Origin of the sequence: Flavobacterium sp., from assembly GCF_044369455.1 — a bacterium.
GTDB lineage: Bacteria > Bacteroidota > Bacteroidia > Flavobacteriales > Flavobacteriaceae > Flavobacterium.
This window is the reverse complement of sequence record NZ_JBIPLW010000001.1, coordinates 346,030-403,700: the sequence shown is the minus strand read 5'-3', so window position 1 is coordinate 403,700 and position 57,671 is coordinate 346,030. Positions and strand designations below refer to the sequence as shown.

Below are 57,671 nucleotides of genomic sequence, written 5' to 3'. Positions count from 1 at the left end.
CGTAATAGTTCTGAAATTTTTCGTTTAGATTACACCATGTGGTCTTCACCAGTTACTGGAACTCAAACATTAAAACAGTTTTCTCCATCAACTCTTGACAATCGCTTTTATGAATACAATACTGTTAATAATCATTTTTCATCAATTGACCCTTTAACAACTGCATTTGAGTCAGGAAACGGATACTTTATAAGAGCTCCAAATAATCACGTGGCAAATGCATCACCAAATGTAGCGCAAGCTTGGCAAGGTACCTTTGTAGGTGTTCCTAAAAATGGTGCAGTCAATGTTGCTTTAGTCACTAGTGGTCAAGGATTTAATTTAGTAGGAAACCCATATCCAACGGTTATTAGTGCAGATGCACTATTGCAGCAAAACGCTGGTAATATAGATGGAACGCTTTATTTTTGGAGAAGGCGAAACGATACTTCAGGTTCAGGAAATTTGGGGACTTTTTATGCAACTTATACTGAATTAGGAGGTACTGGTTCAGCAACAAGTGATGATCCAAATGGCTTTATTCAAGTAGGACAAGGATTTTTGGTAAAAGCATTAACAGGGTTAGTATTTAATAGTTCTATGAAAGTTCCAGATTCGTTTGAAAATCAGTTTTTTAGAAATTCTTCTGCTGTTAGTCAAGTTGAAAAACATCGTTTGTGGTTAAATTTAACAAATGAAAGCGGCGTATTTAGTAGAATGTTGCTAGGATATGCGGAAGGAGCATCAAACACTTTAGATCGTTTTGATGGAAAGTATTTTAACGATTCACAAGTAGCTTTAACCTCATTACTAAATAACGAAGAATATTCAATTCAGGCAAAATCTTTACCATTTTCGGCAGAAGACACCATTCCTCTTGGGTTTAAAGTTGAAGCAGCAGGAACATATACTATTTCATTAGATAAAATGGACGGCTTGTTTGAAGAGGGCCAATTAGTCTATTTAGAAGATACTTTTACCTCAACAATACACAATTTAAATGAATCAGATTATTCTTTCTCTTCTGAGGCAGGAAATTTTAATAATCGTTTTGTTTTGCGTTTTTCAACTGAAAGTTTAGGTGTTGATGAACCGCTGAATGCTAATGCAGTTGCCGTATTTGTTTCAAATAATTCTATTATCATCAATAGTGTCAATATTGATATAAAATCAATAAATGTTTATGATATACAAGGAAGAAAACTATTCAATCAAGATGCTGTAAATTCAAATGAATTTAGAATTGATACCTTAACAAAAAACAATCAAGTATTGATTGTTAAAATTAAAGATCAAAACGGCAATTTAATATCTAAAAAGGTGATTTTTTAACATATTATAATGGTTAAAAAAATAGAAACTCCTCAATTTTGAGGAGTTTTTTTTGTACGATAGATTTTTTAGTGCTCGAGCGAAAGAATAAAAATACATATATAGAAAGATTAACAGATAAAAAACAATTAAAGAATAAATGAGAACAAGAATAGTCTTATATATTCAATAATCATTTTTGATATTAAATTCATTTCAGAAAGTATAAAATGGGAAGAGATAGGTGCCAAAGTAAAAAACAAAATCAATAAACTAAGGTAAACATTGCATCAACTTTAACTAACCATTCTTTGGCTTGTGTATTAAAAAAGGTATATTTGAGTATTAATTTTAAAAACATTACAATGAAAAATCTGATTGCTTTATTACTTCTGGTTATATTTTCATCCTCTGTTTCTGCTCAAGACAATATGGCTTTTCAAGCTAAAATTGACAATAAAAATGGGGATATTCTTTTTATTCAAGAAAATGGTAAAACCGTTCAAGAGATTAAACTCAATCCAAAAGGCTTGTTTCAAGCAAAGTTTCCTATTAAAGAAGGATTTTATCAACTATTTGACGGAGCAGAATATGCACAGTTATTTTTAAAGAATGGTTATGATTTAAAAATGACTATGGATGCTGCTCAATTTGATGAAACCATTAAATTCGAAGGAAAAGGGTCAAAGGAAAATAATTATTTGGCTGAAGAAACCTTAGCAGAAGAGAAAATAGATATTATACAATGGATGTCATTAGATCAAGAAAGCTTTAATAAGGTAGTTAATCAGAAAAAAAGTACCGATTTAGAGGCATTAAAGAAAGCAGGACTCGATTCTAATTTTACAAAAATACATGCAGCTGAGATCGAAACTAATTTACAAGGACTTCAACAGTATTACACTCAAATAAGTGCAAACAAAAAAATGAATAATGCCAAAGCACCTAATTTTGATTATGAAAATGCTATTGGTGGAAAAACTTCATTAGAGAGTTTGAAAGGAAAGTATGTTTATATTGACGTATGGGCAACTTGGTGTGGACCTTGTAGAGCAGAAATTCCTTCTTTGAAAAAAGTGGAGGAAAAGTTTCATAATAAAAATATTGAGTTTGTTAGTATTTCTGTAGATGTAGATAAAGATCATGACAAATGGAAAACGTTTGTAAAGGAAAAAGAATTAGGAGGAACTCAATTATTTGCAGATAAAAACTGGCAATCTGATTTTATCAAATCATTTAGTATTAATTCCATTCCAAGGTTTATACTAATTGATCCGTCTGGAAATGTTGTAGATGCCGATGCGGCAAGACCTTCAGATCCTAAACTATACCAACAGTTAGCTAGTTTACTTCAGTAGATTACTTAAAATAGTAATTATTAAAGTCCCGAGAAATCGGGATTTTTTATAGTTCAATTTTAAACCTATGGTCAATGTTACCAAATTGTTAATAAAAAGTTTTTTAAATGTAAAATTATGTATATATTTGTTAGGTTATTATAAACAATTAAAACCTACAACCATGAAAAAGATACTTATTTTAGGAGCTTTAGTAATCTCAGCATTCGCTTTTGCTCAAGCAAAGAAACCCGTTTTAGAACAAGAAGGGAACTTAGTAAAAGCTACTTACTATTATGATAATGGTCAAATTCAACAACAAGGTTATTTTAAAGAAGGGAAGTTGGAAGGAAGTTGGGTAGCTTTTGATGAAAAAGGCAATAAAAAATCAATTGGGGATTATAGCAACGGAGAAAAAACAGGGAAATGGTTTTTTTGGAATGACAAATCGCTAAGCGAGGTAGATTATTCAAATAGTAGAGTTGCTTCGGTTAAATCTTGGAAACAAGATGCGTTAGCTAAGAATTAAAAAGTTAATTTTATATAGTAAAAAAGGGGAACTCATTTTTGAGTTCCCCTTTTTTGCTTTATGCATGTTCCTGGTTTTTTCTATCACGAAGCCAGTACTTAGTTCGTTTTACCAAGAAGAACATTACGGGTACCATAATTAAAGTTAATACGGTAGCATAAGTTAATCCAAAGATGATTGTCCAAGCCAATGGTGACCAGAAAATTACATTATCTCCACCCATATAAATGTGTGGATTTAGATCGGTTACTAAACCAAAAAAGTCAAAGTTTAAACCTATAGCAAGCGGAATTAATCCTAAAATAGCTGTTAATGCTGTCAATAGTACAGGGCGCAGACGATTTTTGCCACTTTCAATAATAATTTCTTCAATTTCTTCAATGGATAGATCGTTATGACTTTCAACACCTTTTTCAGCTACTTTTTTGTCTAATAGTAAAACGAAGAAGTCCATTAATACAATTCCATTTTTCACCACAATTCCTGCTAAAGAAATAATTCCCATCATGGTCATTAGGATTACAAAATCCATATTGGCAATGACATAGCCATAGAACACACCACTAAAACTCAATAAAACAGTAAATAGAATAATAATAGTTTTTGACACAGAATTAAACTGTAACACAATGATTATGGTAATTCCAGCCATAGCTAAGAATAAGGCATACATCAAGAAGCTTTGGTTTTTGCCTTGTTCTTCCTGCACTCCAGAAAATGAATAGGTAACTCCTTTAGGCAATTTATAATTGGTTAACTCACTGCCAATTTGTTTGGTAATTTCATCACCATTATAATCTGTCAATACATTCGAATAAATAGTCATTACTCGTTTGTAGTTTTTTCTTTTGATTTGGTTGTACGTCTTTACTTTCTCGGTTTGGGAAACAGCCGAAATAGGCACTTGCATCATTTGACCATTAGCTTGATTTCTGAAAGTCAACGATTGATTGAACAAAATGTTTTCGTTCTTGCGTTGATCTTCCTGCATTCGCACCATAATTTTATAGTCATCGTCCCCTTCTTTAAAGGTTGAAATTTCTTGACCATAAACAGAACGACGCAAGTTAAAGCCCAACTGACCTGTAGAAACACCCAAACTTCCGGCGTTTACTCGATCTACTTTTACTTCAAGCTCGGGACTTTGTTTATTGACATCAACATTTAACCTTTCAATACCAAGGATTTTTTTCGAGTCGATGAACGCAATCATTTTATCTGCTTCATAAAGCATTTGGTCATAATCCGAACCTGTTAATTGAATACTAATAGGATAACCAGCAGGCGGGCCATTAGAATCTTTTTCTACGGTTACCGTAGCGCCGGCAATTCCTTTTACTCGAGCTCTGATTTCATCTAAAACATCTGAGGTGTTAACTCCTTGTCTAAATTTAAATTCAGAAAAGTTAACCGTTACTTTACCTTTGAAAGGAGTTTCGTTTGCCGAACCAGCGTCTACATTTGGATTTCCTGCTCCAACACCAACTTGAGAAACGATACTTTCTGCCAAGTAGTTCTTATTCGTTTTTGGATCGATATATTTTTTCATGATATCGATGACCTGTTTTTCTACAAACAAAGTGGCTTTATTTGTTTTTTCGATATCTGTTCCCTGTGGATATTCAATATACGTAATTACTTGTCTTGGAATATTATCTGGGAAGAACAATATTTTTCTTGGGAAAACGTTTAATAATCCTACGGAAAAAAACAACATTCCAATAATACTGGCAAGTGCTATCCAAGCATTTCTACCCGTTAAAATTTTTCGTAAGAAGCGTTTGTATTTTTCTTCCAATTTCGGAAAAAAGCTATGTTGAAAATCTTGTGTCCATTGGTACATTTTCCATTTGTAGAGCCACATCAACCCTAATGAAATCAACGCTAAATGCCCAATACCTCGTGCAAATTTTAGATCTTTTACATTACCAATAATAACAAAAGCAATACCTATAATTGCGAATAGTATGGTATATTTTTTCGCAGATTTTAAGGTTACATTTTTATCTTCAATATCCATAGAACCACCAGTCATAGCAGCATTCACGACCATAGCTACAAATAAGGAAGCTGTTAATGTTACGGTTAATGTTATAGGAAAGTAAATCATAAATTTACCCATCGTTCCTGGCCACAAAGCGAAGGGCAAAAATGCCATTAAGGTTGTTGCTGTTGAGGAAATTACAGGCCACGCAATTTCGCCAATACCAATTTTAGAGGCTTGCACACGCGGCATCCCTTTTTTCATATTGGCAAATACGTTATCGACGACTACAATACCATCGTCAACCAATAATCCCAATCCCATTACCAATCCAAAAAGCACCATGGTATTTAAGGTTAAACCAAACATGGATAAAATGGTAAAAGCAATCATCATCGAAAGCGGAATAGCTGCTCCAACAAATAAGGAATTACGTAATCCCATGGTAAACATCAATACAATCATTACTAATACAATTCCGAAAATGATATGATTGGATAATTCATCTACCTGATGTTCTACTCGTTCCGATTGATCATTAGTCAGCTCGACCTCTAAGTCTTTTGGTAAATAATTTTCATGCGCTAATTCGAGTTTTTCTTTCACTTGATCAATAGCTGAAATCATGTTTTGCCCCGATCGTTTTTTCACATCTAACATCACCACTTCTTTTCCTTTTTCACGAGCATAGGTGGTTTTTTCTTTTTCCTTGAATGAAACGGTGGCAATATCTTTAAGATAAACGGTTCCTCCGTTGTGTTTTACAATTACATTTTCGAGTTCTTTAGGATCTTTAATTTCACCCACAATTCGAATATTATTTCGTGAACCTTGCGAAATCAAATTACCACCCGAAAGCGTCATGTTTTCATATTTTACTGCATTTTGAATGTCATCAAATGATACTTGTGCTGCTGTCATTTTAAAAATATCGACGGCAATTTCAACTTCCTTATCATCCACGCCAAGTATTTCTACTTTTTTAACTTCTGGGATTTCTTCAATATCATCTTGAAGTCGCTCACCATATTTTTTTAGTTGTTGCGTCGTGTAATTTCCTTTTAAATGGATATTTAAAATGGGCACTTCTTCTGAGATGTTCAATTCAAAAACGCTCGGTTCCACCTTACTACCATTGTCTAAACTAGGCCAATCAGTATCTGCTTTTACAATATCGACTTTGTCTTTTACTTTTAATTTGGCTTCTTCAATAGAAACTTTATCCGAAAACTCGGCAATGATCATTCCGTAGTCTTGAAAGGAACTGGCGGTTACTTTTTCTACACCGCTTATATTCTTTAGTTCTTTTTCGAGAGGTTTGACTATCAATTTCTCTACATCTTCCGCTGAATTCCCGGGGAAAACAGAGGATATGTAAACCTTGTTTTCTATAATTTCTGGAAAATCTTCACGAGGCATAGTGGTATACGCTATTAGTCCCGTGATGGTAACTAGTAAGGTGAAGATGTATACCGTTACGCGATTCTCTATCGCCCAACTGGATATTCCGAATTCTTTGTTTTTATGTGACATAGTATTTGTTTATAGTTTAGTGTTTGTAGTTTGTTGTTAAGGTTAGACTATAAACCATAAACAACAAACCATAAACTTTTTAAAAATTCAATTTCATTCCGTTTGAAATAGTGTTTACACCTTCGATAACAATAATGTCATTTGCCGACAGACCACTCAATATTTCGGTAACATTGTCTGATGATTTTCCAACAGTTACTAGTGTCTTTTTTGCCGTACCTGTTTTTCCGTTACTGCCTTGAACGACATATACATAGTTGGAACTTGTGCCGTCTTCTTGAATGACTCCAGTTGGAACTACGATTGCGTCTTTATTGGTGTAATCTGTAATTTTGAGTTTGGCAACCTGATTTGGACGTAATAAATTATCCGGATTTGGAATACTAACTTCTATCCCAAAACTTCTGTTATTTGGATTGATAAAATTACCAACCTGACGCACTTTACCTTTATAGGTTTTGCCAAGAGAAGTTAAATACACATCAACTAAATCTCCCATTTTTAATTTTCCAATATAGCTTTCAGGAACGGTAGTGGATACATACATATTTCCAAGGTTTACAATTCGCATTAACCCTTGCGGACTAGGAGCAACCACTTGTCCTTTTTCTGCAAAAACTTCATCAATTGTTCCTGAAAATGGTGCGCGTATTACCGTTTTTGATAATTGTGCTTTGATTTGTGATACTGCTTTTTGAGCGGAAATCATCTGAGTTTGTGCTTGAAGAAACTGAATTTCTGAACCAATTTTTTTATCCCAAAGATTTTTTTGTCTTTCAAAAGTCGTTTTTGCTAAAGTATACTGATTCTCGGCACTTTCCAATTGCTGACTCATTCCCGCATCATCAACTCTTCCTACTATTTGACCTTTAGCAACTCGTTGCCCAGCTTTTACAGTTAACGAAGTTAATATGCCGCTAAATTCAGGTTGAATCAAAATATTTTCTTTGGTATCTATACTACCTTGGATATCCAAGTAATGGTTAAAAATGGTATCTTTTAAAGTTGCAACGGACACCAGTGCCTCTTCTTTTTTAACATCCAATGTTGCTAATCCTGCTTCAATTTTTGCAATTTCTGTTTGAAGAGCGGTTTTCTTTTCGTTTAGTGCTTTAACGTTTTTGGTTTCTATTAAATTTTCAATAGATTGATTGTTTTCTTTATTTCCGCAAGCGAAAAGAACAATACTTAATAGGGTGATTATAATTATTTTTTTCATTGTGTATAAGGGTTAGTTTTTGTTTATTATTTTATCTAGGGATGCTTTTTTGTTGATAATGTTCACCATCGATTGAAGATAGTTTTGCTGTGCGGTATACAATTGCCTTTGCGCTTCATTGAAATCAAAACTTGACGACAAGCCTTCTGTGAACTTTATTTGTTGTTTTTTCTCAATGCGTTCCGCTAAGTTTAAGTTGCTTTTTGAAGTAGCATATTCTTCGATACTAAAGTCGTAATCACTTTTTGCTCTTTCATATTCTAATTTTATTTGCTGTTCGGTTTGTGTAAGTTGTGTTTTAGCTTGTTCTAAAGCAATTTTAGCCTGTTGTGTTTTTGCACTTCTGCCTAAACTACTAAATATTGGAACGTTTAAACTTACACCAAGATTGGAAAATCTATTCCATTTTTGATTACTATCAGCAAAAGAGAATTCATTTGAAAAAGAATTGTAACCAAAGTTATAGGCAGCTCCAAGAGATGGTAAAGCTTTGCTTTTTTGCAATTTTAATTCTAATGAACGTTGCTCTTGAAGATTAGATGCCATTTGATAATTAATGCTTTGAGATACTTCAAAACCATTTTGAATAAATGCTAAATCTAAATTAGACGCAGTCAAAGAATCTAATTTATCAGTCAGTTGTACTTCAGAATTAATTTCAATTCCTAAAGAAAGTTTCAGCATTTTGTTGGCAATTTCGATAAGCCTTTTCACATTAATTAAATTGCTATTAATTGAGGCTAAGGTAATTTGTAGTTGTTCCACGTTTTCTTCTTCAATCAAACCATTTTTGAAAGTTTCTTGAGTGTCGGACAAGGTTTTAGACAAGGTCACTTTATTTTTCTCAAGTATGGCAATGCTTTCTTCGGCAAGCAATACGTTACCATAGGCATTGATAACCATTTCTCGTATTTCTAAATTGGTTTTTTGCTTGGCATTTTCATAAAACTTCAAATAGGTTTTTGACGCCTGAAGCGCTACAATATAGGAACCATCAAAAATTAACTGACTTAACGTGAGATTAGAATTCATTGATTGTTTGGTGCCAAAAGCAAAAAGACTAATGTCATCTGGATTACCATTTGGGTTAAAAGCATTGCCAGAAACGCCTTGTAAAGTGAAATCGATATTATTTAAATAACCTACGCTTCCGCTTAATTGCGGCAAACCCAATGCTGTCGTTTCCCATTTTTTCTGTTTAGCAGAAGCGACATCTCGGTTAGCATTGATAACAGAATAGTTATGCTCCAACGCATAATCAATGGCTTCTTTGAGGCTAAATGAATAGCTTTCTTTCTTTTCTTGAGCTTGTAAATAACTCGTAAGCAGCAATAATGTTATTATTAGTTTGTTTTTCATTGATTGATGATTATTTATTTATTTCTAATTGTTTTTCTAATTCGATAATCCCTTTTGGCGTTGCCAAAGCACGCGTATGATATTCTAAGGCATGGTATTCTAATTCAAATACTTCTTTCTCAGATTTTGTAGTTTCATTAATGTTAAATATTAAAGTATAATAAAACCGAACACTAGATTCAACATCAGTAGTTGAGCGATACAATCCTTCCTTGATGCCTTTTGCAATATTTTGTCTAAAAACAGCATTACATTCGTCTAATTCTCTGCAAATAAATTCATCATGAATTTCGGGATAATGTTTTTTTAACTGATAAACAGGAGAATTGTCGAAGGAATTAAACATCTCTTTGAACATTTTTCTAATTTCAAAATTTTCATGAATTGCATTAAAATTTTCAGAGACAATTGAGTTTATAGAATCATGAATTTTTTCATGAACTGCTTTTGTTCCCTCTGAAATTAGAATTTCTTTATTTTCAAAATATTTATAAATGGTTTTTTTTGAAATACACATTTCACTAGCAATATCATCCATGGTAACGCTTTTGAAACCTAATTTCAAAAACATCTCAGTTGCCTTTTCAATAATTTTACACCTCATTATTCTTAATTTTTACGAGGCAAATGTAAAGAGGAAACTTTTAACACCAAAATAGTTTCCGTAGTGTTAACACTAATTTAACATGGAGAAAATAAAGACGCTTTTGTAATGCGGTAAGAATAACTTAAATTAGCCAAAAAAATTTTCATGCGTAAAATTTCCGATTATCAAGATTTAATTTCAAAACATTTTGAATCATTAAATTATCAAAAAGAACCAAGGAATTTATATGAACCTATTCGATATATTATTGCTCTTGGCGGAAAAAAATTGCGACCTGTTTTGACCTTAATGGCTACGGAAGTTTTTGATGTTGATTATAAAAAAGCATTGGCAGCAGCAACAGCGGTAGAGGTTTTTCATAATTTCTCGCTGATTCATGATGATATTATGGATGATGCTCCGTTACGAAGAGGAAATGAAACAGTACATGAAAAATGGAACATCAATACCGGAATCCTTTCGGGTGATGCTATGCTTATTTTAGCCTATCAATATTTTGAAGATTATAACCCAGCTATTTTTAGAGAATTAGCGAAACTTTTTAGTAAAACAGCACTTCAGGTGTGTGAAGGACAACAATACGATGTTGATTTTGAAACTCGGGATAATGTTACGATTCCAGAATATCTAAAAATGATCGAATACAAAACAGCAGTTTTAGTAGGAGCAGCAATGAAAATGGGAGCGATAGTGGCCGAAACTTCGGATAATAATAAAAATCTAATTTATAATTTTGGACTAAATTTAGGTTTGGCATTTCAATTACAAGACGATTATTTAGATGCTTTTGGAAATCCAGAAACCTTTGGCAAGCAGGTTGGAGGCGATATTATTGAAAACAAAAAAACCTATTTATATTTAAAAGCGATGGAATTTGCATCGCCAACAGAAAAAGAACAATTACTGCATTTGTTTTCCATTCAGCCCAATGACAATACCGATAAAATAAATTCAGTAAAAAACATTTTTAATACAACTGGTGCCAGTCAAGCAACGCAAAAAGCAATAGTAGACTACACACTAATAGCTTTTGATACCCTTCAAAAAATTGATATTGCATCCAACAAAAAAGAAGTTCTAAAAGCTTTTGGGGAGAAATTAATGGGAAGAAAAGTTTAAATAAATGAATTGGTTCCTTAGTTTACCACGATTTAATTCTCATAAACAAAAAAAAGGTAGTACCTTTTTCTATGCTTACTTCTTTCCTTTTTTTACAGTCGTAGCACTTTGGGTAGACTCAGTAAATTTTTCTAACATTTATTTTGACGGCAGAAATCTGACCAATATATTAGCCGTTGTTTATTTCTACTTATTCTTTCGTTCTTCTCAATCCTATTTAAGGAAACTCATGGTTGTAATGGTTTTTTTATCTTATATAGGAGAACTAATTTTTTGTAAACTTCTCGGAATGTATGCTTACAGAACACAAGACATTCCACTTTATGTTCCTTTTGGCCATGCCATAGTGTATGCTTCGGGATATGTTTTTGCCGAAACGTCTTTTTGTATTAAGAATGATTTTTTTTTAAAGAAATTCTTTTTAGTGTCATTCATACTTCTTTTTTTAGGCGTTGGCTTGTTTTTGAATGATGTTTTCTCCCTTATTTTTGGCACATTGTTTTTTGTATTAATGAAAAGGAAAAAATGGCAAAATGTTTATTATTTCATTGCACTTTGTGTTATCTTTATAGAGTTAGTAGGAACCTATTTTAAATGCTGGACATGGGTTCCAAAAACGTTTGGATTAATTTCAGCTACAAATCCTCCAATGGGAGCTGTTTTTTTCTATGCAGGAGGCGATGTGATTTTAGCCAAAATAGTAAGCTACTGGAAAGACTAATCCTTCAATAAATTTTTAAAACAATGAATTTTCCAGTTCCAATTTCCACAGATGAGCTATTGTCTACTGCACAAAATGAGAATTTATATCCAAAATTGATAGACCAAATCAACAAGGATTTCAACTTAGCCAACGAAGCCATTGATTTCCCTCAAAGCACAACGCCTCAGGAACTTAAAATACAAATACACGAAAAAATTTATCGATTAATTCAGTATAAATACGCCGAGTTACTCAACTTGCTTTACATCATCGATGTGCCCGAAGATAACATCAAACAATTAGACGGTTCAGACATCGCAGCACTTTCGGAAAAAATAGCATTCTTAATTTTAAAACGAGAATGGATGAAAGTGTGGTTTCGTAATTACTATTAAAAAAACACCCGAACAAAAGGCATAAAAGCACTGCCATAGATATCAATATCGCTGTCATAAAGTAAATTAAATCGACCTCCAATAGTAATGTTTTCTTGACGATAACCTCCGCCAACAAACAAACCCGTATTCCAAAAGTTTCTTTTTTGATTGTTGCCTAAATCTTGATAGGTGTTATTAACATTTACTTGTTCCAGTTCTATTGAAAGCTGAACTTCTTCAACCGGATTAAACAATCCAATTAAACTACCGCCAATGACATTTGAGGTGAAAACATTTTTTTGTCGTAAGTAACTATATTGTAGACCAGTTCCTAAAGCAAAATAATTATTAAAATTATATATAGCACTTGGTGCTATAGTAATATTAGTAAAATCATTTCCTATTGCTAAACCAAGAGAACCGCCGATGTTTACGCGTTCCCAAAAAGTATTGGTTTTGGTTGTTGGCAATCCATTTTTTTGTGCGTAAATTGAAGATGAAAACAGCAATGAAAAGATTAGAATGGCAATTTTATTGATTAAGGTTTCTAAAGTAGATTTCATATTTTCTTTTCTTTGAGTTTTTAAAGCATAAAAGTATCTAAAATAATTATAAATTTCTTTCAATTATTGTACTTTTGCCAAACTATAAAACAAATCAGGACATTCAATTATTTTTTATGGATAGGTTTTCCTTTTTAAACGCAGCACATACCGAATTTTTCGCCCAATTATACGACCAATACCTTCAAAACCCAGATAGCGTAGAGCCAAGTTGGAGAGCTTTTTTTCAAGGGTTTGACTTTGGAATGACGACTTTTAATGAAGAAAATGCGGTAGCTGAGTTAGCAAATTATGCTGCTCATGTTCCAGCAAACGGACAAGTTTCAGATAAACTTCAAAAAGAGTTTAATGTTCTTAAATTAATTGACGGGTATAGAACTCGAGGACACCTTTTTACCGAGACAAATCCGGTTCGCGATAGAAGAGTGTACACTCCAAATTTAGATATTGTTAATTTTGAACTTTCAGATGCCGATTTAAATACTGTTTTTGATGCTGCTAAAGTGTTAGGCCATCAACCAAAATCCTTAAAAGAAATCATAGCTCACCTCAAAAATGTGTATTGTCAACATATTGGAATTGAGTATATGTATATGAGAAAACCCGAGGTAATTCAGTGGATTCAAGATAGAATTAACATTAACGATAATCTACCAAATTTCAATAATGAACAAAAGAAGCACATTTTAGGGAAACTAAACGAAGCCGTTTCTTTTGAAAATTTTTTGCATACCAAATACGTTGGGCAAAAACGTTTTTCACTCGAAGGTGGAGAAAGTTTAATACCCGCACTAGATGCTATTATTGAAGCTGCCGCTGATAAAGGAGTAGAGCATTTTGTTATGGGAATGGCACACCGTGGTCGTTTAAATACCTTGGCTAATATTTTTGGAAAACCAACCCAAGATATTTTCTCCGAATTTGACGGTAAAGATTATGATAAAGAATACTTTGATGGCGATGTAAAATACCACTTAGGTCTTACTTCTGAAAGAAAAACAAAATCAGGAAAAACAATTAATTTAAATCTGGCACCAAACCCTTCACACCTTGAAACCGTTGGCGCTGTGATGGAAGGAATTACTCGTGCTAAGCAAGATAAATATTTTCCAGATGATTTTTCTAAAGTATTGCCTATTGCCGTTCATGGCGATGCTGCAGTAGCTGGACAAGGAATTGTATACGAAATTGTGCAAATGGCCCAACTTGACGGATATAAAACTGGTGGAACCATTCATATTGTAATTAATAACCAAGTTGGTTTTACTACCAATTATCAAGATGCACGTTCTTCTGTATATTGTACTGATGTTGCTAAGGTTACACTTTCACCAGTACTTCACGTAAATGCCGATGATACCGAAGCAGTAGTCCACGCGATGCTTTTTGCTCTAGATTTCAGAATGCAATTTGGCCGCGATGTATTTATCGATTTACTGGGGTATAGAAAATACGGTCACAATGAAGGAGATGAACCTCGTTTTACGCAACCTTTATTATACAAATTGATTGCGCGTCATAAAAATCCGAGAGATATTTATGCCGAAAAATTAATTACGGCAGGAATTGTAGATGCTGCTTATTTATCCAAAATAGAAAACGACTACAAAGAGAATCTTGATGAAAATCTTCAAGAATCCCGTAAAAAGAATTTGACTATCATCAAGCCATTCATGCAAGACGAATGGCATGGCTATGTTCAGGTTTCGGATGATGAAATGCTGAAAAAAGTCGATACAACTTTCGACAAAAAACAATTAGACGAAATCATCGTTTCGGTTTCGACATTACCCTCTGATAAAAAGTTCATCAGCAAAATTTCAAAAATTGTTACGGATAGAAAAGCTATGTATGACAAGGATGTCATCGATTGGGGAACAGCAGAAACCTTAGCGTATGGGTCATTATTAACCGAAGGTTATGATGTTCGTATCTCAGGACAAGACGTTGAAAGAGGAACTTTTTCTCATCGTCATGCAGTAGTAAAAGTAGAAGACAGCGAAGAAGAAGTTGTTTTATTGCAGTCGGTTAAAGGGAAGAAAGGAAAATTCAATATTTTCAATTCACTGCTTTCAGAATATGGCGTTCTCGGATTTGATTATGGTTATGCTTTAGCGAATCCAAATGCATTGACGATTTGGGAAGCACAATTCGGGGATTTCTCCAACGGAAGCCAAATTATGATTGACCAATACATTTCATGTGGCGAGGATAAATGGAATAACCAAAACGGAATCGTAATGTTGTTGCCTCACGGATACGAAGGGCAAGGTGCAGAGCACTCTTCGGCCCGCATGGAACGTTACTTACAATTATGTGCCAAACACAATATGTTCGTTGCCGATTGTACCACTCCGGCGAATTTCTTCCATTTGTTGCGAAGACAAATGAAAACTAAATTCCGTAAACCGTTAGTCGTGTTTACACCGAAAAGTTTATTACGTCATCCGTTGTGCGTCTCCACTCGTGAGGAATTGTACAAAGGCAGTTTCCAAGAAACGATTGACGATACGTTGGTTGACAAGAAAAAAGTAAAAACAGTCGTGTTCTGTACCGGCAAATTCTATTACGATATTCTTGCAGAACGAGAAAATTTAGGCAGAAATGATGTAGCTTTGGTACGTATAGAGCAGTTATTTCCGTTACCAGTTGCCCAATTGAAAGGCATTATTGCAGGTTATCCAAATGCTGATGATTTTGTTTGGGCACAAGAAGAACCAAAAAATATGGGAGCATACAGCTTTATGCTGATGAATTTCGATTTAGTGAAATGGAGATTGGCATCATTAAAAGCGTATGCAGCACCGGCAGCAGGAAGTCATACAAGAGATAGAAGACGTCATGCCGACGCTATTCGTATGGTATTTGACAAGAATTTATTTAGATAAATAGTAGGAGCTATTTCCCGCTGTCCGCAGTATCTTTTTATTTTTGTCATCCTGAGCTTGTCGAAGGACAAAAATAAAAAGGATACTTGCTTCCATCGGGGCTAGAAAAAAAATATACAACACTATAAAGTTATAAAATATGATTTTAGAAATGAAAGTCCCATCACCGGGAGAATCGATTAAAGAAGTTGAAATTGCCACTTGGTTAGTAAAAGACGGCGATTATGTAGAAAAAGACCAAGCGATTGCTGAGGTTGATTCTGATAAAGCTACGTTGGAATTACCAGCTGAAGCCAGCGGAATTATTACACTAAAAGCGGAAGAAGGCGATGCAGTTGCCGTTGGGGCTGTTGTGTGTCTTATAGATACTAGCCTCCCCAACCCCTCCAAAGGAGGGGCTTCTACACCAGAAGTAATAGAAAAACCAATAGTAGAAGACAAAAAAGTAGAAGTGGTTGCGACACCAGTTGCTCAGACTCTCCCTTCGGGGGTTGGGGGGCATCCATCTCCGGCTGCTAAAAAAATATTAGACGAGAAAAGCATACAACCTTCAGATGTTGTTGGTTCAGGAAGAGACGGAAGAATCACCAAAGAAGATGCCGTAAATGCCGTGCCATCCATGGGAACACCTACTGGCGGAAATCGTGGTTCAGAAAGAACAAAACTTTCTATGTTGCGTCGTAAAGTAGCAGAAAGATTGGTTTCCGCGAAAAACGAAACGGCCATGTTGACAACGTTTAACGAGGTCGATATGACTGCCATTTATGGGTTGCGCGAACAATACAAAGAAGAATTCAAAACCAAACATGGATTAGGATTAGGCTTCATGTCTTTCTTTACCAAGGCGGTTACCAGAGCGTTACAATTGTATCCTGACGTAAATTCGATGATTGATGGTCAAGAGAAAATCTCATACAATTTCTGTGATATTTCGGTTGCGGTTTCAGGTCCAAAAGGATTAATGGTTCCGGTAATGAGAAGCGCAGAGACTTTGTCTTTCCGTGGTGTTGAAGCTGAAATCAAACGTTTGGCTATTCGTGCTCGTGACGGACAAATTACGGTTGATGAAATGACCGGAGGAACGTTTACCATTTCTAACGGAGGTGTTTTTGGAAGTATGTTGAGTACACCAATCATCAATCCACCACAATCAGGAATTCTTGGAATGCACAATGTAGTAGAAAGAGCGATTGTTAAAAACGGTCAAATCGTAATTGCACCAGTAATGTTTGTAGCACTTTCTTACGATCACAGAATAATTGACGGACGTGAGTCAGTAGGATTTTTAGTTGCTGTTAAAGAAGCGTTAGAAAAGCCTGAAGAATTATTGATGGACAACAATGTTAAGAAAGCTTTGGAATTATAATTTGATTTATTACATATAAAAAAGCCGTTTAGAATTTCTAAACGGCTTTTTGTTTATTTAAACTTTCTTATTATTCAGCAGTAACGCTTGCTGAAAAAGTTCCTTCAGTAATAACTAAGTCAGCTCCTGTACCAATAAATGGCTCAACAGTTCCAGAGAAAGTTCCTTTAGCTTTAGTTGAAGAGTTAACAGTTACATTTGAAGTAAAAGTTGTAGCATCGTAAGAATCAGTTGCATTATCATAAGTAAATCCAGTAACTTTATCACCAGTACCTGATGCTATAGCAAAACTTACTTCTTCAGTAGGATTATCTATGCTGCCGATATAGCCAAACACATTTGTAGTTCCACCAAAGCTAATTGCTATAGTTTTAAAGGTTTTTTTTGTTCCGTTAACTTTCATACTCATTGAACTTCCACCGTCACTATCGCTTGAGCAAGAATTCAACGAAAATGTTAAAGCAACTGCTGAAACGAATAAAAATAATTTTTTCATAATGTTTTGTTTTTTAAGTTTTAAGTCACAAAACTAACTAAATTTTTTAAAAAAGCAAGCCTATCCTATAATAATTCTAAACAAAAAAGCAAAAAATGGATTGTTAATTAAATCTTAACAAAAACTTAATTAAATAGAGACTTTGATTACAATATTTTCTAATACTAATGTAAGTAAATTATAAATTTGTTTTCCGTTAATTTGTATCTCATTGTAAGTTATGAAACAAAAACAAAAACAAGCAGCGATAGGATTTATTTTTATCACCATGCTTATCGATATTACCGGTTGGGGAATTATTATTCCGGTCATTCCAAAGTTAATCAAAGAACTCATTAATGGAGATATTAGCGAAGCCGCAAAATATGGAGGATGGTTGACTTTTGCGTATGCCATAACGCAGTTTCTTTTCGCACCATTAATTGGAAATTTGAGCGACAAATTTGGCCGACGACCTATCATCTTAATTTCACTTTTTGCCTTTGCATTGGATTATCTTTTATTGGCTTTTTCACCAACAATTATATGGTTATTCATAGGAAGGATTATTGCTGGTTTAACAGGGGCGAGCATCACAACGGCCTCGGCCTATATTGCTGATGTAAGCACACCTGAAAATAGAGCCAAAAACTTCGGAATGATTGGGGCTGCTTTTGGCTTGGGCTTTATTATTGGACCTGTTATTGGTGGATTATTGGGACAATACGGTTCTAGAGTTCCCTTTTATGCTGCCGCTATTTTGTGTATGTTGAATTTCTTGTATGGCTATTTTATTTTACCCGAATCGTTATCCAAAGAAAACAGAAGGGAGTTTCAATGGAAACGAGCCAATCCAATTACGGCTTTTACTCGTTTGAAAAAATATCCATCATTGATAGGTTTGATTATCGCTATTTTCCTTTTGTATGTTGGCTCACATGCCGTACATAGCAATTGGAGTTTTTTTACGATGTATCGTTTCAATTGGGATGAAAAAATGGTAGGCATTTCGCTGGGCGTTGTTGGACTTTTAGTCGGATCAGTGCAAGGCGGATTAATTCGTTGGACAAGTCCACGACTGGGAAATGAAAAGAGTATTTATATTGGGTTATCGTTGTATACAGTAGGCATGTTGCTCTTTGCATTTGCGACACAAAGTTGGATGATGTTTGTTTTCTTAATACCCTATTGCTTAGGTGGAATTGCCGGTCCTGCATTGCAAGCTACCGTTTCTGCAAAAGTTCCAGCCAATGAACAAGGCGAGATTCAAGGAACAATGGCGAGTTTAATGAGTGCATCGGCTATTATTGGGCCACCAATGATGACCAATACGTTTTACTTTTTTACTCATAAAGAAGCGCCGTTTCAATTACCTGGTGCGCCCTTTATTTTAGGAAGTTTTTTGATGTTGTTGAGTACGGTGATTGCTTATTATTCATTAAAAAAAAATGTTACTGCAAATACAAACAATGATTATAATAATCAATAATCGCTTTACCTTCCAATAAAATATCGGCACCAATAATACCGTGAACCGGTTTGGCTTTGTGTTGTTGTAACGCTTCGTTAACATGTGTCATATCAAAAATAACCAAATGAAATTCATCGGTTTTCCAACGACCAATTTTTAGTGAATTGTTTTTGGCGAGTTGAGTCTTCATTCCTGTAGCTCCGGCACCCGATGCTTTGGTTTTTGATTTTCCTGCAGTCAAATTAAAATAGTCAATACCTTCAAAACCGACACAACTATTGGAAGCACCAGTATCAAGAATAAAGTTCCCTGTAATACCGTTTATTTTTGCTTTAATTAATAAATGTTGGGTTTTTGAAACTTTGAAGTTCAGTTTTTTATAGTTTGATTTTTTGAGAATATCATGTAGATTTTTCATAGTTGTAGCACAAAGTATCACAAAGGTTTTGCACAAAGATACATTAAGTTTTCTTTGGGTGACTTTGTGCTTTCTTAGTGAAACTTCTTGTAATAGTGCTTAAAATCGTAATTTTGCAAAGTTTAACCCGAAACCTTAAACTCGAAACCTGTAACCCGCAACTCAAAATGATTTTAACCGATACCCACACCCATTTATATTCTGAAGAATTTGAACACGACAGAAATGAAATGATTCAACGCGCTATTGATTCTGGTGTTTCGCGATTTTTTGTTCCGTCTATTGATTCGTCCTACACTCAAAAAATGTATGACTTAGAAGCACAATTTCCTTCAAACATTTTCTTGATGATGGGTTTGCATCCGTGTTATGTAAAGCCCGAAACCTATCAGGAAGAATTAGCACATGTTGAAACCGAACTGGCTATAAGAAAGTTTTATGCCATCGGCGAAATTGGGGTGGATTTGTATTGGGACAAAACAACTTTGAAAATTCAACAAGAAGCTTTTCAGCGCCAAATCCAATTGGCAAAAAAACACAAATTAGCCATCAACATTCACTGTCGTGAGGCGTTTGATGAAGTTTTTGAAGTATTAGAAAGTGAAAAGGCGACTGATTTATTTGGCATATTTCATTGCTTTGCTGGCGATTTCGGTCAGGCCAAAAGAGCGATTGATTTAAACATGAAACTCGGAATTGGCGGTGTTGCTACGTTTAAAAACGGAAAAATTGATCAGTTTTTAAATGAGATTGATTTAAAACACATTGTTCTCGAAACGGATTCACCTTATTTAGCGCCAGTACCTTTTAGAGGCAAACGAAACGAAAGTAGTTATACCAAATGGGTTGCGGAAAAATTAGCACAGATTTATCAATTGCCTATAGAAGAAATTGCCCAAATTACTACACAAAATTCAAAAGCCATTTTTGGGATTTAACCCAAAATTTAACAAAAATTGACTTTTTTTTTGTTCTTTTGCCACTGTAAAATTGTAAGCCAAGATGCAAAGATTTGATGCAATTCGTCCGTTTTATGATACCGAAGTAAATGAAGCTATTTGCGCCTCACTAAATCATCCGATGATGAAGGCAATAATGAATTTTACTTTTCCCGAACTTGATGACGAAATATGGAAAGAACAGCTAAAAAGAACCCATTCTATCCGTGATTTTCAATGCAATTTTATATATAAAGCGCTGAAAAAAGTCTTGGAGAAAAGTTCGGATGGCTTATCAACTTCGGGTTTTGATACATTAGAAAAAAACACCTCTTATCTTTTTATTTCCAACCACAGAGACATTATTTTAGATACTTCTTTATTGAATGCCTGCTTATTTGAACATGGATTAGTGATGACTGCTTCTGCAATCGGAGATAATTTGGTAAAGCGAGATTTCATGAATACGTTAGCAAAACTAAACAGAAATTTTTTGGTACAACGCGGTTTATCGCCTAGAGAATTGCTACAAAGTTCTAAATTAATGGCAGAATATATTGGACAATTATTGTTGCGCGAAAACCGATCAGTGTGGATTGCACAGCGTGAAGGAAGAACCAAAGATGGTAATGACGCAACACATTCAGGTGTTTTGAAAATGCTTGCAATGGGTTCAGACGAAGCAAACGTAATTGATTATTTTAAGAAAATTAAAATTGTCCCTGTCTCAATTTCGTATGAATATGATCCTACCGATGCTCTTAAAATGCCACAGTTAATAGCCGAGGCCAATGATGAAATATACATCAAAGAAAAAAACGAAGATTTTGTTACGTTATTAAGCGGAATCATTGGTCAAAAGAAGCGCATTCACATTCATGTTGGTACTATCTTGAATACCGAATTACATGAAATTGCTCATGAGTTTGACAATATAAACAAGCAAGTTCAGGCCTTGGCACAGGCAATTGATGATTCTATTCTGCAGAGTTATAAATTATGGCCGACTAACTATATTGCGTACGATTTATTAAACAAATCTACTACTTATAGCAGTTTCTACACAGAAAACGAAAAGTCATTGTTTGAGCGAAGATTGGAAATGAAAATCGATGAAAATAATCTGCAAATGGTGGAAAGCTTTTTAGCAATGTATGCCAATCCGGTGTTGAATAAATCAAAATATTTGAATGCAAACTAAACCCAACATACTTCTTGTTTATACTGGCGGAACTATCGGCATGATCAAAGATTTTGAAACGGGTGTTTTAAAGGCGTTCAACTTTAAACAATTATTGCAAAAAATTCCAGAACTCAAGCATTTGGATTGTACTATAGAAACGGTATCTTTTAAAAAACCTATCGATTCCTCGAACATCAATCCAGAAAAATGGGTAGAAATTGCTGAAATTATTGAAGGAAACTACACCAAGTTTGATGGATTTGTAGTACTTCACGGTTCGGACACGATGTCGTATTCAGCTTCAGCATTGAGTTTTATGTTAGAAAATTTAAGTAAGCCAGTTGTTTTTACGGGTTCTCAATTACCCATTGGAGATTTAAGAACTGATGCAAAAGAAAATCTCATTACAGCCATTCAAATTGCCTCTTTACAAGAAAAAGGGAAATCAGTCATAAACGAAGTTTGTTTGTACTTTGAATACAAATTATATCGGGGAAATAGAACAACCAAAATAAATGCTGAGCATTTTAATGCTTTTGCATCTCCAAATTATCAGCATTTAGCAGAATCCGGCGTTCATTTGAATGTCAATTCTAACATTGTTTTGCAAAAAAAAACGACTAAAAAGATAGTAGTTCATAAAAAAATGAACAGAAACGTGGTCATTGTAAAAATGTTTCCTGGAATTACAGATTCTGTTTTATCAGCGATAATTGCTATACCAAATCTGAAAGGAGTGATTTTGGAAACCTACGGATCTGGAAATGCACCAACGGATGATTGGTTTGTAAATACGCTCAAAAAAGCCATCAATAATGGTATACATATTATTAATGTAACCCAGTGTTCGGGCGGGAGCGTCAATATGGGACAATATGAAACCAGTTCACAGCTCAAAGAAATTGGTGTTATTTCAGGAAAAGATATTACCACTGAAGCCGCAATCACCAAACTGATGTACTTGTTGGGACAAAATGTAGCAGGAGCTGTTTTTAAAACTATTTTTGAAACATCTCTTCGTGGCGAAATGAGATAACAAATTAGTATTTGAACTTTTTTTACTCAAAAATTTTGTTGTTCTTTGTACCACAATTAGAGAGGTGGCCGAGTGGCTGAAGGCGCACGCTTGGAAAGCGTGTATATGGCAACATATCGAGGGTTCGAATCCCTTCCTCTCTGCTTTTTCTTCCTAAAAAAAAGTGTATGCGGGTTTCTCTTTTCATCATAACATTTTTTACAACGATAGCCATTTTTGCTCAACAAAAACAAATAGATTTTGATGCAGTAGATTCGTTATATCGCGAAGATCAATTTTATTTAAATATCACCTACAACGCGCTTCAAAAACGCCCAGATGGAATAGCTCAAAACAAACTTTCTCCTGGGTTTGCTATTGGTTTTTTGAGAGACATGCCAATAAATAAGAAAAGAACTTTCGCCTTTGCAGCTGGATTGGGGTATTCTTTAGGAATCTATAATCATAATTTAGAGATAAGAAGTTCTAACGGAAATAATACCTATCAAGTTTTTGATCCTGAAGTTAGCTTTAGTAAAAATAAATTATCGCTTCATTATATCGATTTGCCTTTAGAGTTTCGATGGAGGAATTCTACTCCAGAAAGTCATGTGTTTTGGAGGGTTTATACTGGAGTAAAATTGAGTTATCTTTTTTATGACGAATATAAATCGGCGTCCTCAACAGGAGATTTTAAATTATCCAACAATAAAGATTTTAACCAGCTTCACTACGGAATTTACATGGCTTTTGGTTGGAATACTTGGAATTTCTATGTGTATTATGGTCTAAATCCGTTGCTTCAATCGGCTGCGAAAATTGAAAATGAGTCAATAAACATGACTACGACTAATTTTGGTTTAATGTTCTACATTTTATAACCAAAGATAAAGTAGTACGCTTTGTGGAATAGCGCCACAAAAAAAACCAATCAACAATTCTTTATTCGAATGGGCATTCATTACTAAGCGTGAAGAAGCCACTAGACCATTCATAATAATAAAAAAAGCCACCGTGTTAATCGTATTGATTTCATTGTAAATACTTAATCCAATAATAAAAACGGTCAGTGAGCTAATACCAATCATATGAATACTGGCTTTGATTTTGAAATACAAAAAAAAGAAAGCCAAAATAGTACTTATAATTCCCCCTGCAAAGAATAAAAAAAGGCTTGGGAATCGATCAAAAGTGATGCTCTTTTGAATTAAAACTGCAAATAGCATTAGTTGTAATAGCAAAGGGATTTTTCGCTGAGAAATGTCTGAGAGCATTACAGTGTCAATTTTCCCGAAAGTTCTAAGAAGGAAGAAAAAGGCAATAGGTAATAGAATTGTAATGATAATTATTTGTAAAAACAGAATCAAATATTGCGGTAATGTAAAATAGCTATTGTCAAGTAACACATAAAAAACAGTTCCTAAAAGTGGAATGAAAATAGGATGGAAGGCATAAGAAAAAAAAGGAAGAATTTTTTTCAAAGTGTTTTTAATTTAAATTTTCTTCCGCATACGTGCCACAGGAATATCGAGTAAATCCCTATACTTGGCTATAGTTCTTCGGGCGATTGGGTATCCTTTTTCTTTAAGAATGTCGGCTAATTGATCATCTGGTAACGGTTTGCTTTTGTCTTCTTCTTCAATAACCGTTTTTAGTATTTTTTTGATTTCAAGCGTAGAAACATCTTCCCCTTGATCATTTTTCATCGATTCAGAGAAATATTCCTTGATTAGTTTTGTGCCGTAAGGTGTGTCCACATACTTGCTATTAGCCACTCTTGAAACCGTAGAAATATCAAGACCAACCATATCAGCAACGTCTTTCAAAATCATAGGTTTTAGTTTGGTTTCTTCTCCATCTAAGAAATACTCCTGCTGAAAGTGCATAATAGCATTCATCGTCACGAAAAGTGTTTCTTGACGTTGTCTTATGGCATCGATAAACCATTTGGCAGAATCCAATTTTTGTTTGATAAATTGCACCGCATCTTTTTGCGAATGTGATTTATCCTTAGACACTTTATAGGTTTGAAGCATTTCTTGATAATCCTTTGAAACGTGTAACGTAGGAGCATTTCTGCCGTTTAACGTCAGTTCCAATTCGCCATCTACAATTCTAATTGCAAAATCGGGGACAATTTGTTCTACCACACGACTGCTGCTATCAAAAGCGCCACCTGGTTTTGGGTTTAATTTTTCTATTTCTTCAATGACTTTTTTAAGTTGTTCTTTTGAAATAGAATACGTAGCTAATAGTTTGTCGTAGTGCTTTTTAGTAAATGCGTCAAATTCATTTTGAATCATATTGATAGCCAAATCAACATATTCTGTCGGTGTTTTGTGGCGAAGTTGCAACAATAAACATTCGTGTAAATTTCGGGCTCCAACTCCAGCGGGATCCAAATCTTGAATAATATGAAGCATTTTTTCAACGGACTTTTCATCCGTATAAATCCCTTGAGTAAATGCCATATCGTCTACAATATCCTGAATGTCTCTTCGCAAATAACCATCATCGTCAATACTACCAATTAGGAATTCAGCAATATCATGTTCGTCATCAGTTAAAACAAAGGTATTTAACTGATTAATTAAATCTTGATGAAAACTAGTTGATGAAGCAAAAGGAATTTCTCGGTCTTCATCATCGTCGCTATAATTATTCGCTTGTAGCTTGTATTCGGGAGTTTCGTCATTGCTTAAATATTCGTCAATATTGATTTCGTCGGTTTCAATGTTGTCGCTTCCTTCATAATCATCGTAGTCATCATCATTGTTGTCGAACTCATCCTTTTCATACAATTCCTCTTCTTCTTTACCACTTTCTAAAGCCGGATTTTCAACCATCTCCTCCTTGAGTCGTTGCTCAAATGCCTGCGTAGGCAATTGTATCAACTTCATCAACTGAATTTGCTGAGGTGATAGTTTTTGGGATAATTTTAGATTTAGAAACTGTTTTAACATTTATAATGGTTTAAAGGTTTAAGAGTTTAAGGGTTTAAAGTTGTTATGGTTAAACAACATTAAACTATTTTAAACAACATTAAACATTTTAGAATTCTGCGTTTTGTGGTGTTCTCGGAAATGGGATTACATCTCTTATGTTGGTCATTCCGGTTACAAACAATACTAATCTTTCAAACCCTAATCCAAACCCTGAATGAATTGCAGAACCGAATCTTCGGGTGTCTAAATACCACCAAAGTTCCTCTTCTTCAATACCGAGTTTTTTCATTTTTTCGACCAAAACATCATAACGTTCTTCTCTTTGTGAACCCCCAACTATTTCTCCGATTCCAGGAAACAGAATATCCATGGCACGAACCGTTTCTTTTCCGGGTTCAGTGTTGTCGTTCAATCGCATATAAAATGCTTTGATGTTAGCAGGGTAATCAAATAATATTACAGGACATTTAAAGTGTTTCTCCACCAAATAACGTTCGTGTTCCGATTGTAAGTCAGCACCCCATTCATTAATAATATATTGAAATTTCTTCTTTTTATTAGGTGTTGAATCTCGTAAGATCTCAATGGCTTCGGTATAGGAAACACGTTTGAAGTTATTCTCTAAAACGAAGTTTAATTTTTCTAATAAAGACATTTCGCTTCGTTCAGCCTGAGGTTTTTGTTTTTCTTCTTCGGCTAAACGACTTTCCAAAAATTTTAAATCGTCCTGACATTTATCCATTGTATATTTGATTACATACTGAATAAAATCTTCTGCCAAATCCATATTGTCATTCAAATCATTGAAAGCAACTTCAGGTTCAATCATCCAAAATTCTGCTAAATGTCTTGTTGTGTTCGAATTTTCAGCACGAAAGGTTGGTCCAAAAGTATATACTTGACCTAATGCCATAGCAAAGGTTTCTGCTTCTAATTGTCCTGAAACAGTAAGATTTGTTTCTTTTCCAAAAAAGTCTTCTTTATAATTTATACTTCCATCTTCATTTTTTGGTAAATTTTTTAAATCCAACGAAGTAACTTGAAAAGTTTCACCAGCTCCTTCTGCATCACTCCCTGTAATTATGGGTGTATGTACATAATTAAAGTCTTTATCATGAAAATATTTATGAACTGCAAAAGCTAAAGTAGATTTTACTCTATTTATTGCACCATAAGTATTAGTTCTAACTCGTAAATGAGCATTTTCTCTAAGGAACTCCAACGAATGTTTTTTGGGTTGCATTGGAAATTTCTCTGCATCAGAATCTCCCAAAATTTCTAATTTCGAAACTTGAATTTCATATTTCTGACCCGCTCCTTGACTTTCAACCAGAGCTCCAGTTACCGAAACAGCTGCTCCCGTTGTAATTCTTTTTAAGGTTTCTTCTGGCGTGTTTTCAAAATCAACAACACATTGAATGTTGTTAATTGTTGAACCATCGTTCAACGCAATAAATTGATTATTTCTAAAAGTTCTTACCCAACCTTTTGCATTCACTTCTGAAATTGTGGTATTACTGCTGAGTAAGCTTCTAACTTTTGTATGTTTCATTTTTTAATATGAGATTTTAAATATTTAAAATTTGATATTTAATATTATGATTGCAAATATAAATTATTTATTGTTTTTTTCTACTTCATCAATCTCTTCATCAGTATGTTCTATGATGTCAATTATTGGTTCTGGCAGTTGTTGTTCGTTAGCTAATCTTTTGTTTAAAGTTAAAACTAAAGAAGGTAATAAAACCAAATTAGATAACATTCCGAAACATAAAGTCAGTGCAACCAAACCGCCAAGCGCAACGGTACCTCCAAAACTAGACAACATAAATACAGAGAATCCGAAGAATAACACAATTGAAGTATAAAACATACTGATTCCGGCATCGTCGAAGGTAGCAAATACTGATTTTTTAATTCTCCAATTGTTACGTGAAAGTTCTAATCGATATTGTGCCAAGAAGCGTAACGTATCATCAACCGACATTCCGAAAGCAATTCCGAATACCAATAAAGTAGATGGTTTTAACGGAATTCCTAAAAAACCCATCAAACCTGCAGTCATTAGTAATGGTAATAAATTGGGTATAATAGAAACCAAGACCATTTTGAATGAACGGAACATTATAGCCACTAATGCACCCGTTAGAAAAAATGCAAATAAAAGTGAGGAAAGTAAATTGTCGAGCAAGTACTTAGTTCCTTTTTGAAACACAGATGGTTTTCCGGTAATAATCACTTCATATCTTGGCGAAGGAAATAGCTTGTCCGCTTTATTTCGAATATGAGCTTCTATAGCTTCCATTTTTTCTCCGTTTTCATCTTTGATAAAGGTGGTCATTCGCACCACTCGTCCGTCTGAAGAAATGTAATTTTTCAGTTGATTATCTTTGGAGTATTTAAATGAATTTTTGATATAGGGAAGTAAAGCGAACTCCTCATTTGGTGAAGGCAACGCATAAAAATCAGGATTTCCATTATAATACGCTTGATTAAAACTTTTTGCAATATTGACAATAGACAATGGTTTTGAAAGTTCCGGAATATCAGTTATCGTTTGTTCTAACTCTTCCATTTTTCTTAATGCAGAAAGCTTCATGGCACCGTTTTTTCTTTTGCTATCAATCATAATTTCCAAAGGCATAACACCGTCAAACTCTTTTTCAAAGAAGCGAATGTCTCTATAAAAGTCCGTGTTTTTAGGCATGTCTTCAATAATACTTCCTGAAACTTTTATTTTTTCAATTCCGATAATTCCAAAAACTAATAAGCAGACCGAAATAACATAGACACTAATTCTATTGTACTTAACGGTATTAACAATCCATTTTAAAAACTTTGTCAATGATTCTCTTTCGAGATGACCTAAATGTCTTGGAATTGGAGAAGGTATATAACTAAAAAAAATGGGTATTAAAAGCAAGCTCAAAAGATAAATTGCCAGAATGTTTAAGGTGGTTACTACTCCAAATTCTCTCAGCAAGACATTGTTTGTCGCAATAAAAGTTGCAAAACCAACAGCGGTAGTAATATTGGTCATTAATGTTGCCGTACCCGTTTTGGTAATTACCCTTTGTAATGCTTTGGCTTTATTAGCGTGTTTATAGTATTCCTGATGGTACTTATTGATAAAGAAAATGCAGTTTGGTATTCCGATTACAATAACCAAAGTGGGTACTAAAGCAGTAAGTACTGTAATTTCATAACCCAATGCACCCATAATTCCGAAGGACCACATTACGCCAATAATAACAACAATTAAAGAAATCATTGTTGCTCGGAATGAACGGAAAAAATAGAAGAAAATTAGTGACGTAATTAATAAAGCTGCTCCAATAAACAAACCGATTTCATCAATAATGGTTTTAGCATTAAGCGTTCGGATGTAAGGCATTCCAGAAGTGTGAAGCGTTATTCCAGTTGCTTTTTTAAATTTTTCTAATCGTGGAATCAGTTGATTAAGAACATAGTCTTTTCGTTTTTCGGTGTTGACTATTTTTTTGTCTAAGTAAATCGCAGAGCGAATGGCACCCGTTTTTTTATTGAAGAGTAACCCTTCATAAAAAGGCAATTTAGTGAACAGTTCCGTTTTTTTTTGTTTTAAATAGGCCTCGTCGTGAATTTTACTCTCATCAATCAAAGGATTCAACTCGAAAGTTTCGAGATAATCGTTTTTGATTAATTTTTGCAGATTATCAACAGAGACAACTAAACTTACCGCTTTATCCAATTTGATGTCGTTCATTAAATCGCTCCAAGCTTTGTAAACTTTTGGGGTAAATAGCTTTTTATCTTTAGTAGCAATTACGATAAGGTTTCCTTCTTCTCCAAAATAATTTAGAAATTTTTGGTAATCAACATTGACTTTGTCGTCAGCTGGAATTAAGTTGGCTTCGGTTTGGGTAAACCTGATGTATTTCCATTGACATACTAACAGAATTGTTATTAAAACAATACTTGTTAATATAATAATTCTATTTCTGAGGATAATTCGGGCGATTAATTCCCAAAAACCAATACCTAACAACTTTTTCATTTGACCTAAAACGGGTTGCAAAGGTAATCAAAACCATAAAAAATTAGAGTGAATTATTGCAAAGTTTTCTTTATTTTAATAAGGATTTACTAATGGTGTTTAAATTATTGTAAATAGCCAAAAAAAAAAAAAAAAGTACAGTGCTTTTTTGCATCTTTGTGAGGATAAGTAGCAACTATTATTAGATGAGAAATTTAAAAAATTCTTTGTTTTATATTATCGTTACAGGTGGATTCATCTATTTGATGTATAGAATTGTTGAACAAGGCAAACTGTTGGAAGTTGGCAGAAAAATTGTGTCTCCATCATCCAATGATAGCCAATGGGTTCAGTTTCTTTCCTCATTATTTCATAATTTAAAACATCCATTAGCTTTATTATTATTTCAAATCATTACTATTGTTTTGGTGGCCCGAATTTTTGGTTGGATTTTCAGAAAAATTGGGCAACCCTCTGTGATAGGAGAAATCATTGCCGGAATTGTCCTTGGACCCTCACTTTTTGGCTTGTATTTTCCGGACATGAAAGAAGCACTTTTCCCTGTGGCTTCTCTTGGAAATCTTCAATTGTTGAGTCAGATTGGATTGATACTTTTCATGTTTGTGATTGGGATGGAATTAGACTTGAAAGTGCTAAAAAATAAAGCCAATGAAGCAGTCGTAATTAGTCACGCCAGTATTGTCATTCCGTTTGCTCTTGGTATAGGATTGTCTTATTACATCTATCATCAATTTGCACCAGCTGGAATTGAGTTTTTATCATTTAGCTTGTTTATGGGAATTGCTATGAGTATTACAGCTTTTCCTGTTTTGGCTCGAATTGTTCAAGAACGAGGCATACATAAAACACGATTGGGAACTATAGTAATTACCTGTGCTGCGGCCGATGATATTACAGCTTGGTGCATTTTAGCAGTTGTTATTGCTATTGTTAAAGCCGGAAGTTTTGTGAGTTCTTTGTATGTAATTGGATTGGCTCTTATCTATGTTTTAGCCATGCTCTTTATTGTAAAACCGTTTTTAAAACGTGTTGGAGATTTGTATGCCAAGAAAAGCAACATCAAAAAATCAGTAGTTGCTATTTTTCTTTTGACCTTAATTGTTTCTGCATATTTATCTGAAATTATTGGAATTCATGCCTTATTTGGCGCTTTTATGATGGGAGCCATTATGCCCGATATATCAAAATTTAGAAATGTTTTTATCGAAAAGGTAGAAGACGTATCTGTAATATTATTATTGCCGCTGTTTTTTGTTTTTACAGGATTACGAACGGAAATCGGATTGATTAATGATATTTATTTGTGGAAAGTTACGGGCTGTATTATTGCAGTAGCTGTTGTTGGAAAATTTCTTGGAAGTGCTTTAGCAGCAAGATTTGTGGGGCAAAATTGGCGTGATAGTTTGACCATTGGCGCTTTGATGAATACACGTGGATTAATGGAATTGGTTGTGCTAAACATTGGTTATGAACTTGGGGTACTTTCGCCTAAAGTATTTACGATGATGGTTATCATGGCATTGGTAACCACTTTTATGACTGGTCCAGCATTGGATATAATCAATTTTATTTTTAAAACCAAAGATGCCATAATACCATCAGAGGTTAAAAACCGTTCTGATTTTAATATTCTGATTTCGTTTGGAAATAATGAAAAAGGGAAATCACTACTTCGTTTGGCAAATAGTTTGATAAAAAAGGAAACCGATACTGCCAATATTACTGCGATGCATTTAACGATGAGCGACGAAATGCACGCCTACAATTTAGAAGAATACGAAAAAGAAACTTTTGAACCAATTGCTAAAGAATCTAAAAAATTAGACCAAAAAATCACCACAATTTTCAAGGCTACAAATGACATAGAAACCGATATTGCCGATATTGCTCACCAAGGAAATTATGATTTGGTTTTGGTAGGATTGGGAAAATCTATTTTTGAAGGAACCTTATTGGGAAAAGTACTCGGATTTACTACGCGAATTATTAATCCGGATAGACTATTGGATAAGTTTAAAGGGAAAGAAGGGTTGTTTGAAAATTCTCCTTTTGATGACAGAACGCGTTTAATTATCTCGAAATCCAAAACACCACTGGGCATTTTAATTGATAAAGGCATTCACAACATCGATAAAGTTTTTGTCGGAATTTTTAGCGTAGGAGATGTTTTCCTAATTGATTATGCTCAAAAATTGATTTACAACAATGATTCACACATAACACTTTTGGATAATAACGAACTTACCAAAAACAACTTTATTGTCGAAAATGCTTTGTCTGCCGTTCAACTAAATTATCAAGAAAATATAGAAGTAATTCATACCGACGAACTCAACAAACCCTTTATGCAACAGCAGAATCTTATTATTTTTAGTTTAGAAACTTGGAAAAAATTAGTTGACGAGGAAACTTCTTGGTTAACTGATATTCCTTCGGTGTTGATTATTAAGCCTTAATCAAAGTCAGTCACAAGCATTGCGACCGAAGCGCCAGTAAATGAATTCAGATTAAAACCCAAAATCAAAAACAAAACTCAATTTTACAGCCAAGTTATCTTCAAATCGAGGCAATTGGTTCGGACCATATCTGTAAAATCCAGTCAATCCAAACCCTTTAAATATCTGATTTAATTCAATTCCCGATTCAAAGAAACCGTCATTTAAAGTTTTAAAATCAATACCAATATGACGTTCCGCATTTTGAAGATTTCCCCATGCCATTCGAGTAACCAAAACCAAAGAAGGCTTTACTTTTTTGAACAATTCCACTCTTTTAAATCCGTGCTTAAAGTGTAGCATCAAATATTCACTTGAAAAGAATTCATTGAAATACATGGTTTCAAAACTGTTCTTTCCCGCAATGGTTATCCGTTGTAATACGTTGTCATGGTTCAAATTATTTGGAGAAGTATTATATAAATGTGTCAATGGAAGCGCTCCAAAAGCATACCCTGCTTGAAGTAAAATGGCAGATTTCTGACCATTTAGATATTTCTTTTCATATTCAATTCGAGCATCTATTTTTCCAAAATCAAAATCATTAGCTAATAAATTTGGCAAAGATTTAGTAAACTGAAAGGAGAATTTTGGAAATCGTTTTTCATATTCAATCTTGCCATTCGGCGTTTGCATAAAATCGCTAAACGGATTCCATTGCATTGAAAACATCGCGGTCGACATCGTAAATTCACGATACAAGTGACTGTCGTAGGCAAAAGTGTAATTGAATAAAGGTGTTATTTCACTATAAGAAAGTTGCCAAATAGTTTCTGTCTTTGGAATAATTTTAGTTTCAAGATAGCCGCGCCATGTCTTGTGATTATAAAAAGTACTTATGTTGATTGGACGTGGATCATAGAGTTTAAAAACCCTTTTGTCTGTAGCAAATGAGGTACTCGCAATCTCGCGAACATCATCAATATACGAACCGCCAACCCATGTGTTCGAAAAATTACCTATTCTGACCGCCGTTCCTAAATTATATTTAGCGGTTTCATCTTTCAAACCATAAGCGGTATAGGCTTCAAAGCGAATTATTTTCGAGAAGGAATCATTTGTTATGCCTCCAATCCCGAGGCGAAATCCTTCAAAATTATTATAACTCAATAGATAGCGCAAATCAAAATCAAACGGCCCGAATGGCAAATAACCATTGATTACTTTTCGTCCAAATTTTATTTTATTCTCTATGTTTTCTGTGGTGACAATACTATCCAAAACCACATAAGTTCTCTCTCCTCTGGTATCTAAACTATTGGTTCGGTTTAGGTTCCAAAAAGTAGTATCTCTTTTATTGGCATTGTCTTTTACTTCAATGGCAACAGAAGATTTTTTGATTTTCAGAGTAGTATTCACAACTAAATCAAAAGTGTGCATTTCGGATGAAAGATACGTAAAATCAGAAGCTGATTTTTTTGAATTGGTGTTGTCATCTTCGGCAGCAAACTCAATTCGACCACCTAAGATTGCTGTAGGTTCCTTGCTTTTTCCTTTAACAATTTTAAAATTTTTCCGGACGGGAAACCAAACTTTTTCATCGGGCATAAACTTAAATTCGTGAATCCCTGAAATGTCTAAAACACCCCGAATGCGCATCACCGCTTTCGCAACAGCATGGTTTTCATTATCAATATAAAGCAACCCTTCCAAACCTTTGTTGCTGATTTTATTTTTGAAGTAAAGCACAGTAACCTCACGATTATCAACAGAAGTGGTGTCTAAAATTTTATAACGATATTCTTTGAGTGCAGTGTTTGAAATTGGGCTTTTATATTTGGTTTCAAAAAGCTCATATTTATCATCATATATAGAAAATGATTGCAGACCAAAACCTAAAAATTCGTAAATAGGTTCTTTAAAACCTGCCATTTTGGTGCCCAATATAGTTTCTTTTAGGTGTGGTTTTTCAAACTGAAATTGCGACACTTTTTCGGTAAGAAACAGATGTTGTTTGTCAATTATTTTTTTGAATTTATAAGCTGAAGAATCTATTTTGATGATTTTATCTTTACTTACTGCATTAACAAAAAGGGTATCAATTTTGCCAACAATTGAATCAGGATTGGCAGTAACTAGTATTTTGTTATAGGATTTGAATTGGAAACTGTTTAGTTTAAATTGTGGATTATTATTGTTTTTTTGCTGTATTACCTTAGTGATAATTGCATTGGCTGGATTACTATTAGAAAGGGTAACTTCTTTAAGTGCTGCAATTTTAGGAATTAATTGAATTGTCAAAAAGGAATTGATTGTAGCAAGTGAAATAATTTCCGATTCATATCCAACATAGGAAACGGTAATTAATTTTGGCTGAAAAGTCAACATAAAATTAAACTTCCCATCAACATCAGAAATAGTTGACAATCCATTTTCTGTTGTAATTGACGCAAAAGGAAGTGTTTTTTTTGTTTCGGAATCTTTAATAATTCCATTGATTTGGATTTGTGCTTGAAGCGACAGCGTAGAAAAGAAAAACAAAAAAAATAGTCGCTTCATTAAAAAGTAATTAGCTCAAAAGAGGTAACAAAAATAGGAATAAAAAAATCCGTCTCGATACTTCAAAACGGATTTAATATTGATTTAACAACCTTACACTTTCATAATTTCGGCTTCTTTGGTCGCTAAGTGTTCATCCACTTTTCGGATAAAACTATCGGTTAATTTCTGAATGTCATCTTCTGCCGATTTACACAAGTCTTCAGAAGTCCCATCTTTTTCTAATTTTTTGATATCGGTGTTGGCATCTTTACGAGCATTTCTGATTCCAATTTTTGCATCTTCGGCTTCTGCTTTGGCTTGTTTAACCAAATCACGTCTTCTTTCTTCAGTTAAGGCCGGAACATTTATGATAATGTTTTCGCCATTATTCATTGGGTTAAACCCAAGATTAGCTATCATAATCGCCTTCTCTATTGGTTGTAACATGCTTTTTTCATACGGTTGAATAGTGATAGTTCTGGCATCAGGAACATTCACATTTGATACTTGTGAAAGCGGTGTTTGTGAACCGTAATAATCTACAAAAACACTACCCAACATTTGTGGAGATGCTTTTCCGGCTCGAATATTTAAAAATTCTTTTTCTAAATGTGCAATCGAACCATTCATAGATTCTTTTGTACTGTCTAAAATAAATTCTATTTCTTCCATTGTTTTATTGTTTGTGGTTTGTCGTTTATGGTTTGTCGTTAATAATAAACAACAAACTATAAACCCTAAACTATATTCTTACTACGGTTCCTATTTCTTCGCCGTTACAAATTTTTAATAAATTCCCTTTTTTATTCATATCAAAAACGACAATCGGCAATGCGTTTTCTTGGCTTAAAGTAAAAGCTGTCGAGTCCATAACATTCAATCCTTTTTTAATAACATCATCAAAGCTTATACTATCAAATTTTATAGCATTTGTATTTTTTTCTGGATCAGAGTCGTATATTCCATCCACGCGTGTTCCTTTCAAAATCACATCCGCATGTACTTCAACACCACGAAGAACTGCTGCGGTATCTGTTGTGAAATACGGATTTCCAGTACCAGCACCAAAAATAACAATTCTTCCCTTTTCCAAATGACGAACCGCTCTTCTTTTGATGTACGGCTCAGCAATCGCTTCAATTTTCAAAGCCGTTTGCAAACGGGTTAACATTCCTTTATCTTCAAGCGCACCTTGCAAAGCCATTCCATTAATAACGGTTGCAAGCATTCCCATATAATCTCCTTGAACTCTATCCATACCATTACTGGCGCCAGAAATTCCTCTAAAAATATTTCCACCACCAATAACAATGGCTATTTCCACACCTTTGTCGTGAATTTCTTTAATTTCATCAGCATACTCTGCTAGACGCTTAGGGTCAATTCCGTACTGTCTATCGCCCATTAAAGCCTCACCACTAAGTTTCAGAAGAATTCTTTTATATTTCATTAGTTGAATTTTTGTCATGCAAATATAAACATATTCTGTTTTTGTATCCAACACAAGAAAAATAATGTTTACTAATAAATATCATGATTTTTTTGCTCTTTAGGTTTGTAACTTTGCAACGAAAAATTTACGTTATGTTAGCTATTATTAAGAAAAGTTTAGGGCAAAGTTTTAGTTATGAAGCCTACAGAAATGCGATTTCATCTTTATTGAAAGAGGGAAAGTCAACTGGGAATGAACAATCCGAAGCATTGACGCATTATTCTGAATTGAATGAAGTGCGCATGAATCGTTTAGAGAAAACGATTAAAATTACTGCAGCGTATGCTCAAGAACTAAATCAACTAAAAGCCGACTATATTTGGTTAGTCATTTCTGAAGGTTGGTGTGGCGATGCCGCTCAGATTCTACCAGTTGTTCAAAAAATGGCTGAGGTTTCAGATAAAATTGATTTGCAATTTGTTTTTCGAGATGAAAACGAAGACTTGATGAATCTTTTTTTGACGAATGGAACTAAATCAATTCCGAAGCTTATAATTATAAATAAAAAAACGCTCGAGATTTTAGGGCATTTTGGACCTAGACCATTGGGAGCCAAAAACCTAATACTTGATTACAAAGCCAAACACGGAGTAGTTGACGAAACCGCAAAAACTAATTTGCAATTATGGTATTTGCATGATAAAGGCTTGTCGACCCAAAAAGAAATATTGGATTTGATGTTTAAAATTGATTTAGCTGCTGCTCAAATGCCGCTGGAAGTTTAGCATTGACTACATCATAATTGCCAATTTTTGTTCTGCGCAATGCCGATAAATAAGCGCCAGAATGTAGCGCTTTTCCAAAGTCAAAAGCAAGTGAACGAATATAAGTTCCTTTGCTGCAAACCACTCTAAAATCAATTTCAGGTAAGGCTATTCTGGTGATTTCAAACTCATGAATCGTAGTTTTTCTTGACGAAATTTCAACTTCCTCTCCAGCACGCGCGTGCTCATACAGTCGCTTTCCTTCTTTTTTGATAGCCGAAAAAATAGGCGGTTTTTGGTCAATTTCACCAATAAATTGTTTGGTAGTTTCTTGAATTAACGCAGCGGCTATATGTTCGGTTGGGAAAGCAGTATCCACTTCGGTTTCCATATCATAAGACGGCGTCGTTGCCCCAACGGTAAATGTTCCAGTATATTCTTTTGCTTGCGCCTGAATTTCAGTAATTCGTTTGGTAAATTTACCAGTACAAATAATAAGTAAACCAGTAGCCAAAGGATCTAAAGTTCCGGCATGACCAATTTTAAATTTCTTCGGAAGATTGTATTTTCTTTTTAAAATATACTTGAGTTTATTCACCGCCTGAAATGAGGTCCAAGTCAAAGGTTTATCAATCAATAATATTTGACCTTCTAAAAAATCTTCGGCAGTTTTCAAATCTTATTTGTTTAATGAAAAGTAGGCTAAAAGAATAACACCTGCTATGATTCGATAATATCCCCAAGGTTTAAAACCATATTTTTTGATGATTCCAATAAAAAATTTAATAGCAATAATGGCAACTGCAAAGGCAACAATGTTTCCTAAAAAGAACATTTTCATTTTCTCACTTGATTGCGTCAGAAGTTCATATCCTTTTAACTGAGAAACTTCATATGTTTTTAAAAACAATGAATAAGTAGTAACGGCTAACATGGTAGGAACAGCAAGAAAAAATGAAAATTCCGCCGCGGTTTCGCGAGTTAATCCTTGTTGCATTCCACCAATAATTGAAGCCGCTGAACGACTGGTGCCTGGCATCATTGCCAAGCATTGCCAAAATCCTATAGTCACCGCTTTTTTTATGGTTATATCCTCCTCGTGAGCTATCGTTGGACTGTGAAATCGGCCATCTATAAACAATAATATAATGCCGCCAATAATTAATACAATCGCAATCGGAATTGGGTTCCCAAGTACTTCGTCAATTTTGTCATCAAATAATTTTCCTAAAACTAAAGCAGGAATTACAGCAAAGGCTAGTTTACTATAGAAATTGATTTTTGAGAAATCAAAAAACTTTCTCCAATACAAAACCACAACAGCCAAGATGGCGCCAAATTGAATAGAAACTTGGAATAACTTTACAAACTCATCTTCTTGTATTCCAAAAAAAGAACTCGTAAAAATCATGTGTGCTGTAGAAGATACGGGTAAATATTCCGTTAATCCTTCTACAATTGCGATCAGAATCGCTTGCAAATAATCCATTATTCCGATTTAGATTTCTTGAAAATAGAATATATCGTAATTCCAAAACCAATTAAAACTACGGTTGGCGCTAATCGAATTCGTCTAAAACTGAAAACATCTTCGCTAAAAACTTTTGGATCATCGCTTCCACCGCCACTCATCAATATAAACCCTAATGCGATAATCGCAATGCCAATCATTAGGAATTTGTAGTTTACCTTTTCAAAAAGAAAATCTGGTTTTTGCTCGTTGTTTTTCATTTATGCTGAATTTATTTCAGCATCTCAGCTGAATATTATTTTTAAAATCTTTGTCTATTATCATTCTCTTTTTTAATACAAATCGTCTGTTCTTAAATTCAAAAAGCGTTGGGTTGCAAAATAAGTGCTTATCCAGGAAATCATTACTCCTAAAACAACAACACCAACAAGCACAATTGCAATAGCGAGTTTATCTTCTAAAATACCTAAATTAGGAAACGTAGTTTCAATGTAAATCAATACGCCAATTAATGCCAGGATAGCTAAAGCAGAACCTATCAATCCTAAATAAACAGAACGTTGAATAAATGGTTTACGTATAAACGATTTGGTCGCCCCAACCATTTGCATGGTTTTAATAATAAATCGGTTGGCAAAAATAGACAGACGCAGTGAACTATTGATAAGTAAAACAGAAACGAACGCAAAAACACAACTGATAATTAATATCCACATACTAATGTTTTTAATATTATCATTGACCATTGTCACCAATTGCTTGTCATAAACGATATCAGCAATCATGTCATTTTTACGCAAACGGTTTTCAATTTTCGCAATACCCTGATTGGTCACATAGTCCGCTTTAAGATGAATATCAAAAGAATTTTGTAGCGGATTTACGCCTAAAAATTGCATAAAATCTTCTCCAATTACTTTCATGTGTTTTTCCGCCGCCTTTTCTTTAGAAACATATTCGAAATATTTTGCAAATTTTGCCGTTTTTAACTCATTGGTGAAAGCCGTTATTGTTGAATCTGGAGTTTCTGTTTTGAAGAAAACAGTCATCGCAATTTCTTCTTTAAAATTATCAGACAACCGCTTAGAATTAATGACAAAAAGTCCCAAAATACCTAATAGAAACAACACTAAAAAGACACTCAGCACTACCGAAAAATAAGAGGTAATCACTCTGCGATTCTGAAACTTTTCAAATGATGATGACATATATTGTATTTTAATGTGGTAAAAATAATAAAGAAAATTGTTTTTCTCCTTTATAACGTACAAACTTTTAACTTTATTATAATAACCGTAAATTTGTCCCTAAAATTTTTTAGAAGCAAATGGCTTGGGCTTATTTACCATCCATTTTCCCGCTTTCCGTTACAACCTGCCTGTCGGCAGGCAGATCTTTTTCTTTTTGTCATCCTGAGCTTGTCGAAGGGACAAAAAGAAAAAGGATTTCCACTGCAATCGGGGCTAAAAAAGTATATGTATAAATACATCTGACAGCTTTTTTATAACCTGTCAGGTGTAGAATAATAAAAATCAAGAATGAAATACCATCACGAAAAAATCGAAGCCAAATGGCAAAAATACTGGGCCGAAAACCAAACGTTTAAAGCCATTAACCCAACTTCCTCTCCTTTGGAGGGGTTAGGGGAGGAAAAACCAAAATATTATGTTCTCGATATGTTTCCTTATCCCTCTGGCGCTGGTTTACACGTTGGGCATCCACTTGGCTATATTGCTTCCGATATTGTAGCACGTTTCAAACGCCACAAAGGATTCAATGTGTTGCACCCACAAGGATATGATTCTTTTGGTTTACCAGCAGAACAATATGCCATTCAAACTGGCCAACATCCTGAGAAAACTACTCGTGAAAACATTGCGCGTTACCGTGAACAGTTAGACAAAATTGGTTTTTCTTTCGATTGGAGTAGAGAAGTGCGCACGTCTAATCCCAATTATTACAAACATACGCAGTGGATTTTTATTCAATTGTTCAACTCCTGGTACAATAAGGATACTGATAAAGCAGAAGATATTTCAAATTTAATCTCCATTTTTGAGAAAGCAGGAAATGCTCCCGAAGTTTCGGGAGTAAATGCGGTTTGTGATGATAACATTACCTCTTTTTCTGCTGAAGAATGGAATTCTTTTTCGGAAGAAAAGAAACAACAAATCCTGTTGCAATACCGATTAACGTATTTGGCAGAAACCGAAGTAAATTGGTGTCCAGCATTAGGAACTGTTTTGGCGAATGACGAAATTGTAAACGGAGTTTCTGAACGTGGCGGGCATCCTGTTATTCGCAAAAAAATGACGCAATGGTCGATGCGAATTTCTGCCTATGCCGAAAGATTATTGCAAGGTCTAGAAACTATTGATTGGAGTGAAAGTATTAAGGAAAGTCAACGAAACTGGATTGGAAAATCGGTTGGAGGATTAGTAAAGTTTAAAGTTTTTCCTCACCCCCAACCCCTCTCCAAAGGAGAGGGGAGCCAAGCTTCTAAACCAGGTTATAAAACTGCAAATCCATTATATGCTAAAGAATTAGTAGGTTTAGCCAGAAATAATCGAAAAGAACAAACGGAAGCTGAAGAGATTTTGTGGAAAGAGTTGCGAAATTCTAATCTAGGATTTAAAATTAGAAGGCAACATTATATCGGAAATTTTATTGTTGATTTTGTATCGTTAGATAAAAAATTAGTTATAGAAATTGATGGCGGGTATCATAATGATATAGAGCAAAAGGAGAGAGATGAGGAAAGAACATTGATTTTAGAACAAAAGCATTATTTTAAAGTTATTCGATTTACCAATCAAGAAGTTGAAAAAGACTTAAATACTGTTTTGTCTAAAATTAAATCTGAATTACAAAAGAGAGCGTCAATAGATACTAAAGCTACCCTCTCCATTGGAGAGGGGTTGGGGGTGAGGTCAATTGAAGTCTTTACCACCCGCCCCGATACCATCTTCGGAGTAACTTTTATGACGTTAGCACCAGAACACGAATTGGTTTCCCAAATCACAACACCAGCACAAAAAGCGGCTGTTGATGCTTATATTGAAGCCACCGCAAAACGCTCCGAAAGAGAAAGAATGGCAGATATCAAAACCATTTCGGGTGTTTTCACAGGGGCGTTTGCCGAACATCCGTTTACGGCAGCACCCATTCCAATATGGATTGGCGATTATGTTTTGGCAGGTTACGGAACCGGAGCTGTTATGGCAGTGCCTTGTGGCGATGAACGTGATTATGCTTTCGCAAAACATTTTAATATTCCAATCAAAAACATTTTCAATCAAGATATTTCCGAAACAGCGTTTGTCAGTAAAGAAGGTTTTCAATTGGTAAACTCCGATTTCTTAAACGGATTGGGCTATAAAGAAGCCACCAAAAAAGTGATTGAGGAATTGGAGAAAATCGGACAAGGGAAAGGCAAAACTAATTACCGTTTGCGCGATGCCGTGTTCTCAAGACAACGCTATTGGGGCGAACCATTTCCGGTGTATTATGTAAATGGATTGCCGCAGATGATTGATGCCAAACATTTACCAATAGTCCTTCCAGAAGTTGAAAAATACTTGCCTACCGAAGACGGACAGCCACCGTTAGGAAATGCTACGGATTGGGCTTGGGATAGTGTTCAGTGTTCAGTCGTTAGTAATCAGTTGATTGATGACAAGACCATATTTCCTTTAGAATTAAACACCATGCCAGGTTGGGCTGGAAGTTCGTGGTATTGGATGCGTTATATGGATGCGCACAATGACGCCGAGTTTGCCAGTCAGGAAGCACTTAACTATTGGGAAAACGTAGATTTATACATTGGCGGAAGCGAACATGCAACCGGACATTTATTATACTCTCGTTTTTGGAACAAATTTCTAAAAGACATTGGATACGCCCCAACGGAAGAACCGTTTAAAAAGTTGATTAATCAGGGAATGATTTTGGGGATGAGTGCTTTTGTTTATAGAGTTCAGGATTATAGTTGGAAATCAATAAAAGATAATCAAAATGGAAGAATAACTCTATTTAATAAATTATCAGTTATATCAAGTTCTATTTTAAAAGATCAAGAAAAACTAAAAGAAGTTTTTGTTTTACAATCAAAGAATATTGATTCGCCCGAAGAGGCAAAAGAGATTGCTGCAAATATCAATCAATATGAAATTCAAATAAATACAATTCCAATTCATGTTGATTTATCAGTTATTAATGACATAGCTAATGAATTGGATGTTGATGCATTTTTAAGTCATCCACTTTATTCAGAATATAAAGATGCAGAATTTATTCGAGATAATGGAAAATACATCGTTGGTCGCGAAGTCGAAAAAATGTCCAAATCCAAATACAACGTAGTCAATCCCGATGATATTTGTAATGATTATGGTGCGGATACCTTGCGTTTATACGAAATGTTCCTTGGCCCATTAGAACAAGCCAAACCTTGGAACACGGCAGGAATAACAGGCGTTTCAGGTTTCCTAAAAAAACTTTGGAAACTATATCACTCTGGCGAAAACGAAACTTTTTATGTGGATGATTCCCCTCCTTCGGAGGGGTTAGGGGAGGCATTTAAATCATTACACAAAACCATCAAGAAAGTAACCGAAGACATCGAGAATTTCTCGTTCAATACATCGGTTTCACAGTTTATGATTTGTGTCAATGAGTTGGCAATGCTAAAATGCAATCATCGTAAAATTTTAGAACCTTTGGCAATTCTAATTTCGCCCTATGCGCCACATATTGCGGAAGAACTTTGGGCACAGTTAGGGCATTCGGGTTCTATTTCAACGGTTCCATTTCCGGTATATGAAGAAAAGTATTTGGTAGAAAGAGAGAAAGAATATCCGGTTTCGTTTAACGGGAAAATGCGTTTCACCATCAAGCTATCATTGGATTTAACCGTTCCCCAAATACAAGAAATTGTCATGGCGGATGAACGCACCATAAAACATTTGGAGGGGAAAACACCAAACAAAGTGATTATCGTGCCTGGGAAAGTGATTAACTTTGTAGGATAGAGGTTATTTAAAAAATGTCACTTTGGCATTTGTAACATTTGGTGCATAATTTGCTACTAATAAAAATAATTTTAAAAATTATAATTATGTTTGAATACTATATTTTAATCGGCGCCATTGCATTAGTAAGCTGGCTAGTAAGTTCAAAACTGAAAAGCAAATTTGCAGAATACTCCAAAGTGCATTTAAGAAACGGTATGTCTGGTGCCGAAATCGCTCAGAAAATGCTTCAAGACAACGGCATTTATGATGTAAAAGTCATATCTACACCAGGGCAATTAACAGATCACTACAATCCTGTTGACAAAACGGTTAATTTGAGTGAGTCCGTTTATAATCAGCGAAATGCTTCGGCAGCGGCAGTAGCTGCACACGAATGTGGTCATGCAGTGCAACACGCTACGGCTTATTCTATGTTACAATTGCGTTCTCAGTTAGTGCCAATTGTAAACGTTTCTTCCACACTTTCACAATATTTGATTTTTGGAGGATTAATACTTGGCGCGGCAGCAGGATTAGGTTTCGGATTTTATATTGCCGTAATTGGTTTGGTATTAATGGCGGTGGCAACGGCGTTTAGTTTTATCACATTGCCGGTTGAGTATGATGCCAGCAACAGAGCTTTGGCTTGGTTAAAAAACAAAAATATGGTGAGCCAAGAGGAATATGCCGGAGCTGAAGATGCCTTGAAATGGGCAGCGCGAACTTATGTAGTTGCTGCTATTGGAGCTTTGGCTTCGCTGTTATATTGGGCGTTGCAGGTTTTTGGCAGAAGAGATTAAGGTTGATGAAATCAATACAGGAAACCCTGTCAGTCCCGAAGTCTCGGGATAAACTCTGATAGGGTTTATTTTAAAGTTGTATTTGCCGTTCAATTTGTTGTTCCAACGAAATAAACGTTTCCGTTCTTGAAACACCGTCAATGGGTTGGATTTTCTTGTTCAAGAGTTGCATTAAATGTTCGTTATCTCTACAAATAATTTTAATTAAAATGCTCCAATTTCCCGTAGTATAGTGACATTCTAATACTTCTGGAATTTTTTTAAGTTCTTTTACTGCTTCGGCATTACTTGATGCTTTGTCTAAGTAAATACCAATAAACGCCATGGTTTTATAACCCAAAACCTTGTTGTCAACCATTAATTTTGAACTAGCAATAACGCCAGCATCTTCTAGTTTTCGTAACCGTTGGTGAATGGCAGCGCCAGATATTCCAATTTTATTAGCAATTTGTAAAATGGGTTTTCGGGCATCTTGCATCAAGTCGCGGAGGATTTCTTTATCGATACCGTCAATTTCTATTTGTAGTTGATTTATTTTCATTTCAAGTAATTTGAAAGTAAAAGTAAGATTTTTGTTTTAAATAGAAATAAAAAAAATGAAATTGGTTACTGCTATGGTTTGAAACATTAAGAAATTAAGGTTCATTAAGGAAGTTAACAAAAATAAAAATGGAAAATCTTTTAGCCCTGACTGAAATGGCATCCTTTTTCTTGAAAAGAAAAAGATAGAATGAAAGGCAGGAATTGCTATTGCTGATAAATCCCAAGCCTATCGCTTTAAAAAAATTTAATTCCCCACCAACTTATCAGGATTATAACCCACATATGGCATTTCGGTTTCGTTGAAAATCACGCCAAATTCTTCGAGTTCTTTCAGAATCGGTTCGTACACTTCTTTTTTAATAGGTAATTGCACACCTGGAGTTTTGATTTTGCCATTCAATATTTGAATCGCCGCCATTGCCAAAGGTAAACCAACGGTCTTTGCCATAGCGGTGTAGGTTTGGTCGTCGCCAATGCACACCATTTTCGAATCTATTTGTTTGCGTTCACCATTAATTTCGTAACCAAATTTATGATACATCACAATCATGTCTTTGTCTTCGGGTTGTAATGTCCAACTGTCATTTAAGATGCGTTCTAAGATTTGGGCTGGAGTAGCATTTTTAAGGCCCACTTTTTTGTTTGGGTTAAACAAATCCAATTCTAGTAGTTTGTCCCACATGATATCATCTTGTTCAATGCCGAGTTGCAAACGGGTTTTGATTTCAACAGAATCTGTGGGTGAATACGGCAAAAACAGATTGATAAAATCACGATAACTTAAGCTTTCGGAATCGTCAAGAACGTAAGTGTCATCGGTCATCCCGAGTTGCACAAACATATTCCATGCTTTCGAGAAACCCACACGGCGAATCGTACCGCGGTATAATGTCAAAGCATTATCTAAGCCATAAACACTTCGGTATTTTAATGAATCGCGATTGGCATAACCTTCAAATTTACCGTAACCTTCTACGTGTAAAAACTCGGTTCTGCGGAATAATTTGTGATATGGAATGTATTTGTATTTTCCTTCTTGAATAAATTTAGCGGCGCCACCTTGACCTGCTAGCACTACATTTCTTGGCGCCCAAGTAAATTTATAATTCCACAGATTGTTATCACTTTCTGGAGCTACTAATCCGCCACAAAACGATTCGAATAAAATTACCTTTCCGCCTTTGTCTTCAATTTCATGAATTATTTTCATGGCACTCATATGGTCTATGCCAGGATCGAGCCCAATTTCGTTCATGAAAACCAAACCGTTGGCTTTTACTTCGGCATCCAAACTTTGCATCGCATCGGAAACATAGGAAGCGGTAACCATGTTTTTTTTGAAAGTCACACAGTCTTTAGCCACATCAATATGCAAATGAGCAGGCAACATCGAAATCACGATATCAGCTTTTTTAATTTCGGTTTGTCGTTGCTTTTCGTCGGTAATATCTAACGCAATTGCTTTGGCGTTGGGATGGTTATTGGTTTTGCGTAGGGCTAATTCCAGAGACAAATCGCCAATAGTCAAGTGTAAATTTTCTTGATAGGATTTATTTAATAGGTATTGAATTAGTGAAGATGCTGATCGTCCGGCACCAATGATTAATATTTTTCTCATCCGGTTGTTTTTTATTCCAAATCCTTTTCAAGAGCTTCGAGTTCTTTTTTAGCTTCTTGTTTGGTTTCGATTTTTTCCTTTTCAAATTTAGCGTCTTTTTCTACTTCATCTTTAATCAAAAGTGTTTTTCCTAATACAAACACAGAAGAAGTCACGCACAAAAGCAATAAAATATTTGGGAGTTTTTTTTGATTTTCATTCGATTTTTTTAGCAATACCAAGCAAAAAAGCAAAGCCAACCCAATGGGTAAAAAGGCAATGGTATCCATTGGTAATACGGAAAAAGTAATAGCAATCAATGTAAATAATATTCCAAGAACTAAAAATAATTTTCTCATTGTAATTGTATTAAATTCCGTTTGCAGCCGTTAATGTCAATTGTCCTGTTCCAACCGGAATGCTAAATTTTAATAAAGCTGGAATTTTTTTGCTATCAGCAGTAAGCCAAATAAGGTTTTTATCTTTTCCTTTTAACGCATCGGTTTTGGCACCAATTGATAATTTATAGCATTCTTTTTTGCCTAGATTACCAGCATTTATAGTTTCTTTCCCCATATATTTTAGGGTAACAGGAATTTGTTTTTCATCAAAAACAATAATAAGATTTTGAGTTTGTCCTTCTTTGAATTTAGATAAATCCATAGTTCTAACTTTATACAACAGTGAAATCACATCTTGGGTAGAACTTCCAATAGAAAAGTTTTTTTGTGTTTCAGGTTTGTTTCTTTTTTTAACGGTACTGTTTACAGTTGTACCTTTAAAAACATATTTTTCTTTTTTTGTATAACCACCTTCGTCGATACTTCTTTTGTATAGGTTTGGTTTTAAAGTTATCGGATTTACATATGATTCATAAATGTCTCTAATCTTAAAAAATGAATCCCATTTGGTGTAGGTTGACAATTCACAACTTAAATGTAAATAACTGTTTTTTGCAGTGGTTACATTTTCAGTCGACATAGTAACTTGAGCCAATTGAGTCATCAGCCCACTCATATTATAAGAACCAGCAAAAACTAATTTTTCACCTGCTTTTATTGTTTGACTATTTGCTATACTAAACGAACTGAAAGTAAAAATGAAATAAAGGAAAAAAAGGAACTTATTCATAGAATGTAAATTGAATGTGCAAATATAAAATTTTTATAATGGTTCAAACTCCAAAAGAAATGTGAATTTTATTTTAATCGTATCAGGATAACGAATAAATTTGTCTTTTAGTATGGACTTACAATAATGGAAAGAAAAATAATAAGTGTTGCTGCTTTCATGGGAATGACAGCAATTGTATTGGGAGCTTTTGGTGCTCATGCATTAAAAAAAGAATTGTCAGTAGAACAACTTAGTTCATTTGAAACAGGTGTGAAGTACCAAATGTATCATGCCCTTTTTTTGTTGTTTTTAGGACAAGTAAGTAACCTAAGTGAAAAAGTAAAGAAGAGAGTTTTTCAACTAGTGCTTTTTGGAGTATTTTTCTTCTCTGGATCAATTTATTTGCTTACTACCAAAGCAATAACTGGAATAGATTTTAGATTTATTGGAATCGTAACACCAATTGGCGGTGCCTTATTAATAGTGGCTTGGGGTGTTTTGTTTTGGTATATTTTAAAATCTAAAAGATAATTTAGTATAAAAAAAATAGTTTCTAAAATTTAATTTTTACCTTTGCCGTCTAATTTATAATGCAACTCAAACTAATTTCTATGGAGAACTACGCTCAGACAACGAAATCGATTTCGTTACAGAAATATGGGATTACCAATGTTGAAGAAATAATTCACAATCCATCCTTTGAAAAATTATACAATGATGAGTTAGATCCAAATTTGGAAGGGTTTGAAAAAGGGCAACTTACCGAACTTGGAGCAGTCAATGTAATGACAGGAGTTTTTACGGGCAGATCACCAAAAGACAAATATATCGTTAAAGATAGCATCACCGAAGATACTATTTGGTGGAATTCAGAAAAAGCGGTTAATGATAATAAACCAATTTCACAAAACACGTGGAACGCATTAAAAGATACTACTACCAATCAACTATCTGGCAAGAAATTATATGTTGTTGACGCCTTTTGTGGTGCTAATGAAAATACACGATTGAAAGTTCGCTTTATTATGGAAGTGGCTTGGCAAGCGCACTTTGTGACCAATATGTTTATTCGTCCGACAGAAGCAGAATTGGAAAATTTTGGAGAACCTGATTTTATTGTCATGAACGGTTCTAAAACTTCTTTTAAAGACTATGCAGCTCATGGGTTAAATTCGGAAGTATTTATTGCTTTTAATTTAACTGAAAAAGTTCAAATTATAGGGGGTACTTGGTATGGTGGCGAAATGAAAAAAGGAATGTTTGCCATGATGAATTATTATCTGCCTTTGCAAGGTATAGCGTCAATGCATTGTTCTGCCAATAAAGGAACTGAAGGTGATGTGGCAGTTTTCTTTGGACTTTCAGGCACTGGAAAAACAACCTTATCTACAGACCCAAAACGAGAATTAATTGGCGATGATGAACACGGTTGGGATGATGAAGGTGTTTTCAATTTTGAAGGTGGATGTTATGCCAAAACGATAGATTTGAGTGCTGCAAACGAGCCGGATATTTATGATGCAATAAAACGAGATGCACTTTTAGAAAATGTAACTGTAAACAAAGATGGGATAATCGATTTTAAAGATGGTTCCGTAACCCAAAATACCAGAGTTTCCTATCCAATTTACCACATACACAATATCGTAAAGCCGATTTCAAAAGCGGGACATGCCAATAAAGTTATTTTCTTAACCGCAGATGCTTTTGGAGTGATGCCTCCTGTTTCTAAACTAACACCTGAACAAACAAAGTATTATTTTCTGTCTGGTTTTACAGCTAAGTTAGCGGGCACAGAGAGAGGAGTAACGGAGCCGCAACCCACTTTCTCTGCCTGTTTTGGCAAAGCCTTTTTAACCTTACACCCAACTAAGTATGGAGAAGAATTAGTTAAGAAAATGGAGCAAAACCATGCCAAAGCGTACATGGTTAACACGGGTTGGAACGGAACTGGGAAGCGAATTTCTATCAAAGACACACGAGCTATTATTGATGCTATCGTAGATGGTTCGATTGAAAATGCAGCTACTAAAATGGTTCCTATTTTCAATTTAGAGGTTCCAACATCTTTGCATGATGTAGATTCTTCAATATTAGATCCAAGAGATACTTATGAAAGTGAATCATCTTGGAATACTAAAGCGACTGATTTGGCGACTCTTTTTATCAAAAATTTCGAGCAATACACAGATAATTATGAAGGTCAAAGTTTAGTAAAGGCTGGACCACAATTATAACAGACAACCGTAAGCCAAACAAAAAAGCCATTCTATAGTTGTGAATGGCTTTTTTGTTTTATCAGTTTTTTATTTTCCTTTATTCGCATCGGCAATATACCTCTCTAAAGCCATAGTCATTGATGGTGTTTCCGGTGTTGGAGCCAAAATATCAATACGTAAACCACTGTCAAGAGCTTCTTTTTGAGTAGTGCTTCCAAAAACAGCAATACGAGTATTATTTTGTTGAAAATCCGGGAAATTTTTAAATAACGATTTAATTCCTGTTGGACTAAAGAAAGCCAAAACATCATAATATACATCTGCCAAATCAGACAAATCACTCATAACGGTTTTGTAAAAAGTAGCTTGAGTCCAATCAACTTTTAGATTGCTCAATGTTTGAGGTATGTCAAAATTCAACTGGTCAGAAGCGGGCAAAAGAAATTTTTCTTCTTTGTATTTTTTTATCAACGGAGACAAATCGACAAAGTCCTTTTGACCCACATAAATTTTACGCTTTCTATAAACCACATACTTTTGTAAATAAAATGCAATCGCTTCTGATTGACAAAAATATTTTAAATCTTCGGGAACTTTGTAGCGCATTTCTTCAGCAACTCTAAAAAAATGGTCTACAGAATTTCTACTCGTTAATATGATTGCCGTAAAGTTATTAAGGTCAATTTTTTGAGCTCTAACATCTTTTGCATTGACCCCTTCTACATGTATAAATGATCGGAAATCAATTTTTACCTTATGTTTTTGCTGTAATTCAAAATAAGGCGAATTCTCTACTTTCGGCTCTGGTTGTGACACCAAAATTGTTTTCACTTTCAAATTGGACATTCTAATGTGCTAAATTTTTTGTAATCAAATAATAAATAAAATAGTAGGGCGCTATTTCAAGTGCGCAAAGATACAAAATAAAATAAAACAACTTGCTCATTAATAAATTTTGATAAATTTTCAGCGAAACCAAATAAGAAAAAAGGTTTATTATTAAAATAACACCAATTACGCAATAAATCAAAACATTTGAAGACGAATTATTATAAAACAAATAAATGTTTATAGGTAGCAAAATCATTCCAATAAACGTACGGTAACTAACTTTCTGTAGGTTAAATTGTTCTACAAATTCTTCGATGTTAAAAACCGCTGCAACGATCTTTTCGATCAAAAATTTAGAGAGCACAAATATGCCGAAAAAAGTAAAAATCCGAAGAAATACAATCCAATCTGTTTTGGAAACGTAACCTAAAGTATGAAGTACTATCTGAATAAAAAATGAAAATGAAATAACCTGAACTATGAACATGAGTATTGTAAAACCACTCATTAAATGGGAGGGGTCTTTATAGACTTTTATATATTTATCAGAAACTAAAATTCTGAGGAATTCACTAAATCTACCTTCAAACGCTGTTTTTGTAATAGCAATTAAAATAAAAGAAAATACGAAAAGATAGGTCGCCCAATCTCTAGGTTCTAAAATACGTGGCTGTAAAACAGTTTCTATCATAATCCCTACAAAATTACTGATTTTTTATTTGTTAAATTATTATAAAATTATTAAGATAGTGCTCTGATAAAAAGTTTATTTTTGCAACTAAGTTTGACAGCGCTTACTATGAATGACGGTATTGTAATTATTCCAACTTATAATGAAATTGAAAATATTGAAAGCATCATTAAAGCGGTGTTTTCCTTGCAAAAACAGTTTCATGTTTTAATTGTTGATGATAATTCTCCAGACAAAACTGCCGAAAAAGTGCGTCAATTGCAAGCAGAGTTTGAAGGCCAATTGTTTTTGTCAGTACGAATGAAAAAATCTGGACTTGGAACAGCTTACGTTCATGGTTTTAAATGGGCACTTAAGCACCAATATGAATACATTTTTGAAATGGATGCCGATTTTTCACATAATCCAATCGATTTAGAAAGATTACATGAGGCATGTAATACAAATCGCGCTGATTTAGCTATTGGTTCTCGATATGTTACTGGTGTGAATGTCGTAAACTGGCCTTTAAGTAGGGTGTTACTTTCTTATTTTGCATCGGTATATGTCCGAATGATTACAGGCATGAAAATCATGGATGCAACAGCAGGATTTATTTGTTACCGCAGAGAGGTTTTAGAAAAAATAAATTTAGATAAGATTAAATTTATTGGCTATGCCTTTCAAATAGAGATGAAATACAGAGCTTTCGCTAAAAATTTTAACATTCAAGAAGTACCAGTCATTTTTACCGACCGAACTAAAGGACAGTCAAAAATGAGTAGTTCTATTATTAAAGAAGCAATTTTTGGTGTTATTTCATTACGATTTAAAAAGTTTTTTAACCAATTATAAACGCAAAAATGAATACCGTTTTAATAAAAAATGCGAAGATTGTAAACGAAGGAACCATTTTTGAAGGAGATGTTTTGATTGAAAATGAATTTATTGTTGAAATTTCGGAAAGCATCAGCCCAAAATCCACCAGTTGTAAAATTATAGATGCCGAAGGTAATTATTTAATTCCGGGAGCTATAGACGATCAAGTGCATTTTAGAGAGCCAGGTTTAACGCACAAAGGCGATATCGAATCTGAAAGCGCAGCAGCTGTTGCTGGCGGAATCACTTCTTTTATTGAGCAACCCAATACCGTTCCAAATGCCGTTACTCAAGAAATATTAGAAGAAAAATATAAAATTGCAGCCAAAACGTCTCATGCCAATTATTCTTTTATGATGGGCGGAACCAATGATAATTTAGAAGAATTATTAAAAACAAACCCCAAAAATGTCGCTGGTATTAAACTGTTTCTTGGCTCTTCGACTGGAGATATGCTTGTAGACAGTTCAGAAGCTTTGGAGAAAATATTTTCTAACACCAAATTGCTAATTGCTGTTCATAGTGAAGATGAAGGTACTGTGAAAGCGAATTTAGAACGTTATAAATTACAATTCGGGGAAGACATACCAGTAAAGTTTCATCCTGAAATTAGAAGTGTAGAAGCATGTTATAAATCGACTGTAAAAATTATTGAATTAGCAAAAAGGACCGGAGCCAGACTTCATGTTTTTCATATTTCTACTGCAAAAGAGTTGGAGTTGTTTACTAATAAAATTCCTTTAGAAGAGAAACAAATTACAGCCGAAGTTTGTATTCATCATCTTTGGTTTTCAGACGAAGATTATGCTACTAAAGGCAATCTGATTAAATGGAATCCTGCTGTAAAATCTTCTGAAGATAGAAAAGCGCTTTGGGAAGCCCTGTTAGACGACAGAATTGACGTTATTGCTACCGACCATGCGCCGCACACTTTAGAAGAAAAACAACAAGTGTATACCAAAGCACCATCAGGCGGTCCGTTAGTTCAACATGCAGTGGTAGCCATGTTTGAAGCCAACCATCAAGGGAAAATATCAGTGGAGAAAATAGTCGAAAAAATGTGTCATAATCCAGCTAAAATTTTCAAAATTGAAAAACGTGGCTTTATCAAAGTAGGCTTTTATGCTGATTTGGTTATTGTAAATCCTTCATCACCATGGAATGTTAAGAGAGAAAATATTTTAGCAAAATGTGGCTGGTCGCCTTTTGAAGGATATAACTTTAAATCACGTATTACGCATACTTTAGTAAATGGGGAATTAGTTTATCAGAATTTTAAAGTAAAAGACATTCACGTTGGAAAGCGACTGCTTTTTAATAGATAATAGTAAGAAAATGAAGAAATTTATAGTATTAGTTTGTTGTGTTTTTTTGGTTATCAGTTGTAATGACACTCCAGTTGCAAAACCTAAGAACTTAATTGCGAAAGATAAGATGGTCGACATTTTGTACGACATTTCATTGTTAGAAGCAATCAAAAGTCAGAATATTGATGGTGGAATAACTAGTAAAGCTGGAAGTGAATATATATACAAGAAGTATAAAATTGACAGTATCCAATTTGTAAAAAGTAATAAATATTATGCTTCAGATATCGAAGAATATAAAAAGATGTTTGAGAAAGTTAAAGAAAGACTTAGCAAAGAGACATCAAAAACAGAAGGAGCAACTAATAATAGCCAGCAAGTTCCATCAACTTCTGTTTCACCACCAAATCAAGATGTGCCTCAAGTACAATAATTATTTTTGCAAAGAAGTCACTTCTTTAATGACACTAGCAATGCTTTGAAATTCAAAATTCAAAGCATTTTTTATTTTTTGGTTCGATATACGTTCGGAAGAAAGTAGTGAATGGGCACTATATTTTGAGAGCGTTCTTTTGGTTCTAAAAATGGTTGCCAGTATCCAATCCAATCGCCAAGCGATGCTTAAAACCCAAGGTTTTGCCTCAAATTTTGGTTTTTTAACCTCAAGGTTTTCGGCAATGTCAAAGATTATTTTTTTAAAGGAATTATTTTCAGCAACTACAATAAATCGTTCACTTACAATATCGCTTTTCATTAGATGCATCATAATACTAACAACATCAGTCACACCAACATAAGCAGAAGTTCCCTTGGTGTAAAATGGGAATCCTTTTTTTATGGCAGAAAAAAACAGACCACTGCCTTGATTCAAAAAACCAGTGCCAAAAATAACACCTGGATTTACAATAACAACATTCAATCCTTCTTGTTGTCCTCGCCAAACTTCAATTTCGGCACCGTATTTAGAAATGGCATAATCACTGTGGGGCGCTTCTGGATTCCACTCGGTTTCTTCATCAATAGCATTTTCATGAGGTGCTAAACTTCCTAATGCAGCGATGGAGCTCACATGACAGAGTTTTTTTATTTTGTATTCTATGCAAAAATTGACCATATTGGCCGTTCCTTCAATGTTAACTTTTCGAAGTTTACTTTCATCATTTGGATCATACGAAATCAACCCGGCACAATGGTATACGTAATCTATATTCTTGAATGCTATTGCTAAGGAAGGAACATCAATAATATCAGCTTGTATCCAATCAATTTTAGGAAATAATGATTCTTTTTGATAGCTTTGAAAAAGGGATTTGGTTTTTTCGATAGATTTCGATTCTCTATAAATAGCGCGAATAGTAGATTCACTCTCTGCCAAATGCAGCAGTAAATGTGCTCCAACTAAGCCTGTTCCGCCTGTGACTAAAATCATGTGGTAAAGATAATAGATTACTCCGTCAGTTCGCTTCGCTCGTGTGTTAGATTTTTAGATAAGTAGATTTGATAAAAAGTACACTGATAGTCTTTCTTCTAGCCCTGATTGGAGTGGCATCTTTACACCTGTCAGGTTTTTAAAACCTGACAGGTGTAAAATATAACGGAAAGCAGGAACCTGCCTGCCGGCAGGCAGGCAGGTTCGCTTCCATAAAATCCTTAATTTAAAAATCCTTAATTCCATAATCCTAATTCCCAATTCTGCTTATATTTACGGCAAATTTGTTTGTAAAATGGAAAATCTTGTAGAAGAATTAAAATGGCGTGGCTTGTACCATGACAGCATGCCTGGAACCGAAGAACAATTGCTTAAGGAAGTTACGACCGCTTATATTGGATTTGATCCGACGGCCGATTCGTTGCATATTGGTAGTATGGTGCAGATCATTTTGCTACTTCATTTGAAAAATTTTGGACACAAACCGATTGCTTTGGTTGGTGGCGCTACGGGTATGATTGGAGATCCTTCGGGGAAATCGGATGAGCGTAATTTGCTTAACGAAGAGCAGTTAGCAAAGAATGTGGCCGGAATAAAAAGAGTGCTGTCGCGCTTTTTAGATTTTAATCAAACGGGGGCCAATGCTCCGATTATGGTAAATAATTACGATTGGATGAAGTCGTTTACTTTCATTGATTTTGCTCGTGAAGTTGGCAAAAGAATTACCGTAAATTATATGATGGCAAAGGATTCGGTAAAGAAACGTTTGTCGGGCGAAACGGGTGATGGAATGTCGTTTACGGAGTTTACCTATCAATTGATTCAGGGTTATGATTTTTACCATTTGCATAAGCATTATAATTGCGTGTTGCAAATGGGCGGTTCTGACCAATGGGGAAACATTACAACGGGAACCGAATTGGTTCGACGCATGAATCCGAATACCGACGCAAAAGCATTTGCGTTGACTACGCCTTTAATTACCAAAACGGATGGTTCAAAATTTGGGAAATCGGAAGGTGGAAACATTTGGTTGGATGCTGATAAGACTTCGGTGTATAAATTTTACCAGTTTTGGTTGAATACTTCGGATGAAGATTCGGAAAAGTATATAAAGATTTTTACATTTTTGGATAAAGCTATTATTGATGCTTTGATTGCGGAACATAAAGAAGCGGCTCATTTAAGAGTGTTGCAAAGAAGATTAGCGGAAGAAGTAACGATATTGGTTCATGGAAAAGCGGAGTTAGATAAAGCCATTCAGGCATCAAATATTTTGTTCGGAAATGCTACTGCTGATGATTTGAAGCAATTGGATGAAGCGACATTTTTAGAAGTTTTTGATGGTGTGCCGCAGTCGGAAATTTCAAGAAAAGAGATAGAATTAGGAATCAATATTGTGGATGTATTGAATGAAAAATCAGGATTTTTGAAATCGAATGGCGAGGCGAGAAGGGCTTTGGCAGCTAATTCGATTGCAGTAAATAAAGAAAAAATAACCGAAGAATTTCAGTTGACTCCAAAAGATGTGATTAACAATCAGTTTGTATTGCTGCAACGCGGGAAGAAGAATTATTTTGTGATTAGGATTGTTTAACCACGAAGGCCACGAAGGTTTTTCACTAAGCGCACTAAGGGTAAAATGACTTTATTAAATAACCAGTAGGTTACAACCCCGAATATCAGCATTATCAAATCGTCCCAATACTTCAAATGAACCTGCGTGTTTGCCTGCTGGTTGATTGGGCTGTTTTTTGCCCAAATCTTGTGTGGCAATAAAAGAACACGAATTAATGTTGGCTAAGTCAATGACATTTATACCACCCGTTTTTCCATTATCAACATAGGTCAAAGCATCTTCGGTATCGCGAATTAAAACTTGCATCCACGCCGGACATTCGAAAATGCCATTACCTAGTGAATACGCTTGCGATAATAATTCGGTCATTCCATATTCGGAATGAATACTAGAAACACCAAAACCTTTACATAATTTTTCGTGTAGTTCTTCCCGAATCATTTCTTTGCGTTTGCCTTTCATCCCTCCGGTTTCCATGATGATGGTATTTTTTAATTGGAATTTATGCTGTTCAATCAAATCTAACAAAGCATAAGTAACGCCAATTAAGATTACATTTTGACCCGTATTATCCAATGCAACTAATTTGGTAATTAATTCATCATAATTCCGCAAATAGAAGCCGCTGTGTTCATTATTAGAAAGTTCGATTAAATCCTTAACCATATAAATCAACGACGAACCACTGCGCTCTAAATAGGATGGGAGTAATGCTAAAACCACATAATCTTCAATATTGCCATAAAATGAAGAAAAGGCATTTTGATAGCTTTGTTCATAAAGAGAAACATCGGTAACCAAGTGTTTGCTCGTAATCGTTCCCGTTGTGCCACTACTGGTAAAGATTTCTTGAATGGCATCTGTCGTAGAAACGATTTCATGGCTTCTAAAAAACTGAATCGGTAAAAACGGAATTTGTTCTAATGATTTTACTTTTTGAACATCCGTATTTAAAAAATCACAAAACTCATGATAAACCAAGTTACTTTCGTATTGGAAACGAAAAACTTTCAGCGCCATTTTTTCAAATTGTTTGTGGGATGAAATGGTAAATAGGTCTTGTGGATTTATCAAGGGATAAGTTTTTACTTTGTGGCAAAAGTAATGAAAATAAAAAAGCCCTAATCTCGTTTTATAACGAGACTAGAGCTTTTTGATATAGTTAAAATCAATTATTTAATAACCAATTTTCTTGAAGCTGTTTTTCCTTCTTCGGTAATATTCACTATATAAATTCCAGTATGTAAAGCACTAACATTAACAGTACTATCAGAAGTAGTTGTGTTTAAAACTAGTTTCCCTAGTACGTCATAAACAGCCACTGTTTTACTAGCGTTAGCAGTAGTTTCGATGAATAATGTTCCGTTTGAAACTGGGTTTGGATATAGTTGCAAACCAGTTATTTCGTTTGATGAAGTACCTAATGTAAAGTTAGGAGTTACATCAATTCTCAATTCATCTACCAACATTGTTGGTGTAGTCGTATTTGTGTCTTGTCTGAACAGGAAACCACCAAAATTAGCATAAGCAGTAGTTGGCGTTACTGCTACTGTTGGAGCAGCACTTCCACCAATAGTTGGGTTAATAAATAATGACAAAGTATTGCCTGTAAAGTCATAGCTTAAAACAACGTATTGAACATCGCCAGCGTTGTATAAGATTGGATCCCAATCTGTAGGAGCAGAACCTGAACC

At 34.5% G+C, this 57,671-nt stretch carries 50 protein-coding genes and 1 tRNA gene (2 of these 51 only partly in view); 24 read left to right on the top strand and 27 right to left on the bottom strand.

The features are described from left to right. The 3 genes from ACIQ2L_RS01725 to ACIQ2L_RS01715 form a co-directional block, all read left to right on the top strand. On the top strand, window positions 1–1,311 hold the 3' portion of the coding sequence (locus ACIQ2L_RS01725) for a T9SS sorting signal type C domain-containing protein (protein WP_396155811.1). Its footprint begins 978 nt before the window's first position; 1,311 of the gene's 2,289 nt are visible here — the last part of the coding sequence; the start codon falls outside the window, past its left edge; its stop codon occupies window positions 1,309–1,311. Window positions 1,312–1,655: 344 nt separating this feature from the next. Further along, window positions 1,656–2,648: a TlpA family protein disulfide reductase gene (locus ACIQ2L_RS01720; RefSeq protein ID WP_396155809.1), complete on the top strand. Its 993-nt coding sequence runs from the start codon at window positions 1,656–1,658 to the stop codon at window positions 2,646–2,648. Window positions 2,649–2,811: 163 nt separating this feature from the next. Beyond that, window positions 2,812–3,156 (top strand): toxin-antitoxin system YwqK family antitoxin, encoded by a 345-nt coding sequence (locus ACIQ2L_RS01715; protein ID WP_396155807.1) that lies wholly within the window; start codon window positions 2,812–2,814, stop codon window positions 3,154–3,156. Window positions 3,157–3,214: 58 nt separating this feature from the next. On the opposite strand, the gene ACIQ2L_RS01710 is transcribed toward ACIQ2L_RS01715, so the two are convergent. The 4 genes from ACIQ2L_RS01710 to ACIQ2L_RS01695 form a co-directional block, all read right to left on the bottom strand. Then, the gene (locus ACIQ2L_RS01710; protein ID WP_396155805.1) at window positions 3,215–6,673 is read right to left on the bottom strand and encodes an efflux RND transporter permease subunit; all 3,459 of its coding nucleotides are present in this window, start codon (window positions 6,671–6,673) and stop codon (window positions 3,215–3,217) included. A 79-nt stretch (window positions 6,674–6,752) separates the two neighbouring features. After that, complete coding sequence (locus ACIQ2L_RS01705) at window positions 6,753–7,892, bottom strand: efflux RND transporter periplasmic adaptor subunit (RefSeq protein ID WP_396155803.1); 1,140 nt, start codon at window positions 7,890–7,892, stop codon at window positions 6,753–6,755. 12 nt (window positions 7,893–7,904) lie between these two features. Further along, window positions 7,905–9,251, bottom strand: a complete 1,347-nt coding sequence (locus ACIQ2L_RS01700; protein ID WP_396155801.1) for a TolC family protein — start codon at window positions 9,249–9,251, stop codon at window positions 7,905–7,907. A gap of 10 nt (window positions 9,252–9,261) precedes the next feature. Then, complete coding sequence (locus ACIQ2L_RS01695) at window positions 9,262–9,855, bottom strand: TetR/AcrR family transcriptional regulator (protein WP_396155799.1); 594 nt, start codon at window positions 9,853–9,855, stop codon at window positions 9,262–9,264. Between the two features lie 147 nt (window positions 9,856–10,002). On the opposite strand from ACIQ2L_RS01695, the gene ACIQ2L_RS01690 reads away from it, so the two are divergent. Genes ACIQ2L_RS01690 through ACIQ2L_RS01680 form a run of 3 tightly spaced genes read left to right on the top strand, consistent with a single transcriptional unit; the run spans window position 10,003 to window position 12,075 of the window. Continuing rightward, a complete protein-coding gene (locus ACIQ2L_RS01690; protein WP_396155797.1) occupies window positions 10,003–10,977 on the top strand; it encodes a polyprenyl synthetase family protein in 975 nt (324 codons plus the stop codon). 4 nt (window positions 10,978–10,981) lie between these two features. Then, a complete protein-coding gene (locus tag ACIQ2L_RS01685) occupies window positions 10,982–11,698 on the top strand; it encodes a hypothetical protein (RefSeq protein WP_396155795.1) in 717 nt (238 codons plus the stop codon). A 23-nt stretch (window positions 11,699–11,721) separates the two neighbouring features. Continuing rightward, window positions 11,722–12,075, top strand: coding sequence for a hypothetical protein (locus tag ACIQ2L_RS01680; RefSeq protein WP_396155793.1), 354 nt, complete (start codon window positions 11,722–11,724; stop codon window positions 12,073–12,075). On the opposite strand, the gene ACIQ2L_RS01675 is transcribed toward ACIQ2L_RS01680, so the two are convergent. Beyond that, entirely contained in the window at window positions 12,072–12,683 is a 612-nt protein-coding gene (locus ACIQ2L_RS01675) for a hypothetical protein (protein ID WP_396155791.1), read from the bottom strand. The genes ACIQ2L_RS01680 and ACIQ2L_RS01675 overlap by 4 nt on opposite strands. Window positions 12,684–12,736: 53 nt before the next feature. Between ACIQ2L_RS01675 and ACIQ2L_RS01670 the strand changes: the two genes are divergently transcribed. Together ACIQ2L_RS01670 and odhB are read left to right on the top strand one after the other, a co-directional pair. Beyond that, on the top strand, window positions 12,737–15,508 hold the full coding sequence (locus tag ACIQ2L_RS01670; protein WP_396155789.1) for a 2-oxoglutarate dehydrogenase E1 component: 2,772 nt from the start codon (window positions 12,737–12,739) through the stop codon (window positions 15,506–15,508). Between the two features lie 139 nt (window positions 15,509–15,647). Next, entirely contained in the window at window positions 15,648–16,874 is a 1,227-nt protein-coding gene (gene odhB / locus ACIQ2L_RS01665; protein WP_396155787.1) for a 2-oxoglutarate dehydrogenase complex dihydrolipoyllysine-residue succinyltransferase, read from the top strand. 70 nt (window positions 16,875–16,944) lie between these two features. On the opposite strand, the gene ACIQ2L_RS01660 is transcribed toward odhB, so the two are convergent. After that, entirely contained in the window at window positions 16,945–17,370 is a 426-nt protein-coding gene (locus tag ACIQ2L_RS01660) for a hypothetical protein (RefSeq protein WP_396155785.1), read from the bottom strand. Between the two features lie 220 nt (window positions 17,371–17,590). Here ACIQ2L_RS01660 and ACIQ2L_RS01655 point away from each other — a divergent pair, with 220 nt between their 5' ends. Then, window positions 17,591–18,838 carry a TCR/Tet family MFS transporter gene (locus tag ACIQ2L_RS01655; RefSeq protein ID WP_396155783.1) on the top strand — a complete coding sequence of 416 codons (1,248 nt, stop codon included), beginning with the start codon at window positions 17,591–17,593 and terminating at the stop codon, window positions 18,836–18,838. On the opposite strand, the gene ACIQ2L_RS01650 is transcribed toward ACIQ2L_RS01655, so the two are convergent. Further along, window positions 18,801–19,238, bottom strand: a complete 438-nt coding sequence (locus ACIQ2L_RS01650) for a retropepsin-like aspartic protease (RefSeq protein ID WP_396155781.1) — start codon at window positions 19,236–19,238, stop codon at window positions 18,801–18,803. The genes ACIQ2L_RS01655 and ACIQ2L_RS01650 overlap by 38 nt on opposite strands. A 167-nt stretch (window positions 19,239–19,405) precedes the next feature. On the opposite strand from ACIQ2L_RS01650, the gene ACIQ2L_RS01645 reads away from it, so the two are divergent. The 5 genes from ACIQ2L_RS01645 (at window position 19,406) to ACIQ2L_RS01625 (ending at window position 23,255) form a co-directional block, all read left to right on the top strand. Further along, window positions 19,406–20,176: a TatD family hydrolase gene (locus ACIQ2L_RS01645; RefSeq protein ID WP_396155779.1), complete on the top strand. Its 771-nt coding sequence runs from the start codon at window positions 19,406–19,408 to the stop codon at window positions 20,174–20,176. A 64-nt stretch (window positions 20,177–20,240) separates the two neighbouring features. Then, window positions 20,241–21,377, top strand: coding sequence for a 1-acyl-sn-glycerol-3-phosphate acyltransferase (locus ACIQ2L_RS01640; RefSeq protein WP_396155777.1), 1,137 nt, complete (start codon window positions 20,241–20,243; stop codon window positions 21,375–21,377). Further along, a complete protein-coding gene (locus ACIQ2L_RS01635) occupies window positions 21,367–22,395 on the top strand; it encodes an asparaginase (RefSeq protein ID WP_396155775.1) in 1,029 nt (342 codons plus the stop codon). Before ACIQ2L_RS01640 ends, ACIQ2L_RS01635 begins: the two co-directional genes overlap by 11 nt. Before the next feature lie 58 nt (window positions 22,396–22,453). Beyond that, window positions 22,454–22,538, top strand: a tRNA-Ser gene (locus ACIQ2L_RS01630). Window positions 22,539–22,562: 24 nt separating this feature from the next. Then, window positions 22,563–23,255, top strand: coding sequence for a porin family protein (locus tag ACIQ2L_RS01625; protein ID WP_396155773.1), 693 nt, complete (start codon window positions 22,563–22,565; stop codon window positions 23,253–23,255). Here the strand turns inward: ACIQ2L_RS01625 and ACIQ2L_RS01620 are convergent. The 4 genes from ACIQ2L_RS01620 to ACIQ2L_RS01605 form a co-directional block, all read right to left on the bottom strand. Beyond that, window positions 23,250–23,855: a hypothetical protein gene (locus tag ACIQ2L_RS01620; RefSeq protein WP_396155772.1), complete on the bottom strand. Its 606-nt coding sequence runs from the start codon at window positions 23,853–23,855 to the stop codon at window positions 23,250–23,252. The two genes, ACIQ2L_RS01625 and ACIQ2L_RS01620, sit on opposite strands and share 6 nt — an antisense overlap. A gap of 12 nt (window positions 23,856–23,867) precedes the next feature. Next, window positions 23,868–25,337 (bottom strand): RNA polymerase factor sigma-54, encoded by a 1,470-nt coding sequence (gene rpoN / locus ACIQ2L_RS01615; RefSeq protein ID WP_396155770.1) that lies wholly within the window; start codon window positions 25,335–25,337, stop codon window positions 23,868–23,870. 88 nt (window positions 25,338–25,425) lie between these two features. Continuing rightward, window positions 25,426–26,871, bottom strand: a complete 1,446-nt coding sequence (gene asnS, locus ACIQ2L_RS01610; RefSeq protein WP_396155768.1) for an asparagine--tRNA ligase — start codon at window positions 26,869–26,871, stop codon at window positions 25,426–25,428. A 63-nt stretch (window positions 26,872–26,934) separates the two neighbouring features. Beyond that, window positions 26,935–29,355, bottom strand: coding sequence for an RND family transporter (locus ACIQ2L_RS01605; protein ID WP_396155766.1), 2,421 nt, complete (start codon window positions 29,353–29,355; stop codon window positions 26,935–26,937). A gap of 185 nt (window positions 29,356–29,540) precedes the next feature. Between ACIQ2L_RS01605 and ACIQ2L_RS01600 the strand changes: the two genes are divergently transcribed. After that, window positions 29,541–31,811: a cation:proton antiporter gene (locus ACIQ2L_RS01600; RefSeq protein WP_396155765.1), complete on the top strand. Its 2,271-nt coding sequence runs from the start codon at window positions 29,541–29,543 to the stop codon at window positions 31,809–31,811. Window positions 31,812–31,862: 51 nt separating this feature from the next. Here the strand turns inward: ACIQ2L_RS01600 and ACIQ2L_RS01595 are convergent, their stop codons facing one another. From ACIQ2L_RS01595 to pyrH, 3 genes are all read right to left on the bottom strand, one after another. After that, the gene (locus tag ACIQ2L_RS01595; protein ID WP_396155764.1) at window positions 31,863–34,349 is read right to left on the bottom strand and encodes a DUF5686 family protein; all 2,487 of its coding nucleotides are present in this window, start codon (window positions 34,347–34,349) and stop codon (window positions 31,863–31,865) included. 93 nt (window positions 34,350–34,442) lie between these two features. Continuing rightward, a complete protein-coding gene (gene frr / locus ACIQ2L_RS01590) occupies window positions 34,443–35,003 on the bottom strand; it encodes a ribosome recycling factor (protein ID WP_396155763.1) in 561 nt (186 codons plus the stop codon). A gap of 70 nt (window positions 35,004–35,073) precedes the next feature. After that, the gene (pyrH, locus tag ACIQ2L_RS01585) at window positions 35,074–35,781 is read right to left on the bottom strand and encodes a UMP kinase (protein ID WP_396155762.1); all 708 of its coding nucleotides are present in this window, start codon (window positions 35,779–35,781) and stop codon (window positions 35,074–35,076) included. 134 nt (window positions 35,782–35,915) lie between these two features. Between pyrH and ACIQ2L_RS01580 the strand changes: the two genes are divergently transcribed. Continuing rightward, window positions 35,916–36,548, top strand: coding sequence for a thioredoxin family protein (locus ACIQ2L_RS01580; RefSeq protein WP_396155760.1), 633 nt, complete (start codon window positions 35,916–35,918; stop codon window positions 36,546–36,548). Here ACIQ2L_RS01580 and truB read toward each other — a convergent pair. The 4 genes from truB to ACIQ2L_RS01560 form a co-directional block, all read right to left on the bottom strand. Next, on the bottom strand, window positions 36,505–37,203 hold the full coding sequence (truB, locus tag ACIQ2L_RS01575; protein WP_396155758.1) for a tRNA pseudouridine(55) synthase TruB: 699 nt from the start codon (window positions 37,201–37,203) through the stop codon (window positions 36,505–36,507). The genes ACIQ2L_RS01580 and truB overlap by 44 nt on opposite strands. A 3-nt stretch (window positions 37,204–37,206) precedes the next feature. Next, window positions 37,207–38,016: an undecaprenyl-diphosphate phosphatase gene (locus tag ACIQ2L_RS01570; protein WP_396155756.1), complete on the bottom strand. Its 810-nt coding sequence runs from the start codon at window positions 38,014–38,016 to the stop codon at window positions 37,207–37,209. Continuing rightward, window positions 38,016–38,258, bottom strand: a complete 243-nt coding sequence (locus ACIQ2L_RS01565) for a DUF3098 domain-containing protein (RefSeq protein WP_396155754.1) — start codon at window positions 38,256–38,258, stop codon at window positions 38,016–38,018. Before ACIQ2L_RS01565 ends, ACIQ2L_RS01570 begins: the two co-directional genes overlap by 1 nt. Window positions 38,259–38,330: 72 nt before the next feature. Further along, the gene (locus tag ACIQ2L_RS01560) at window positions 38,331–39,206 is read right to left on the bottom strand and encodes a cell division protein FtsX (protein WP_396155752.1); all 876 of its coding nucleotides are present in this window, start codon (window positions 39,204–39,206) and stop codon (window positions 38,331–38,333) included. Between the two features lie 330 nt (window positions 39,207–39,536). Between ACIQ2L_RS01560 and ACIQ2L_RS01555 the strand changes: the two genes are divergently transcribed. Together ACIQ2L_RS01555 and ACIQ2L_RS01550 are read left to right on the top strand one after the other, a co-directional pair. Next, the gene (locus ACIQ2L_RS01555; protein ID WP_396155750.1) at window positions 39,537–43,028 is read left to right on the top strand and encodes a leucine--tRNA ligase; all 3,492 of its coding nucleotides are present in this window, start codon (window positions 39,537–39,539) and stop codon (window positions 43,026–43,028) included. Window positions 43,029–43,114: 86 nt separating this feature from the next. Further along, window positions 43,115–43,810: a zinc metallopeptidase gene (locus ACIQ2L_RS01550; protein ID WP_396155748.1), complete on the top strand. Its 696-nt coding sequence runs from the start codon at window positions 43,115–43,117 to the stop codon at window positions 43,808–43,810. A 70-nt stretch (window positions 43,811–43,880) separates the two neighbouring features. Here the strand turns inward: ACIQ2L_RS01550 and ACIQ2L_RS01545 are convergent, their stop codons facing one another. From ACIQ2L_RS01545 to ACIQ2L_RS01530, 4 genes are all read right to left on the bottom strand, one after another. Beyond that, window positions 43,881–44,351: an Lrp/AsnC family transcriptional regulator gene (locus ACIQ2L_RS01545; RefSeq protein WP_396155746.1), complete on the bottom strand. Its 471-nt coding sequence runs from the start codon at window positions 44,349–44,351 to the stop codon at window positions 43,881–43,883. Window positions 44,352–44,597: 246 nt separating this feature from the next. Then, window positions 44,598–45,971 carry a saccharopine dehydrogenase family protein gene (locus tag ACIQ2L_RS01540; RefSeq protein ID WP_396155744.1) on the bottom strand — a complete coding sequence of 458 codons (1,374 nt, stop codon included), beginning with the start codon at window positions 45,969–45,971 and terminating at the stop codon, window positions 44,598–44,600. A gap of 11 nt (window positions 45,972–45,982) precedes the next feature. Next, on the bottom strand, window positions 45,983–46,309 hold the full coding sequence (locus tag ACIQ2L_RS01535) for a hypothetical protein (RefSeq protein ID WP_396155742.1): 327 nt from the start codon (window positions 46,307–46,309) through the stop codon (window positions 45,983–45,985). 10 nt (window positions 46,310–46,319) lie between these two features. Then, the gene (locus ACIQ2L_RS01530; RefSeq protein WP_396155740.1) at window positions 46,320–47,081 is read right to left on the bottom strand and encodes a DUF3108 domain-containing protein; all 762 of its coding nucleotides are present in this window, start codon (window positions 47,079–47,081) and stop codon (window positions 46,320–46,322) included. 126 nt (window positions 47,082–47,207) lie between these two features. Between ACIQ2L_RS01530 and ACIQ2L_RS01525 the strand changes: the two genes are divergently transcribed. Together ACIQ2L_RS01525 and pckA are read left to right on the top strand one after the other, a co-directional pair. Then, window positions 47,208–47,594: a DUF423 domain-containing protein gene (locus ACIQ2L_RS01525; protein WP_396155738.1), complete on the top strand. Its 387-nt coding sequence runs from the start codon at window positions 47,208–47,210 to the stop codon at window positions 47,592–47,594. Window positions 47,595–47,674: 80 nt separating this feature from the next. Then, window positions 47,675–49,300 (top strand): phosphoenolpyruvate carboxykinase (ATP), encoded by a 1,626-nt coding sequence (gene pckA, locus ACIQ2L_RS01520; RefSeq protein ID WP_396155736.1) that lies wholly within the window; start codon window positions 47,675–47,677, stop codon window positions 49,298–49,300. Window positions 49,301–49,369: 69 nt separating this feature from the next. Here pckA and ACIQ2L_RS01515 read toward each other — a convergent pair whose 3' ends face one another. Further along, window positions 49,370–50,119, bottom strand: coding sequence for a uroporphyrinogen-III synthase (locus ACIQ2L_RS01515; RefSeq protein ID WP_396155967.1), 750 nt, complete (start codon window positions 50,117–50,119; stop codon window positions 49,370–49,372). Between the two features lie 10 nt (window positions 50,120–50,129). Beyond that, window positions 50,130–50,804 carry a DUF4271 domain-containing protein gene (locus tag ACIQ2L_RS01510; RefSeq protein ID WP_396155734.1) on the bottom strand — a complete coding sequence of 225 codons (675 nt, stop codon included), beginning with the start codon at window positions 50,802–50,804 and terminating at the stop codon, window positions 50,130–50,132. A gap of 108 nt (window positions 50,805–50,912) precedes the next feature. Here ACIQ2L_RS01510 and ACIQ2L_RS01505 point away from each other — a divergent pair, with 108 nt between their 5' ends. From ACIQ2L_RS01505 to ACIQ2L_RS01495, 3 genes are read left to right on the top strand one after another with little or no spacing between them, the layout of a single operon-like run. Next, window positions 50,913–51,638 (top strand): polyprenol monophosphomannose synthase, encoded by a 726-nt coding sequence (locus tag ACIQ2L_RS01505; protein ID WP_396155732.1) that lies wholly within the window; start codon window positions 50,913–50,915, stop codon window positions 51,636–51,638. An 8-nt stretch (window positions 51,639–51,646) separates the two neighbouring features. Next, a complete protein-coding gene (locus tag ACIQ2L_RS01500) occupies window positions 51,647–52,987 on the top strand; it encodes a dihydroorotase (protein ID WP_396155730.1) in 1,341 nt (446 codons plus the stop codon). A 10-nt stretch (window positions 52,988–52,997) separates the two neighbouring features. Continuing rightward, the gene (locus ACIQ2L_RS01495; RefSeq protein ID WP_396155728.1) at window positions 52,998–53,402 is read left to right on the top strand and encodes a DUF4296 domain-containing protein; all 405 of its coding nucleotides are present in this window, start codon (window positions 52,998–53,000) and stop codon (window positions 53,400–53,402) included. Here the strand turns inward: ACIQ2L_RS01495 and ACIQ2L_RS01490 are convergent, their stop codons facing one another. Further along, window positions 53,403–54,398, bottom strand: coding sequence for an NAD-dependent epimerase/dehydratase family protein (locus tag ACIQ2L_RS01490; protein ID WP_396155726.1), 996 nt, complete (start codon window positions 54,396–54,398; stop codon window positions 53,403–53,405). 295 nt (window positions 54,399–54,693) lie between these two features. On the opposite strand from ACIQ2L_RS01490, the gene tyrS reads away from it, so the two are divergent. Continuing rightward, window positions 54,694–55,995 carry a tyrosine--tRNA ligase gene (gene tyrS / locus ACIQ2L_RS01485; RefSeq protein WP_396155724.1) on the top strand — a complete coding sequence of 434 codons (1,302 nt, stop codon included), beginning with the start codon at window positions 54,694–54,696 and terminating at the stop codon, window positions 55,993–55,995. 54 nt (window positions 55,996–56,049) lie between these two features. Here tyrS and ACIQ2L_RS01480 read toward each other — a convergent pair whose 3' ends face one another. Beyond that, window positions 56,050–57,051: an acyl transferase gene (locus tag ACIQ2L_RS01480; RefSeq protein WP_396155722.1), complete on the bottom strand. Its 1,002-nt coding sequence runs from the start codon at window positions 57,049–57,051 to the stop codon at window positions 56,050–56,052. Between the two features lie 98 nt (window positions 57,052–57,149). Next, window positions 57,150–57,671, bottom strand: partial view of a T9SS type A sorting domain-containing protein gene (locus tag ACIQ2L_RS01475; RefSeq protein WP_396155720.1) — the 3' end only. Its footprint extends 1,359 nt past the window's final position; only the last 522 of its 1,881 coding nucleotides appear in the window; the start codon falls outside the window, past its right edge; it ends in the stop codon at window positions 57,150–57,152.

What these genes read in the sequence shown, in the direction of transcription:
- ACIQ2L_RS01720 (WP_396155809.1), top strand. Translation starts at nt 1,656, where the DNA reads ATGAAAAATCTGATTGCTTTATTACTTCTGGTTATATTTTCATCCTCT.
- ACIQ2L_RS01715 (WP_396155807.1), top strand. Translation starts at nt 2,812, where the DNA reads ATGAAAAAGATACTTATTTTAGGAGCTTTAGTAATCTCAGCATTCGCT.
- ACIQ2L_RS01710 (WP_396155805.1), bottom strand. Translation starts at nt 6,673, where the DNA reads ATGTCACATAAAAACAAAGAATTCGGAATATCCAGTTGGGCGATAGAG.
- ACIQ2L_RS01705 (WP_396155803.1), bottom strand. Translation starts at nt 7,892, where the DNA reads ATGAAAAAAATAATTATAATCACCCTATTAAGTATTGTTCTTTTCGCT.
- ACIQ2L_RS01700 (WP_396155801.1), bottom strand. Translation starts at nt 9,251, where the DNA reads ATGAAAAACAAACTAATAATAACATTATTGCTGCTTACGAGTTATTTA.
- ACIQ2L_RS01695 (WP_396155799.1), bottom strand. Translation starts at nt 9,855, where the DNA reads ATGAGGTGTAAAATTATTGAAAAGGCAACTGAGATGTTTTTGAAATTA.
- ACIQ2L_RS01690 (WP_396155797.1), top strand. Translation starts at nt 10,003, where the DNA reads ATGCGTAAAATTTCCGATTATCAAGATTTAATTTCAAAACATTTTGAA.
- ACIQ2L_RS01685 (WP_396155795.1), top strand. Translation starts at nt 10,982, where the DNA reads ATGAATTGGTTCCTTAGTTTACCACGATTTAATTCTCATAAACAAAAA.
- ACIQ2L_RS01680 (WP_396155793.1), top strand. Translation starts at nt 11,722, where the DNA reads ATGAATTTTCCAGTTCCAATTTCCACAGATGAGCTATTGTCTACTGCA.
- ACIQ2L_RS01670 (WP_396155789.1), top strand. Translation starts at nt 12,737, where the DNA reads ATGGATAGGTTTTCCTTTTTAAACGCAGCACATACCGAATTTTTCGCC.
- odhB (WP_396155787.1), top strand. Translation starts at nt 15,648, where the DNA reads ATGATTTTAGAAATGAAAGTCCCATCACCGGGAGAATCGATTAAAGAA.
- ACIQ2L_RS01660 (WP_396155785.1), bottom strand. Translation starts at nt 17,370, where the DNA reads ATGAAAAAATTATTTTTATTCGTTTCAGCAGTTGCTTTAACATTTTCG.
- ACIQ2L_RS01655 (WP_396155783.1), top strand. Translation starts at nt 17,591, where the DNA reads ATGAAACAAAAACAAAAACAAGCAGCGATAGGATTTATTTTTATCACC.
- ACIQ2L_RS01650 (WP_396155781.1), bottom strand. Translation starts at nt 19,238, where the DNA reads ATGAAAAATCTACATGATATTCTCAAAAAATCAAACTATAAAAAACTG.
- ACIQ2L_RS01645 (WP_396155779.1), top strand. Translation starts at nt 19,406, where the DNA reads ATGATTTTAACCGATACCCACACCCATTTATATTCTGAAGAATTTGAA.
- ACIQ2L_RS01640 (WP_396155777.1), top strand. Translation starts at nt 20,241, where the DNA reads ATGCAAAGATTTGATGCAATTCGTCCGTTTTATGATACCGAAGTAAAT.
- ACIQ2L_RS01635 (WP_396155775.1), top strand. Translation starts at nt 21,367, where the DNA reads ATGCAAACTAAACCCAACATACTTCTTGTTTATACTGGCGGAACTATC.
- ACIQ2L_RS01625 (WP_396155773.1), top strand. Translation starts at nt 22,563, where the DNA reads ATGCGGGTTTCTCTTTTCATCATAACATTTTTTACAACGATAGCCATT.
- rpoN (WP_396155770.1), bottom strand. Translation starts at nt 25,337, where the DNA reads ATGTTAAAACAGTTTCTAAATCTAAAATTATCCCAAAAACTATCACCT.
- asnS (WP_396155768.1), bottom strand. Translation starts at nt 26,871, where the DNA reads ATGAAACATACAAAAGTTAGAAGCTTACTCAGCAGTAATACCACAATT.
- ACIQ2L_RS01605 (WP_396155766.1), bottom strand. Translation starts at nt 29,355, where the DNA reads ATGAAAAAGTTGTTAGGTATTGGTTTTTGGGAATTAATCGCCCGAATT.
- ACIQ2L_RS01600 (WP_396155765.1), top strand. Translation starts at nt 29,541, where the DNA reads ATGAGAAATTTAAAAAATTCTTTGTTTTATATTATCGTTACAGGTGGA.
- ACIQ2L_RS01595 (WP_396155764.1), bottom strand. Translation starts at nt 34,349, where the DNA reads ATGAAGCGACTATTTTTTTTGTTTTTCTTTTCTACGCTGTCGCTTCAA.
- frr (WP_396155763.1), bottom strand. Translation starts at nt 35,003, where the DNA reads ATGGAAGAAATAGAATTTATTTTAGACAGTACAAAAGAATCTATGAAT.
- pyrH (WP_396155762.1), bottom strand. Translation starts at nt 35,781, where the DNA reads ATGAAATATAAAAGAATTCTTCTGAAACTTAGTGGTGAGGCTTTAATG.
- ACIQ2L_RS01580 (WP_396155760.1), top strand. Translation starts at nt 35,916, where the DNA reads ATGTTAGCTATTATTAAGAAAAGTTTAGGGCAAAGTTTTAGTTATGAA.
- ACIQ2L_RS01570 (WP_396155756.1), bottom strand. Translation starts at nt 38,016, where the DNA reads ATGGATTATTTGCAAGCGATTCTGATCGCAATTGTAGAAGGATTAACG.
- ACIQ2L_RS01565 (WP_396155754.1), bottom strand. Translation starts at nt 38,258, where the DNA reads ATGAAAAACAACGAGCAAAAACCAGATTTTCTTTTTGAAAAGGTAAAC.
- ACIQ2L_RS01560 (WP_396155752.1), bottom strand. Translation starts at nt 39,206, where the DNA reads ATGTCATCATCATTTGAAAAGTTTCAGAATCGCAGAGTGATTACCTCT.
- ACIQ2L_RS01555 (WP_396155750.1), top strand. Translation starts at nt 39,537, where the DNA reads ATGAAATACCATCACGAAAAAATCGAAGCCAAATGGCAAAAATACTGG.
- ACIQ2L_RS01550 (WP_396155748.1), top strand. Translation starts at nt 43,115, where the DNA reads ATGTTTGAATACTATATTTTAATCGGCGCCATTGCATTAGTAAGCTGG.
- ACIQ2L_RS01545 (WP_396155746.1), bottom strand. Translation starts at nt 44,351, where the DNA reads ATGAAAATAAATCAACTACAAATAGAAATTGACGGTATCGATAAAGAA.
- ACIQ2L_RS01540 (WP_396155744.1), bottom strand. Translation starts at nt 45,971, where the DNA reads ATGAGAAAAATATTAATCATTGGTGCCGGACGATCAGCATCTTCACTA.
- ACIQ2L_RS01535 (WP_396155742.1), bottom strand. Translation starts at nt 46,309, where the DNA reads ATGAGAAAATTATTTTTAGTTCTTGGAATATTATTTACATTGATTGCT.
- ACIQ2L_RS01530 (WP_396155740.1), bottom strand. Translation starts at nt 47,081, where the DNA reads ATGAATAAGTTCCTTTTTTTCCTTTATTTCATTTTTACTTTCAGTTCG.
- ACIQ2L_RS01525 (WP_396155738.1), top strand. Translation starts at nt 47,208, where the DNA reads ATGGAAAGAAAAATAATAAGTGTTGCTGCTTTCATGGGAATGACAGCA.
- pckA (WP_396155736.1), top strand. Translation starts at nt 47,675, where the DNA reads ATGGAGAACTACGCTCAGACAACGAAATCGATTTCGTTACAGAAATAT.
- ACIQ2L_RS01510 (WP_396155734.1), bottom strand. Translation starts at nt 50,804, where the DNA reads ATGATAGAAACTGTTTTACAGCCACGTATTTTAGAACCTAGAGATTGG.
- ACIQ2L_RS01505 (WP_396155732.1), top strand. Translation starts at nt 50,913, where the DNA reads ATGAATGACGGTATTGTAATTATTCCAACTTATAATGAAATTGAAAAT.
- ACIQ2L_RS01500 (WP_396155730.1), top strand. Translation starts at nt 51,647, where the DNA reads ATGAATACCGTTTTAATAAAAAATGCGAAGATTGTAAACGAAGGAACC.
- ACIQ2L_RS01495 (WP_396155728.1), top strand. Translation starts at nt 52,998, where the DNA reads ATGAAGAAATTTATAGTATTAGTTTGTTGTGTTTTTTTGGTTATCAGT.
- ACIQ2L_RS01490 (WP_396155726.1), bottom strand. Translation starts at nt 54,398, where the DNA reads ATGATTTTAGTCACAGGCGGAACAGGCTTAGTTGGAGCACATTTACTG.
- tyrS (WP_396155724.1), top strand. Translation starts at nt 54,694, where the DNA reads ATGGAAAATCTTGTAGAAGAATTAAAATGGCGTGGCTTGTACCATGAC.